The following is a 57,671-nucleotide window of genomic DNA, read 5'->3' on the forward strand; positions in this document are numbered from 1 at the left end:
CTGTCCAACCATGAGAATCCCTCCCTAGTTCATGCCTTATTGAGCAAGCTAGGCAAGAAATAATTCCATCGGAATGGCAGGTGGTAAGGCATTCTATGAATGCAGGTGGACGTCTGCGCTACCCGTATAAGGCTCCACACCCTCCTGCGCAGTTTTTGTCTGCAGACATGTGCCGCCTGTTGGAAAAGGGAGATCGATGGCTCTGCATGCCAACGCCTGCACTACATATACATACAGCTCGACGTTTAAGCTGGCCTGGTCAATGCTCCCGGCCAGCTTCATGATGACGGCCTATTAGCCGAAGGATCTCCGGGGATGGAGCTAACAATGAAGATCGTGGTTCTGCTGTTTGTTGTCGCCGCACCCACTCTAGCGGTGCTGCTTTGGCTGAATCCTGATCTGCCTAGCAGTGCTACGCAAATCGCCACCTTGCTAGGTGCCGTGGCTCTGGCCAGCACGGCGGTGAGCCCAATATTCAAGCAAGAGAGAAAGCAAAGCTTTTACACGTTGACGCTATTCCGCGACAACACGCTTGGTGCCTTCATGGTCGGCCCAATGTTCCACCCATACTGGGAAAGCATAGGTCACCTGTTTAACGGCCTTGAGTCTAAAAGCTCTGTGTTCGGCCCAGCTCTTGTCGTTGAAAAGCAGCAAATTCCTGACTTCCTGCAATACGCGATCATGATGCAACTATTTAGCACGTTGAAAGGGCAATGGGACGGCGAGACCGTGAGGCTGGCCGAGGTTTACGGGCGCAACTCTGCCGGGAGACTCATTTTAGGCACCGACAGCCCATTCGATACGCTGAATGCTTCGATGGTACGCTCGGCGCTAAACAACAACCCTTTTGGACGGCTAATCCCAGACGGAGAGATTCAGGTTCCCAAAGGCACGACCCTGACTGCGAGAAACGTGGGTGAAGACAGGGTAATCGAGTTGAACCAATGGGTTCAAGATCACAATTGGTGTGGTTGGTTGGTCTGCAGGGACATTGAACATGCCGCTCTGGGGAGTCATCGATCCACCTATTGACGAGCCACTGCGCTACGAGCTTCAGCAGTACAACATCGTTGTCATGGCCGAAACGCCTAAGCTCCGACGCTATTTGGCTGGGGTCGACTCGTACTGGAAGTGGTTTGATAACATCAAGGACGCATACGTCGACATCGACTGGAAGAGTATTGATGCAGCCATGATTGATCAAAGCCGGCGGAGAGAGTATCCGGACGTTCTCGGCGAATTCCGAAAACGCCATGCACCTCCACCGCAGGCCGATGGTGAATGAACTCAGGGCGCCCCCGGAGGCACTCAGGGCCGAGCGCCACCAGAGCGACTAGCTTACTCAGCAACCAGCATTGTTAAGACGACCGTTGCGAGTCATTGACCTGCTGGGCCTGGCCTTCGACGATGTGGCCCAATGATTGCTCTACAGTGTTCGACTGGGACGGCACCGGCTGGGTTGGTGCATGGCTCTGCTCTTCTGGCTTGTGCTCTCCATCATTCATCGCGTTACGAAACCCTTTGATCGATTCGCCAAGGTCGCCCCCAAAGTTTTTTAGCTTCTTGGTGCCAAAGACCAAGATCACCACAGCTAGCAGTACGATCCAGTGTTTCCAGTCAAAAATACCCATGATGATATCCTTCAAATCGGAACAATCGGGCCGATGGCTATCAAGCACCTGATCGCTCGGAAAAAGCTGAGAATGCGCTCCAGCCTCTCCGACACGACCTTTGGATGTTGAGCCAGCGGGGCAAGCATGCTCCAGTGTTGTGGTTACTGGAGGGCTTGAGTATCTCTTCGTCAACTACCATCCCGAAAATCTAGGATGGGCTCGTGACTCCATCCCAATGAATCAAATTTGGCCGAGCAACCTGCCCCCGTAGGCGCCTGAATACCAAAGCCAACCTTTAATGGACGCTGCTCAAGCCCTGGGATGGACAGCCACCTCAGGAAGCGCCAGTACAACCCATCCACGGAGAAATGCATGGCTAGGGAGTGTCCATCGCAATGCATCCGAAGCCAAACGCTGCTGCCCTCGATCGATGGGCCGTCAGCATCATCCGAGGTTCCTCGGGTGACCACACTCACAACGGTAGGATCACCCGCACCTGATAACTCGAAGGCAAGCTTTGCCCAATTGTCATCGTCGACCTGGACGAAAATCGCCCCAGCATCAAACGCGGAGTTGAAGCCCACCGACACCTTCGTGGACAACGTGAATACCTGATCGTGAACCTCGCGGTAAGTTGAGATAACGTTGGTTCGCTTGATCTCACCCGCTGGATGATGGAACCAATCAGTTCCAGCTGCTGCTCTGAGGGTCAACTCCTCTCCAACAAGCTGTGCCTGTCCGTTGGACTCACCACGCAGTAAAAAATCGTCGAAGCGCATATTCACTCCTAGAGCCAGTCAGAAATCAGATACTCGATTGATATCCCGCTACACCTTGAAGTGAGCTACCAACAGAAGTTGTTCCCCGGCGAGCGTGTCGAGTTGCTCTGCGGTTGCTGCAGCGTTTGTCGCCTGATCGGTGAGCGTTTCTGTAACGGATTTGATTGCTGCAACATTCCGATTCACCTCCTCTGCCACCGCACTTTGCTCTTCAGCAGCGCTGGCGATCTGAAGGTTCATTTCTGTGATCGTGGAAATGGACTGGCCAATACGGAGCAGCGCATCTTCCGCTGAGGCGAATTCACTGGCGCTCGCCTGCGCTTTGGTTCGGCTTCCGTGCATGCTCATAACCACAGCGTGTATCCCGTCCTGGATCTGTTCGACAACCAGGCGAATTTCAGCCACCGAGTTCTGCGTGCGCTGAGCCAACCCTCTTACCTCGTCAGCAACCACGGCAAAACCTCGCCCACTTTCACCGGCCCGAGCTGCCTCAATCGCCGCATTAAGGGCCAAGAGATTGGTCTGCTCCGCAATGGATTTGATCACCTCCAAAACGCTGCCGATCTGCTCACTATTGGCCGCCAGTCTTTCCACCTGGTCGACAGTGCGGCTTACCTCACCGGAAAGCTCATGCACAGTGTTCGTGCTTTTTTTGACAAGTAGTAAGCCGGCCTGGGTCGATTGGTCAGCAGTTACTGCCGCCGCCGCCGCTGCCGAGGCACTACGAGCAACCTCATGAGCTGTCATGCTCATCTCATTAGAGGCAGTAGCGACCTGATCAATCTCGCGGAACTGAACTTGTACACCCTCACTGGTCTGGCGAGCCACTGCTGCAGTCTGGTTCGCGCCCGAACGCGATTGGGTAATGCTGTCCTTGACAGAGTAAATGACCGGCTGAAGCTTATCTAGGAACTTGTTGAAGCTGGATACCAATGCCCCCAACTCGTCGACACGTTCGTATGTCAGACGACTTTGCAAATCACCGTCCCCTTCCGATATTTCGCGAAGCGTGAGAGCGACCTGGTTGATAGGGCGAATGAGGCTCTGAGCCATCAGCCAAATCAACGTCAGTCCTACCAGTGCTGCCAGTACGGCTACCCCCATAGCCAGATAGAGGGCCTGCTCTTGACGCTCACTAAGCTGTTTAGACAACGCCTTGGCATCAGCTAGCAAAACGTCGCGGGGCAAATCAATCACTACTCCCCAGGCAGCGACTCCTGGGACAGGGTCAAATGGAAAAATGGCGTGCACATCGCCCTCGTCCTCAAAGACGGACGATTTGTTGGCTCTAAGCGCCGCTATGACCTGGCTGCTTCGGTCACCTAGAACCGATGTGATGGATTGCCCAACAGCGTTCGGATTCTTTCCATTTGCCGCATAGATGCCCGAGGCCGAAATGATCGAGATTTTCGCAGCGCCACCGAAAAGCTCGGCTTGGGATTCTTCAACCTTAGATTGGAGAGTGGTGATTGGCACATCAATGCCGGACACCCCGATCACCTTTCCTTGATCGAGGATAGGAATCGAGAACGCGGTGAGAAGAACAGGTCGCCCCTGCAAATCAACGTCTTGGTACGGGTCTTTCAAACATGTTTTGGAACCATCCTTGCTGCACAGGTACCAGCTGCTGAATAGCTCGCCATTCGCTCCAATTGTGTTGCGTTGAAAATCTGCTGTAGGTATGGGGTATGCCAGCTTCGAGCTGCCCATCAAATTCCAATAAACCGCAAATCTGCCTTGATCGTTGCTCCCATGATCAGCACGATTAATAAAGCGGTGATCTTGGCCGTCCAAGGCATTCGGCTCAAAAGCCACCCAAATTTGCTGTGTATCGGTCTGCCGAGCATAAGCGGCCTGTACTGATCGACCTATGTCATCTCGAAGCTCCTCCGCAGGCCTTTGACGCTCAGTCGAAACAGCTTTGAGCGCCATCACTTGACTGGTAAGCGTTTCTACAGCGGACGCCTTATCCGCAAAGGCAGCCTGGAATGCCCGAGCTTGCTCGCCGGCACGGGCGACAAGAAGTGAAGACACTGTCCTTTGCAGTATTGCCTCGCTAGCTGATGCGACATCCTTGTTACTTTCAATCGATTGTTGAACATTCAAGACTACAACTGAAGCAATGACAGCTAACAAGCACAGACCAGCAAGCAATACAATCTTCGAACGAATTGAAATCGTCACGATATCCCCCAGGAAATCTGGCAGAGCACTTTAAGAAAAACGTGAGTACATTGAAGAGCTGGATTAAAAATCCATCCTCATCTCTCTATCAATCAGAGGCTCTAAAGAATCCACTAGCGCATGCGCAGCAGAAAAAATTGATTGAACATCGCCATGCTGGCTAATCAAGAACAACCGAATCAGCCGTTCCAAATCCGCAGGTCGAGCCGCCAGCGACAGCGCATGTTCCATTAACTGCTTCTCACCTGGGTGGTACTCTTCATTGATCGCAAAAAGTATATCTATGTAGCTAGAGAGAAAATGAGAGCAATACTTAAACACCGCCAGCGTGTCACCTTTGCGATAGGAGGCCTCAGCCTTGTTGAGCCATGAGTTTTGACCGGTACGCAAGAGAAGATAATTTTTATGAAGAACTGCATATTTCAAAGGTACTGGGTACCCATAGCCGTTCATCCGGCTATCACGCAAAGCAGAAAACCAACCTGCTCTGTCATAGATGGGTATGGATTTTACCAGTTCATGCAGAAGGCAGGTCGAATAGCCAGCTTGCACCCGATGATACTTCACCACTTTATCGATGGAGTAAGAAAACCACAGCGGACAGCGTCGCACAATATCTACATGAGCACCTAGCGAGGGTGCTAGCCATCGCTCGCTACCATCATTGTAATCTTGCTGATTATGCCCGGTTACCTGAGCGCCCGCACGGGCGCTCAGCAAGGTGCTTTCTGAATTTGACCTCGTGGGCTCAGCACAATAAACGAACACGTCCATATCTGCATAAACATCGGACAGACTAGAAGCACCGACAGTGATCGCAAAGGTATTCGGGTTGAACATATAGAGGGACGCAACCTCGGACAACACCCGCGCGCGATCACTTCCGAAAGTCTTCTTCATCAAGTCCAGGTTCATATTTTTTCCAAGACGTTATAGCCGATCCGGATCTTAATCTTTATCAGCTTAGTCGGTGGTTCACATGCAGTGGTCGCCTCCATAAAGAAGACGACCACTGAACGGCGGCAATCAATACACTATTGGCTCAAGCTTGGCGGCGTATCATGTCTGCCAGTTTTTCGCCGATCATGATGCATACTGAGTTAGGATTTCCCGAGACCAAGGTGGGCATGATTGATGCGTCAGCTACACGTAGGCGCTCAATGCCGTGGACTTTAAGGTCTGGCGCCACCACAGCATGAGCGTCAGTCCCCATGCGGCAGGTACCCGACGGGTGAAGCGCCGCATGTGCAATTTCCTCACAGAATCGGGCAATTTCTTCGCTGGTCTTCACCTGTGGTGCAGGTACATGACGCTTGGCGATATAGGGCTTGAATGCTGGCTGCTCCATGATCGCATCGGCAACTTTGAAGCCTTCAACCAGCGCATCCAGATCGTATGGATCGACAAAATAGTTCGGCACGATTTTCGGTGGCTGACTTACAGAGCTTCCGGTGAGCTCAACATAGCCTCGGGATTTAGGTCGGATCTGGCCGAAGTTGATGGTGCAGCCATTTCCACCAGGCACAGAATCAACCCCCTCTTCGATTCCTGCCCCCACGACCATGAAATATTGGATATCAGGCGTTTCTTCCTCCTCCTGCCCCCACCAGAACGCACCCGCCTCGATAAGGTTGGAAGCAGCCGGGCCATTACGGAAAAGCCCGTATTGCAATCCAGCGGCGGCTTTCCAGAAGGGCTTCTTGTACTTGTCATAGCTGTGAGGGCCAGTCAACTCGTACACCATCGAGATTTCTATGTGATCTTGAAGGTTTTGCCCTACTCCCGGCAGATCCTGGATTACCGACACTCCATGCTGCTTCAAGTGCTCTGCAGGGCCAACGCCAGAAACCATCAACAACTGCGGGGTAGCAATCGCTCCCGCGCTGAGGATGATTTCCTTATTTGCAAACAGCTCCTTACGTACACCCTTCTCGACGTAAACGACGCCTTTGGCCACTTTGCCATCGAACAGGATCCTCTCAACCCTGCATCCAGTACGCACAGCCAGGTTCTTGCGTCCTCGTGCGGGGCGGATATAGGCAGCAGCGGCACTGCTACGGATCCCATTTTTGGAAGTGATCTGGTAAAAGCCACACCCTTCAGGTCTCCCGCTATTGAAATCAGGATTGTAAGGCAAACCGTATTCTTGGCATGCCTGTAACCAAATCCTGGACAACGGATGGATATGCGGTGGGAAAGAAACGCCGAGAGGCCCGCCAACACTGTGCACCTCGTTACTGAACGTGTCGTTATCCTCTGCCTTTTTGAAATACGGCAACACATCTTTGTAAGACCACCCCGTGGCGCCCATCGACTCCCAGCCATCGTAGTCCTGTGGAACACCACGGATGTAGATCATGGCGTTCACCGAGCTGCCACCACCTAGTACCTTGGCTTGCACCATTGTAGGTGCTTCAGTTCGGGACTGGGCCTCAGTTGGCTCCCAATTGTAGCGTTTGAGCAAATCGCCCTGAGCTGTCTTGTAATAGGCACCGGGGATATGGATGTACGGGCTTAAATCTCGCGGCCCTTCTTCGAACAAAACGACCGTGTTCGAGCTATCTTCACTGAGCCGACCGGCGACTGTGCAGCCGGTAGAGCCACCGCCAATAACAATATAGTCAACCATACTTAATTCCAATACCGCTTAACCATTAACAAGATTGTTGAGGAGCTTGAAGTGGTCTTGAGCGACCTTGAAACTGTCTCCCTGGTGCTGCTTCAGGCAGAACAACTCGCAACTCCACCAGCCTTGATATCCAGTCGACTTCACCGCATCCGCCCACTCTCTAAGATTGAGCACGCCTTCCCCAGTTGGGACATCGCGAAGAATGTCCTCATTTGGAATACCTCCCTCAAACTGCAAAGAGTCGCAAACGTGCACTCCATACAGATAGTCTTTGCTCATCTTGCTGATGTGCTCTGGCGTATCACCTGACGTATAGCAGTGCCAAAAATCAATCACCATTTTCACGTTCGAACGATCGGCCCTGTCGATTAACTCTACTTGATGCGACAGGCCTGTCATGGGCGTCCAGGCCAACGCTTCAAGATATAGTGTCAGGTTGAATTGCAAGGCCAAATCAGCTAAGCGGCGTAGATTATGGGCAGTAATCTTTTTTTGGTCTTCCAGGGTATGATCCAGTAGACCGCTATAGAAGCGTGGCTCTTTACCTTCCTTATGATCAATTACGGCTTGAACATTGATTGGCCCAGTCAGGACTTGAACCCCTTTCGCACCCGCAGCAGAAGCCAACGCAAAAAGCGCTTCAGCCTCGTTCATGAGCTCAGACTCAAAGCAGCCATTGCGCTCAATATCTCGCAGGTAGCCAATACCTGGCACAGACACCCCATTCAATAACGCTTTCAAGTCCTGTGCCTGATACCCTGCTTCAAAATATTTTTTAAGCTTGATTCCAGACATTTCAATAGCAGAAAACCCAGCGGACTTTGCAAGACTCACATCAAGTGCAACGGTGCCGTGGCGAGCGACTGTGCAATGAAAGGCCAACTCATGTATTGACATTATTATATCCCCTACCAGGCCGGCGCTCGGGCCGCCCATTCCGGCGTAATTGTTTTTATTTAAACCTGACCCACTTCTTCTCTGTACTGGACTCGTAACATAGATGCGAAAGCTCTACCCCCCTCGCCCCTTGAGCAAGGTCAGGAACTGGAACGGAGGTCGCGTTGCTCCACGATGACCCGCAGCTGATAGCATCAGCGAAATCTTGATAGAGGTTGGCAAGAGCCTCTAGGTACCCTTCACTGCACCCAGCAGGCAGACTGGAGAAGAAAAGCGCTTCAGCGTTATCCGATTGCCCACGCCGCAACAGCAGCTCCGCACCATCCACTGGCTTAAGGTGCAAAATTTCAGGCTGCTCTTGAGACCACTCAAGACTTGCCTTGCTGCCGATAACCTTGAACCGCAATCCGTTTCGGTGACCTGGGGCTGCGAAGCTGACCCACATCAAACCTTCCAACCCGGAGTCGAATTCAAACTGGGCGACACAGCTGTCATCCATCTTCCAGCCAGGCACTTTCGTTGAGAGCTTTGCGCTGAGCTCAACGCACTGCTGTCCGGTCAGAAATTCCATCATGTTGAAAGCGTGGGTGCCGATATCACCCACCACGCTGCTGATTCCCGCTTTATCTGGTTCTCCACGCCAAGCCAAGCTACCACTGAGTTTCTCAACGCCTGGCGCCAACCACTCCAAGAGGTATTCAACATAGATGAAACGGACATCACCTAAATCACCGCGATTGATTCGCTGGCGCGCCTCGCGAACCATCGGGTAACCTTGGTAGGTATAAGTCACCCCAAAGAACGTATTTTTTTCCTTTGCAAGCTGGATGAGCTCGTTTGCCTGAGAAGTTTCGTTGACAAGAGGCTTATCACAGATCACTGGGATACCAGCCGTAAGAAAGGCATGGCAGGCTTCAAAATGGAGATGGTTAGGAGTGACGATCACCACTGCATCTATTCCATCCAAATGCGCAGCCTCTTCCCTCGCCATTTCTTCCACGCAGTCATAAACCCGCGAGAGATCAACGCCGAGAGCTGAAGCAGCTGCCTGGGATTTATCTATATTGGACGAGAAGACGCCAGCTACCAATTCATAACGATTGGACAAGCGCATTGAGGCACGGTGGAGAGACGCGAAGTACGCCCCCGCTCCGCCGCCCACCATTCCAACCTTCAATTTTTTTGCGCCAGGTATGTCTCTTGTTATATTTGGCATAAAGCCTCCGCACCGACGGTATCGAGTGAGCCGGCCACGAGTTAGTGCCAAGCTCGCCCAATGAGCAGCGCGCCGACCTCGTCCAGGCTTCCTTCAAACGAGTATCACGGTGCATTTCACCCCACTCAATTTCGCAAGCCTGCATGATTTGACGCAGGATGACGCACGTGCGCACTTGAGCAGGCTTCTCATTCCACACGACGCAAGGTGCTGGTATCTCGGCTTGGAAATGCGTCAATCTGCGTCATTTTTACATGTGATGCGAAATTGTTCGCGCCAGAAACCGGGTGAATACTCGGCTCATGAAAACAATAAGCCGAGCCTATCAAGAGCTAGGCGCACGCCGTGATACTCCTGTCATCTGTACAGTTGAGACACCCGTGCAACCTGGCAACCGCATCGAGCCAAACTACCAGCGCTGGCTCTCCAGCCATGCGACTCGCCTATTGGAAAGCCCGATAGTCGTCCTGACAGACGCTATCACCCCACCTAATTCTGCCGATTTAGTTTTTACAACCTCTGTCGCCGATCGCACTGGACTTCATGCTTCTGCGCGCGAAGTAAGTACGTCCGGCGCCTGCGTGATCTCAATTAATTTGAAAACAAACGCGAGTAGGGCATCGTATGAAGCACGAATTAGATAAGACTGGGCAATCCACTTCTCCAGCGAACCTCCTGAATGATGTGACGCTCAAGCGACGCTCGTTCTTACTGGGTACGGCTGCAGCGGCAGCTGGGGTATGTCTAAGCGCCTACATCCCCAACAGTTTTGCTGCCGCTGGCCACCTAGAGATTTTGGGCTGGGAAGGTGAAACAGGTGACGTTGAGCTTGCTGACTGGCGGAAAAAACGAGATATCACGGTTCGCTCCGCCTACGCAGCCACGCAAGACGACATCACAGCGCGACTGGCAGGTAGCAATCCGGTTCAGCTTGATCTGACGATGTATGCCCTGGGATACGAAGCCATCTATCGTGACATGGGCATTCTCTCCCCGATCGATACCTCGAAGATCCCTAACTACAACCCGAACGATACGCTCCCCCTCTTCTACAAAGGCGAGCGCTGGTTCTGGGATGGACAGCAATGGGGCATCCCTCTGCTGTGGGGCATGAACACCATTGTCTACAACACCGCCAAGGTAGAGAAACCGACTCGCTACAGTGACTTGTTAAACCCCAAGCTCAAGGGGAAGTTGACCTTCGTAGACGACTCGCTGTCCACCTGGAGCCTGATTGCCATCATCGCCGGGTACGGTGATAAGTACCCTAACCTTACCCGCGCTGAGTTCAACGATGCCTTCGAAAAACTCCAACCTTACCGTGATCAATGCCGTGTGTTTGCCGCTTCCGTCGGAGACGCCGTGTCTCTGCTTGCGTCCGGTGAAGTAGATGCAGTCTTTTCCCTCTCAGCCCAAGGCGTCCTCGAAACCAAGAAACGTGGGGTTGAAGCAGCGCTCTCCGTACCAGAAGAAGGTGCTGCCATTTGGTGCGATGCTTTGTTCCTCCCTAAAACGGCTAAGGATGTGCCTCTGGCTCTGGAGTATGTGAATAAGATGCTAGAGCCTGAGGTTCAGGCTGCCATGGCATGGTCTATGTTCTCTGGCGTCACCAACACCAAAGCAATCCCTCACCTGAGGCCGGAGTTAAAACAGCTTTTTGATTATGAGAATCTGAGTGCTGTTTTCGAAAAATCCAAGCTGTATGGCGTACCCCCATTGAATTCGGAAAAATACGTCACGTATTCAGAATGGGTCGACCAATGGACTTCCTTCAAAGGTTCGTTCTGAGTCCATACAAAAGCTAGGGCGCAAAGCCCTAGCCTTTCCTGCCGAGAGCAACGGAGGAAAAAGCAGCGCAATACTTTTATGCGTGGCTGTACTTCAAGAGTCGCGAGTATTCCAACACTTGGTGCAATGGGCCGGTATCATGAACGTCATAAATAAAAGCAACGTAGCGCCAGGAAGCAAGGATGTTTCCGATTCGGCACCCAAAGGAAACACTGACAAAAAGCGTTTTACACCATTCCTTCTTGCTGGGGCGCCTTTCACATTTCTTCTGATTTTCTTTGTTATACCTGCGATCCTACTGCTAATTTCGAGCTTTTGGCTCTCAAAATCATTCACAATGATACCCGCCGCGACCATTGCCAACTATGCAAGAGCATTAGGCGCCAGTGGCTTCTACGATTCTTTGTGGATATCAATGCAGAATGGCTTCTGGACTGCCTTATTATCTACGGTTCTGAGTGCGCCGGTCGCGTACTACATCGCGTACAAGACTCGATCAAATACAATTCTCTATCTAGCACTCGTATCTTGGTTCTCCAGCTATCTTGTGAGAGTGTACGCTTGGCGAACGATCCTAGGATCTACAGGCGTCATCAACAGTACGTTAATGCAATGGGGTCTGATCGACACGCCTATTGAGTGGATTGTTTTCAACAAATTCGCGGTCGTAATCACCTTGGTTCACATCATGCTGCCCTTCACCTTGCTGTTATTGGTGTCGGGTCTTCGAGATGTCAAGAAAGACTATCTTGAGGCCTGCGCCGACCTGGGTGGAAGCGGGTATGTGGCACTTAGAAAAGTCATTATCCCAATGGCACACAAAAGCATAGTGAGCTCATTTATGTTCACATTTGTGCTAGCAGCTGCAGACTACGTCACTCCTCAACTGCTTGGTGGTAGAGATGCCATGACCACGGGCTTGCTCATCGCTAACCAATTCCGCACGGTTGGTAATTGGCCACTGGGAGCAGCAATGGCGTACATATTGTTACTGGTCTTCATGATGGTGTATGGCGCGTTGCTTTTATTTCTCCGCACCGTAAACCTGGCTCCCGGCAAGCGGTATCACGACTGACAGGCGAGTGCGTAAGCACGGAGAATAAAATGACACGTCTATTTACTTACTTTTATATGCTGTTCTTGTACGCGCCTATCGGCCTGATCGTACTATTCAGCTTCCACTCTTCGCCATCACTCTCTCTACCATTTGAGGGTGTCTCTCTTCGCTGGTATGAAGCCATATTCAATAGCTACGACTTCAGAACATCGCTTTACAACAGCTTGATCGTAGCAGGTGCTTCCGCAGTGGTAACCACCATATTGGGAACACTATCAGCGCTCGCCCTGATGCGAATGAAAGGAAGAGCGAAGTCGACATTCGCATTTCTTAACTTTGCCCCTATTGCAATGCCTGGCCTTTTCCTTGGGATTGCGTTGGTCATTCTGTTCTCGCTGATCAACCTGCCTCGATCGCTAGTGACCATCACGATTGGCCACACGCTTTTCACCCTCCCGTTCTTCGTGGAGTCCGTGCGATCGCGACTGGAGTATTTCGACCTGTCCTTTGAGGAGGCGGCACGCGACCTCGGCGCCTCGCCAATCAAGGCATTCTGGCTGGTCACGCTTCCAATTATTGGCCCTACCATTGCCGGCGCTGCCATTTTGACTGTAGCTCTATCCCTTGACGAATTCTTAATCACTGTCTTTGTAACGGGTACCGATACCACTCTTCCTCTGCTGATCCTGTCCATGATTCGACGTGCCGTTGACCCAAGCATCAATGCCGCCTCGGTAATTATGCTGGGCATGACCATCGGAATAATTGGTGTAGCTGGTTTGGTAATGACGATGCGCCGTCGCCGCATTGAACTCGAACGCAACGGAGAATAATCATGTCTGCAAACAGCATCGAATTAACCGGAATCTCCAAGGCGTACGGCAACTTGACTGCCTTAGGAAAGCTGGATCTTAACGTTAAGAAAAACGAAATTCTGACGCTTCTCGGCCCTAGCGGCTGCGGTAAAACCACGCTGATGAGAATCATCGCCGGTTTCGAAACACCCACTACTGGAAAAGTTTTGATCGACGGCAAAGACGCTACCAAGCTCCCACCCGAGCAACGTCCAGTGAACATGGTATTTCAGAAATATGCCTTGTTCCCCCATTTGGACGTCTTCGATAACGTCGCCTTTGGGCTCCGCCTAAAACGCACGCCCAAGGACGTCATCAAATCTGAGGTTTCCAGGGTATTGGATCTGGTGCAGTTGAGTACCTATAAAAACCGCTGGATTTCTGAACTGAGTGGTGGTCAGGCCCAACGTGTTGCCTTAGCCCGCGCCCTGGTGAATCGGCCTGCAGTGCTGCTGCTTGACGAACCGCTGGCCGCACTTGATCTCAAAATTCGTCACCATATGCTCAACGAAATCAAGCGCATCCACGAGGAATCTTCGACCACCTTTGTTTACGTCACTCACGACCAAGATGAGGCAATGATTCTGTCTGATCGTGTCGTACTACTGAATAAAGGTGGAATTGAACAGATTGGCGATCCCGAAGAAATGTACTGGGCGCCCAAGACCCTGTTCGCAGCCAAGTTCTTCGGGGACACTAACATCGTGGACGGCATGTATGAAGGCTCAGGTTCAGCCGGCCTGGTTAAACTGCCGTTCGGTAAATACGCCCACGCGCCTAAAGTCAGCCTTACAAACGGCCCGGTGAATGTGTCCATTCGCCCCGAGACCATTTCAATCTCTGCCGCACAAGGGGCGCCACAGGAGGGTGCCTTCGTCGGCACCGTCAACGACACTTCCTTTATCGGCAACAGAGTCATCTATCGGGTCAAGGTGAGCGACAGCACTGTAGAGCTCAAATGCCAGCAGCTTCCGACACCTGGTAGCCACACCATGCCTCCTGGAACGATGGTCATGCTGACCTGCAAGCCGGAGAGTTTTGTGGTCGTGGCGGCCTGATAGCACGCCGGGGAGATCCCCCGGCATCTACGATGCACTAGATTAAAGGGGCAACAGCGTGGCTCATTTTATCGTGGTAGGCGGCGGCTCCGCTGGCTGTGTAGTTGCAGCACGGCTGAGCGAGAATCCAAACGTCTCGGTGGTTCTTTTGGAGGAGGGCCCACGCGACATCAACCCATACATCCACTTGCCGGTTGGTTTCTACAAGACAAGCCAAGGCAATCTGGTCGAACACTATCCGTGGCAGCCTGCACCTGATTATACAGGGCCTGCAAACCCCACAATGGTGCAAGCCCGCGTCCTCGGCGGTGGTGGCTCGGTCAATGCGATGGTCTACCTTAGAGGGCAGCCTGCAGATTACGATGCATGGGCGGACTCAGGGGCTTCTGGTTGGGCGTACAAAGACGTCTTGCCATTTTTCCTCAAGCATGAGGCCAATGATCGATTCAAGAACGCCTTTCACAACGATACCGGCCCTGTTGGCGTGACTGATCAGCGTTATACACACCCATTGGCGAGGCTTTGGGTGCAGGCCTGCCAGGAAGCAGGCCTCCCCTTCAACCCCGATTTTAACTCCGGGACACAGGACGGCTGCGGCTTTTATCAGATCAATGCCCGTGACGGACGTCGCTCCAGCACCTCAGTTGCATACCTCAAAACGGCACGAAAGCGGCCCAATTTAGAAATCAAAACCGAAGCTAAAGTACTTCGCATCCTGATCGAAAAAGGTCGCGCTATCGGCGTGAAATATGTTCAAAATAGAAAAGTTGAAACAGCCTACGCGGAGAGCGAAGTAATTGTATCGGCAGGCGCTATAAATTCCCCTAAGCTGTTGATGCTATCCGGCATAGGCGCAGCGAGCCACTTGGAAACGCAAAATATCAAGCCAGTGATCGACCTACCAGGCGTAGGTCAAAACCTACAAGATCATATAGAAGTTTCAATCATCAATGAGCTGAATACCTCACTGAGCTACGACAAATATAAAAAACCTTATTGGAAGGCATTGGCCGGCCTACAGTACTTGCTGTTCAAAAACGGGCCGGCCAGCTCGAACATCGTTGAAGGCGGTGCTTTCTGGCGATCATCGCTGGCCGAAGGTCGCGCCGATGCTCAGTATTGCTTCATGGCCGGGGCTGGCGTGGAGGCCGGCGTCGACTCTGTTCCAGGTGGGAGCGGGTGCACGCTCAACGTCTGCCAAACCCGCCCTCGATCCGTAGGCACGGTGTCCTTGCTAAGCAGCGATCCTGCAGAGAAGCCGCGGATTCAGCCCAACTACCTGGCAGCCCCATACGATGTCGAGTGTATGGCAGAAGCTGTGGAGTACGGTCGCCACATCATGTCACAAGCTGCAATAGCGCGCCTGATCCGGCGGGAGTTTTTACCTTCTGTCCCCTTGCACACCAGAGAGGACTACAGAGCGTTCGTGAAAGCGAACGCTCATGGGGCACTTCATCCAGTCGGTACATGCAAGATGGGTAGCGACAAAATGGCTGTGGTCGACAGTCAACTACGCGTACATGGTCTGGAGGGCCTGAGAGTGATTGACAACTCAGTAGCACCCAACCTTTGCTCAAGCAACACGAACGCCATGGCGATCATGATTGGCGAGAAAGGTTCACATCACATCCTCAGCCCCTCATAAACCGCCGAAGTGGGAAGCAGGATCTCTGCCACAGGGAGGTATGTGGTCATTTACCTTGAAGCGGCTAAGAAATGTGAATAGACTACCTCCCTGTTCCGATATAGATTAAGACGCCATGCATAATCAAGAAAATTTTCAAGAAAACCTGAAAATGTTGTGCGAGCAAGTAGGCACCGTTTCAGAAATGTGCAGGCGCGTCGGAATAAATCGTCAACAGTTTAACAAGTATCTCGCAGGAACCCATCAACCGTCAAAGACGAACCTGAAGGCAATTGCTGGCTTTTTTGGATTGAGTATTGATGTCCTTTACTCAAACCCTAACGACTTCCGCTCCATGATCGAGGGTGGGCACTTTCATCTGTTCAGAAACCTCATCCAGTCTCCCAAGATGCTCATGTTCATCAACGAGCTTTTGCAGGAGGACGATTCTGATCTGGGGGAAATTTGTGGCGTTTATGAACGCTATCATTACTCGTCAATTTATAAGGGCAAGATAGTTCGCTCTATTTTTTGCATCTATGAGCGCAACGGCATACTCATGCATTGCTACATTGAACGTTTCCCCAATCAGGATGGCAGCGGCAAAATCGACTACCATTTCAAATACCACGGCCTGAGCTTCATCATATCCAACCGTATATTTTGTATTGATTTCGAAACCATTCAAAGAAACGAGATTACTTTTACTAACCTCGCCGCCGTCAGCAGAAACGCCAAAAAGTATATCTTTGGGGTTTCAAGCGGAATTGCGGCAACGATGGTTCGCCAACCTGTCGCGGCTAAAGTTGCCATGAATTATGTGTCCAAAGGCTTTATTAAGAAAGAACACATTCGGAGAGCCACCGTCCTCTCCCCTGACGACGCCTCAATTCCTAAAGAGGTTGTTGACTACCTAGGAGCGGGGACATCCTCGATTGATCCTGTCTAGTAGAAATTGAAGCACATACCTCTAAAAGCGACCATCAGTCGCTTTTTCTGCGTCATGGGCACAGACCATATGCGTCACAGTGCGTCATCTGTCGTCATGTTGAGAAATTGTCCACGCCCCTGCCCGCCTGTATTTTTCCCCTAGCAGCTTAATCCAGAAGCGCTTGCCATCAGGAATCGGCCACGCACCGAGACTTGCGCGAGCATTATTATGCGCTGCTCAAAAATCCAAATAATCGTTAGCGCCCGATTGAGGTGATGTCATGGCAGAGTGGATCAAAAAAGCGAAACCTACTGAACAGCAGGCTAGCCGTAACGAACAAGTTAAAACCGACGTGTCCCGTATCTTGCTCGACATCGAGAAACGTGGTGACGCCGCTGTCCGTGAGCTTTCCGTCAAGTTTGACGGCTGGGATCGTAAAGATTATCGCCTGAGCGATGTAGAAGTAAAAGAATGTGTATCCAGACTCACCGAGCGCGAGTACAACGATATCCTGTTCGCTCAAGAACAAGTTCGCCGCTTCGCGGATGCCCAGCGTAAATCTCTGCTGGACGTGGAAATCGAAAGCATTCCTGGTGTCATCCTGGGCCACAAGCATATTCCAGTGAACGCTGCTGGCTGCTACGTGCCTGGCGGCAAATACCCACTGCTCGCGTCCGCCCACATGTCGATTGTGACCGCGAAGTCCGCAGGCGTGAAAAACATCACCACCGCTGCCCCTCCATTCCAAGGCAAGCCTGCTCCATACATCGTTGCAGCCCAAGCACTCGGCGGCGCTGATGCCATTTACAGCCTGGGCGGCATCCAAGCCGTTGCAGCGATGGCCATCGGCACCGAATCGATCAGCCCGGTGGACATCATCGTCGGCCCAGGCAACGCCTATGTTGCGGAAGCAAAACGCCAGCTCTTCGGTCGCGTAGGTATCGATCTGTTTGCAGGCCCGACCGAAACCCTGCTCATCACCGATGACTCGGTGGATGGCGAGCTTTGCGCCACTGACCTCCTCGGCCAGGCTGAGCATGGCCCAGACTCGCCAGCCGTGATGCTGACGACTTCGCGTGAGCTGGCCCTGGAGACTCTGAAGGAAATCGAGCGCCTGCTCGTAAAACTGCCGACCGAGAAGATTGCCCGCGAGGCTTGGGACAACTTTGGCGAGATCATCCTCTGCGAAAACTACGAAGAGATGGTCAAGTACTCCGACGACTATGCGTCCGAACACGTCCAGATCATGACTCACGATGACGACTACTTCGTCAAGAACCTGACCAACTACGGTGCTCTGTTCGTAGGCGCACGTACCAACGTATCCTACGGCGACAAAGTAATCGGTACCAACCACACCCTCCCAACCAACAAGGCCGCTCGTTACACCGGTGGCCTGTGGGTTGGCAAGTACATCAAAACCTGTACTTACCAGCGGATTATCACCGATGAAGCTTCTTCGCTCATTGGCGAATACTGCTCCCGCCTGTGCCTGATGGAAGGCTTTGTGGGCCACGCTGAGCAAGCCAACATCCGCGTTCGTCGCTACGGCAAGAAGGAAGTTGGTTACGGCGAGCCCGCGCTCTAATCGACGTCTAGAAGAAAGCCAGCACTAAGTGCTGGCTTTTTTTTGCCGCAATACAATACCTCAACGCTTTCGGGCAATCGCACCAGCGCTGACCATAACGAAAAGCAACAAGCAGCCAGTCAGGGTCAACGCCATGCTCAGCGAAGTCAGGTGAGCTACGAAACCGATAATCGCAGGCCCCATCAAGATGCCCAGATAACCAATGGCATTTACTGTCGACAGTGCCAAAGCGATTGGCATAGCGCCTTGCTTTCCTACTGCCGAGCAATAGACTGGCACAAGGTTAGCAATCCCCGCCCCCACCAAAACGAAGCCAGCGATCGTCGCTATCTGGTTATCGACCATCACAGAAATCAGCATGCCAAGCAGCGCAAGACAGCTGCCACCAACCAATACCACCCGCTCTGTCAGCTTCGGCACCAACCAGTCTCCAGACAGCCGACCAACCGCCATCGTGACCGAGAACAGCGCGTACCCAATTCCGGCGTGGTTGATGTCCATCCCTCTGACAGTGGTCAGGAATACAGCACTCCAATCCAACATCGACCCTTCCACTAGGAAGGCGATCAGACAGAGAAGCCCTACGATGAGCACAAATGGCGTGGGCCGAACGTACATAGACGAACCACTACCTTCACCATAGGGCAGCATGCGCCTACCAGCTGTGAGCAAGAGCAGAACCAAAAGGCCTGTGAGGACTGCTACCGACGCCCAAGGAGTAAGCCCACACCACAGCAGGCCCGATATGACTAGAGCACTGAATATGTTGCCGACACTAAATAAGCCGTGAAAACCCGACATCATGCTCCGGCCCAGGCCACGCTCGACCATCGACCCTTGCAGGTTCATGGTCACATCAGCTGTTCCCATAAATGCCCCAAAAGCCAATAAGAAGCAAACCAATGCGGTAAAGTTTGACACCGTGGAGAGAGCCAGCAAACACAGCATTGCCCCTACTACAGCAGTCCTCATTGCTGCACGGCAACCCACCTTGCTCACAAGCTTGGCTACAAAGGGCATCATGAGCATCGAGCCAGTCCCTAAGCACAGCAACAATAGCCCTAGCTGCCCATCACCAACCCCTGCACGTTCGCGAGCAAAAGGTACCAATGGGGCCCAGGCTCCCATACAGATGCCAGATAAAAAGAAAGCGACCCTACCGGCGAGCAGGTTACGCTGACTAATTGAAAAAGGTCTTGCAGCAAGATCATTCATAACTTAACCAACCGTAAAAAAAACGCCCATCCGAAGATGGGCAAGTAGGTGAGCCGACACAACAAGAGATTTTCAGCCAAGCGCCTTATCACGCCGCTGCAAAATGACGCCGATCACTATCAACGCCAAGGTGAGAATAGAGGAAACGATCAATTCAATTTGATGACCAGGCACAACGGCCATGAGCACCAAGAACGAAACGATTGCAGCGATCGTTACATAAGAGAGCGTAGGGAATAAAGGGAATCTTACTATCAGTGTCTTTCCTTCTGCGATCGCCCGTTTACGCAAGATTACCTGGCTAATAGCGATGACGAGGTACATCACCAACGCAATAGTACCGATTGTAGCGATCAGCGGAACGAGTACAGTATGAGGTAGTGTGTAATTCGCAACCAACAGAATCAACGCGCCGGCGCTTGCATAGAAGATGGATACCTTCGGTACACCGTTAGCGGTGGTCTCAGCCCAGGAGCGAGGAGCATCACGCCTTACAGCCAACGAGTACCCCATGCGCGAGGCCGTGAAAATTGCAGAATTGAGAGTACTGGCGACCCCAACCAGGATCACGGCTTGGATAATGGTCGCCGCCCCAGGGATGCCCATCACCGCCAACGCTGATTGGAACGAACCAACCTGCAGCTCAGGAGAATTCCATGCGACCAGGCTTACGATTACGAAGATGGAGCCAAAGTAGAAAATCAGCATGCGCCATACCACTGATTTGATCGCTCGGCGGATGTTGCCGCGGGGGTCTTCAGATTCGGCAGCAGCAATGGTCACGATCTCCATGCCGGTAAAGCTAAACAGTGCGAGCACCAGTGCCGACGCGATCCCGGGCATGCCTGTTGGAGCAAATCCGCCATCCTGCCAAAGGTGACCTACCCCACTGGACGCGCTACCAGGAAGCATGCCAGAGAGGGCCAAGATCCCCAGTGCGATGAACGCGAGAATCGTGACAACCTTGATAAGCGAGAACCAGTACTCATGCGTACCGAAGTTCTTAACGCTCATAATATTTGTAAGCGTCAGTCCGATGATAAGAGCCACGCCAACGGCCATCGAGGGAACTCCGAGCCAGTTGCCCAGGATGTCCGAGGCTACGATGGCTTCAAGAGGTATAACCAGAACGTAGAACCACCAGTACAACCAGCCGATTGAGAAACCAGCCCAACGGCCCATGGCCTGTTGAGCATAGGTCGAGAATGAACCGGTGTCCGGATTGGCTGTGGCCAGTTCGGCCAACATCCCCATTACGAGCACGACAAGTATTGCCGCGATACCAAACGACACCAGCACTGCAGGCCCCGCCGCACTGATGGCGCTTGCCGACCCAACGAAGAACCCAGCCCCGATCACACCACCGATCGAGATCATGGTGATCTGGCGGCTACTAAGGCCCTTTGATAACGCTCCATGCGGAGCAACCGTCTTGGCAGAAGGCAAATCTAGTTGATAGTCCACGCTGATGCCCCATCAGCCCCCCCTCTTGCTTGCTGGCTTCATGCGATTTTGCACCAGTACGCGAGAGCGGCGGGTTGCACAAATTATTGTTTGAGACCGCTGTGCTGCAGCGGCAGAGTAATTTGCGCAACTTAAAGGGCTCAATTTCTCATCATGACAAAAACTGACGCAACGTGACGCACTTACACGCTAGCTTGAAGCATCTAAGCTTTCCCTGGCTTCCCGGTTGAGCTTCGAATCACCAGAGACGTTTCGAAAATTTTGACCTTCGGGTCGATCGGCTCACGCGACTCAAGCTCTTCCAGCAGCAGCCTGGCCGCCCATTCACCTTTCTCGATCAGCGGCTGGCGAATGGTCGTGAGTTCTCGAATGCCAGCTTCAGGGATGTCGTCGAACCCGATCACTGAAAGCTGCTCAGGCACTGAGATCCCCATCTCCTTCGCCTGCGACAACGACGCCAGAGCCATCACGTCAGAGCTCGCAACAATTGCGGAAACTCCCTGCTCAAGAAGAGTCGATGCGGCCTCGCGCCCCAGCGCATCGGTGAAGCCGCCGGCCTCAACAATCACTAAGTCTTCAAAGCCAATCCCATGTTTTTGGGCAGCATCAACATAGGCTCTCAAACGCTCTCTCACGATCATCTCAGTGGACGCCTTGAACCGTGAATGACTCACGACCCCTTTCTTGCCATCAGGCAAAAGCCGCTCAACCAGGACGCCGATTTTTTGGTGACCCAATCCGATGATGTGCTCCATCTGATCCATGGCCGCTTGACGGTCATCGATGCCCACGTAATGGACGCCGTCCAGCTTCGGCGAATCGATCACCACAGCAGGGATATTTCGTTTGATGATGAACTGAACAATGGAGTGATCATCTGGCAGCGTTGAGATGATCAGTCCATCAACGAGCCCTCGAACCGCGAGGTTGGAGTCGCCATCGACATCTCCCTCTAACTTCTTACTCCGCATGGGGAACAGAGTCAGCGCCACGTTAGAAAGCTCGTTGACTTTCGTAATGCCTTTGAGAAGGGACATTGCCCAGGGGTCGTCAAAGGCATAAGACAGCTGATCCATCACGACCAAGCCGATCGCACCCACCCGACCAGAGCGCAGACTTCTGCCTCGAACGTTGGGCCCCGGATATCCAAGACTCGCGGCGACCGAGAGAATGTGTTCGCGTTGACTCGCCGACACCTTGCTCGATCCGCTGTAGGCGTAAGAGACAGCGGGCTGAGACACACCCGCAGCCTTGGCCACATCTTTCATAGACACCATCAAAAATCTGCCTTTTTTCTACTTGTCTTTGGGATCACCTGCAGCCTTGCTGCCACCCCATCGTTATCGTGCCGCTAAGCATACCGGCTCACCCGTGCGGACAATAACCATTTCCAGAATCCACCTAGCTTATCGTCCAACCGCCTAGCCTATCGACCAGAAATTTTAACGCGCTTGGCGAAGATCACTACCCTGCCGGCCACCACTGCCGGACACCTCTAAAATCAGTGTGCTAGACGCACCCGAGCCTCCTATAGCCGGTTGACAACCGGTGTGGCTTTTTGTCGCTACAGGGTATTGACAAGAGACATCCGCGTGTTACCTTGTGCACATAGGTTATACGTATCACCAGTAATAACCACCCTAACAAGAAAAGAGGCCGCTTATGTCTAGCGCCCAAAGGTCGAGCGATAACGCTCACCGATGTCATCAAGCGAGATGCCTGCCGTCTATTTATCTACGACGTGCCTCTCAGCTCTCTTCAGATTCACTGCCCACAAAGTCCAAGTTACGTCCGAGCGACGGAGCACTCGTGCCAACGCTCGAACTAGATCAGCTGTATGAACGGCTAAGGAATGCCTTCGCCTGGAGTTTACTCGCGCAGTGATATCGTCATTAGTTCGGCATTCATGCTGAGCATTAACTGCCAGCTCGGCTCTAAGGCTATGGATATAGACCCGTAAACTACTCTCCGCTAACCAAGCGGCGGTGCTTTGCGGCCTTAATAAAGGTAGGAACCGACCTAGTTAACTGGCTCAGATGAGCAACCTGTCGAAGTTATTTCGACGGCTTTAATTCGTCAAAAAATAAATATTGGAGGTTTAACCGTGACCCGTGTTCTCTATCTTTATGGCGGCTGGCCTGGGCACTACCCTTATGAAATCGCGGGCTGGGCGCGCGAGCTCTTCAAGGAACTGGACTTCGACGTCGAGGAATCCACTGACATCTTCACTCTTGATCGTGACTTGAAAGGCTACGACCTGATTGTCATCGGCTGGAACAATGCTGTCACCACTGAAACCCTCACCGCGTCTCAGGAGAAACATCTCTCCGATGCGATCGAGAGCGGTGTAGGCCTTGTCGGCTGGCACGGTGCAGGCGCGGCCTTCCGAGCCAGCTTGAAATACCACTTCATCCTGGGTGGTTCGTTCCTGGAACATCCAGCTGGCGAAGGGTATCCGCACCCATACATGGTCAATTTCATCGACCGCGATCATGAAGTCACCCAAGGTGTTGAGGACTTCGAGGTTCGCTCCGAGCAGTACTACATGCAGGTCGACCCGAACATCCATGTCCTCGCTGAAACCACGTTTGATGGAAACCCTATGCCATGGCTGAAGGGTAACCGCAGCCCGGTCGCCTGGGTTCGCAACTGGGGCGAAGGCCGGGTCTTCTACCACTCGGTTGGCCACGACACGAGCAATCTCGCAGACCCAAATATTCGCCGGCTCACCAAACAAGGTTTGGTCTGGGCCGCACGTAAGTAAGTACCTGACCGGTAAACAGAAGTCTTCAGTAGTGCCCACTCGGCACCTCTGAACGTTTAGTGAACCCTCCAATGAGGAGCGATGTATCATGCCGAAGTTAACTGCGAGCCAAGTGGTCGCACAAACATTGAAAAACTATGGAGTCGAGTATGTCGCCGGTATCCCCGGTCACGGCATCTGGACTTTGATGGATGCCTTCATGGAGGAGGAATCCAAGCTCAAGTTCATCCAGGTTTTCCACGAACAAAGCGCCGTTCACTTGGCTGATGGCTACTACCGTGTCGCCGGCAAACCGATGGTTGCAGTGACTTCCATCGGTGCCGGGGCGACCAACACTGTTATCGGTATGGCCACAGCGTATACCGACTCTACCAGCTGCATGCTGATCACCGGTGGCCCACCCACTCACATGCGTGGCCACGGCCTGCTGCAAGAACTGGAGCGTTACACCGACAACGACTTCCCGAAAGTCGCTGAAGCAGTCACCAAGCGCCACTGGGTCGCAACTCGCACCGAAGAAATGCCGTTCATCATGCACCGCGCCTTCAGCTCGATGTTGACTGGACGCCCGGGCCCAGTTCACATCGAAATGCCTATGGATGTACAGGCAGAAGCGGCAGAAGTAACTCTGCACGATCTGCAGGAGCGCATCCCAGTCGGTAAGGTCTACCCTGACCCTCAGGCGATCAAGCGCGCTGCTGAAGTGCTGCGTGAAGCCAAAAGACCAATGATCGTCATCGGCGGCGGCGTTATCACTGCTGAAGCTTTCAACGAAGTCGTGGCACTCGCCGAGACCTGGAAGATTCCAGTTGTAACCACCTGGAATGGCAAAGGCGGCTTCCCAGAAGACCACGCTCTGTTCGCTGGCAGCGTGGGTCAGACTGGCACCATGTGCGGCAACACCATGGCGTCCACCGCCGACGTAATCGTTGCGGTAGGCTGCCGTTTCACTGACTGGTCGTCGTCGAGCTATGCCCAAGGCGTTACCTTCTCGATTCCACCGGGCCGCCTGATCCACATTGACATCGATCCGCACGAAATCGGTAAAAACTACCCGGTCGCTGTCGGTATCGTCTCGGACGCCAAATACGCCCTCGCTCACATCGTTGAAGAGCTCAAGAACGATACCGTTGACCGTACCGAATATCTTGAAGATCTGAAGAAGAATCAGGATCTGTGGGAAACCAAGCTGGCCACCCGCCGTGATTCGGATCGCTTCCCCTTCACTTCCCAACGCCCCCTGGGTGCACTGCGCAAGATCTTCCCGCGCGACACCATCGTGGTTGTGGGCTCCGGTAACGCTCAAGGCGCGGTCAAGCAGACCTTCCCAGTCTACACCCCCCGCACCCACATCACTTCCGGCGGTTTCTCTTCGATGGGCTGGGCAGTACCTGCAGCCATCGGTGCCAAGCTGGCTGCTCCAAATCAACCCGTGGTTTGCATCTTGGGTGATGGCGACTTCCTGATGAACCCGCAGGAAATCGCTGTATGCGTGACCAACAACATCCCAGTGGTGTTCCTGATCCAGAACAACGCCGGCTACATGTCGATCCGTGGTGGTCAGCGTAAGCAGACCAGCCGTCACCTCGGTAGCGAGTTCAACCTGCCAAATGGCGAGCCGTACTCTCCAGACTACGCAGCGCTGGGCAAATCGTTCGGCATCAAATCGTTCTGCGTCAACAGCAACGAGGAGCTGGAGCCAATCCTTCAGCAGGCCCTCGAAGCGAACGAGCCAGTGCTGATCGAAGTCCCGACCGACCGCGACGCTGCCGGCCCGTGGGTACCAGGCTGGTGGGACTTCCCCGTTCCTGAGTACATCACTGACGAACGTCAGGATGAGTACTGGGAACTGCGCAACAAAGAACAGCACCTGTAACGAAAATTGAGGCATGCAGGAAATGAGTACTGAAGTATCAAACACTCATTCAGAGCAAGCCCGCTTGGAAGGAGCGCCGATTCGTCGGCGCTCCAATCCAACCGTGAAGCCTGATGAAAATGGTGTGGTGACCTGTGATGTACTGATCATCGGATCGGGCATGGGAGGTTCCACATTTGCACATGCGCTGATCAAAAAAGGGCTTGATGTCCTGGTTGTAGAGCGCGGCGATTTTCTCCCTCGCGAAACCGAGAACTGGAGTGCTGAAGCCGTTTTCGGTGAAGGTCGCTATAGGAACGCAGAACAGTGGCTGGACAGGGACAATAAGCCATTTTCGCCAGGCGTATTCTATTACGTAGGCGGTAATACCAAATTTTATGGGGCGATGCTGCCACGCTTCCGGGAGGTCGACTTCTCGGACGTGAAGCACGCTGAAGGGATCGCGCCGGGTTGGCCTATCAGCTACGCAGAATTGGAACCATACTACTGTCAAGCTGAGCAGCTTTATAAGGTGCATGGCAATGCCGGTCAGGATCCCTCCGAGCCTTGGCGTTCACAACCCTACCCTTGGCCGGGACTTGAACACGACCCCGCACTGCTCTCACTTGAGAAGGTGATGAAAGATGACGGGCTGTCGCCTTTCGTAATGCCGGCTGCCGTCGACTACGGCGAAGACCGAGCCTGTGTGCTCTGCTCGACGTGCGATGGTTATCCATGCTTACTCGAAGCAAAAGGTGACGCCGAGGTTTCGACCTTGCGTCCTGCGCTCCAAGCCGGGGCTCGACTGATGGTGGGCACTAAAATCAACCGACTGGTAACCACTGCAGACGGAAAGCGGGTGACCGAGGCTGTCGGTGTAAAAGATGGCCGCCCAGTCAAAATTCAGGCAAACCGTGTCGTGCTTGCATGCGGCGCAGTCAACAGCGCAGCCCTGCTCTTCCGCTCCAAAAACGAGAAACATCCAACTGGACTTGGTAACAGCTCCGATCAGCTGGGTCGCAACTACATGGTGCACAACAGCACGTTCATGATTGCGGTGGATCCCCTGCGCACCAACAAAGTCAAATTCCAGAAGACACTGGCTATCAACGATTGGTATTCGGCAAGCCGGAATAACACCTTCCCTCTGGGGAATGTACAGATGCTGGGTAAAATTCGAGAACCCATGATCACGCCGATGCGACCATGGATTCCAAAAATCATCTCACGATTCATCACTGGGCACAGTGTTGACCTTTATCTGACATCCGAAGATATTCCAACGCAAGATAATCGCGTTGTTTATGACGAAGAACTTGACTCCATCAAGGTACATTGGACGCCGAACAATCTCATTGCCCACGAGCAGCTGGTTGAAAAAACCACAGCAATCATGAAAAAAGCAGGCTTCCCCGTCGTACTTACCGAACGCATGGGGATTGCAACAAATTCGCATCAATGCGGAACAGCGGTCATGGGTACAGACCCAGCTAAAAGCGTACTAGATCGCAACTGCAAGATGCATGACCTCGACAACGTATGGATAGTTGATAGTTCATCGTTCCCCTCTTCAGCAGCAGTCAATCCTGCGCTGACCATTGCGGCGAACGCACTAAGGATAGCTGATAAATTTTGACAATACGGTGTCATCTACTCAGCGCGAGCAGGTGACACATTGAATCACGCAGGACAGGAACTTGTTAAAAAATGAATAAAATAAACAGTACCCTTGTCACCCCTCGAATTCGACGAGCCCGCATCGCCACCTTTGCAGGCTTCATGATTCTTGGGGCAATGATGTACATCTGGTCGACGGGCGTTTCAGCATTTCGTCACCACATGGGACTGAATGGTGATTTAGGTGATGCCAACTTTGGAATGATCGCGTTTGGTATTGGCGTAGGCAGCGCGATTGGCTCGTTCATTGTCGGTATGTTTCTGGACAGGTTTGGCGCCAAAAAAGTCCTCCTGACAACCGCCGTTGCATACCCTCTATCGATTATCCCAATGGGCTACACCACTGACGTGTACTTCGCGTTGTCCTTCGGTGTCATCCTCGGGCTGCTACGTGGTGCTGCCGACACGGCGTACAACACTCACGGTGTCCAGGTAGAACGCTTTTACCAGCGATCAATCATGACCACTTTCCACGCAGCTTACTCTTTGGGTGGCTTCGTTCTCGGCATGGTAGGTAGTGGGTTCGCTGCACGTTACACCGAAAGCGCCGCCATCCCATTCACTGTTCTTGGTGGACTGCTGCTTGTAATCGGCATCATTTCTGGTGTTTTCATGCTCGACCGACATGAGGTGGTTCCTGAGGAGCCAGTGGTCGTTAAAAAGGCCAAGCCTGCTAGCTCTGCTTCCTTTGGTGTAATCGCGTTGATGGTAGGGTTTGGCATCCTGTTGCTCGGTAGCATGGTGGGTGAAGGCGCTGTCGCCGACTGGGGCCAAGAGTATGGACGCCGTGTTCTTGGCGTTACCGCTGCAGATGCTGGCGTTGCCGTTTCTGTCTTCATCGGTGCTCAGTTCATTGGTCGAGTAATTGGTGACCGCCTGGCAGCTCTGATCGGCGCCGTTCGACTTGTCTTCCTGAGCGCTGTAATCGCCATCACTGGCCTAATCGTGATCGTAGTCGTCAACACCGAGTACGCCGGCCTAGCTGGCTTTGCAATGTTCGGCCTTGGTCTGGCAAGCATCGCGCCGCTCATGCTGTCGAGTGCTGGTCGTAAGGATCCAGCAAACGCAGGACGCAACATCGGTATCGTGAACTGCATCGGTTACTCCGGCATGCTTCTTGGGCCAGCTGCGATCGCTTTGGTCGTAAGTACCTTTGGTATCGACAAGCTGCTCTACTTCCCAATCGTTCTGCTCGTCCCGCTAGCTGTATTCGGGCCTGCTTTGATGAAGCAAGGTCGATCCAGCAGCACTTCGTTTCATGCCCACCTCAGCGAACAAAAAGTGAGTTGATTTTTGAGGCTGCCCGCTAAGGGCAGCCTTCCTTGTGCACTTCTAACCGTCAGATATTCCGCCGGCGGGCTCAACGTCTTAAGGCTATTCGGCCCTACCGATTCAGTACTGTTGAGTTTAATTGCTTAGGTGCCCACCGGACAGCCTATCCCGTCGCTCGAACACAAATCCATCCTGCTCCCCACTGTCTCCCAACCTACCGCTGAGAGCCTGGAGCCACTGCTAAGGAACGCCTAGTAATGGAAGTAATTGCACAGCAGGTCATGAATCGCGCTCAAGAGATTGCCCGCCGCGAAGGCCACCCAATCTGCATTTCAGTAGTTGATCCATCTGGGCTTCCATATGCATTCTTGCGCATGGACAACGCCGTGCCTGGAGCAATCGATATTGCCGTCAAGAAGGCACGTACTGCTGCTCTTTTTCGAACCGACAGCATCACTATCGGCGCCGAAGCGAGGCCCTCTGGATCGATCTACACCTTGGAAGCAACCAATGGAGGCTTAATTAGCTTTGGGGGCGGCATTGTGCTGTATGACGAAACGGGCAACGTGATAGGAGCTCTTGGCATTTCTGGCGCCCCTGTAGAGGTCGACCAGGCAATCGCCATGGAGGCTGCAGGACGGCTATGAATGCTTCGAAGTCTCTCCATGCGGGTGTGTGGGCGCTCGCAATTGCTGCATTTGCCATCGGCGTTTCTGAGTTCGTTGTGGTTGGCGTGCTCCCTTCCATTGCCCAAGATTTCAGTATCTCACTCGCCTAGGCGGGGGGGGCTCGTTAGCTATTACGCCCTAGCTCTGGCAGTGGGCACCCCCATAACCGCTCTCGTGATCGCACATTATCCGAGAAGGCCTGTGCTACTGGTTCTGATCGCGGTCTTTCTGCTGGGCAACCTGCTCTCGGCGATGTCATCCAGTTACTACACCTTGATGTTCGGTCGAATTATCACTGCGATAGCTCATGGAAGCTTCTTCGCCGTTGGGGCAACGGTAGCTGCCCGTCTAGCACCTCAAGGGCAGGCCAGCAAAGCGATCGCATTGATGTTTGGGGGATTGACCCTGGCTATGGTGCTTGGGGTAACACTTGGAAGCCTACTCGGAAACCAACTGGGTTGGAGACTACCGTTCTATGCCGTAGCCACTATGGCCTTACTCGCTCTGTTTGCCATTGCGCGCTGGGTACCGCCGCTTACCGCCGAGCGTGGTAGTAGCCCAGCTAAACAGCTACGTACCCTCCGCCACCCGGTCATTCTGGCCATGATGAGCGTGACGATCTTCGGCTTCGGCGCAAGCTTTGCGACCTTCACCTTCATCACGCCGAAACTGACAGACATCACGGGCTTTAGTGGAACCACCGCGAATCTACTATTGATGGTGTTCGGCCTCGCGACCCTCATAGGCAACCTGGCAGGTGGGCAACTCGCCTCAAAGGTGGGTTGGTATTCAATCCTGCGCTGGAAGCTGGTTGCGCTGGTATTCACGCTGATCGCGATAATGCAAGCCATTGAACTTCAGATGCCCATGATCGGCCTACTTTGTGTTTGGGGGGCCTTGGCGTTTGGTATTTCTCCTGCGCTCCAAGCCGGCATGATCGAAAGCGCTGAGCGTTGGACGCCGGACGGAGTTGACTTCGCTTCAGCACTGAACATCTCTGCCTTTAATTTTGGGATCTCATTGGGTGGGCTATCAGGGAGCGTCTTGGTAAATCTAAACCACTTGCCCGAAACTCCGAAGGCAAGCATTGCGTGGGCCCTACTTGCACAGCTTCCCTTGGCATGGCTTATGAAATATCAACGTTTTGCAACTACAAACAGCTAAACCATTATTTTGAAAGTAGAGCGGTTGATCTACCTCCTCAGCCGCTCTGCAGCACTCATTGCTTTGCGCCCTGTCGGTGCCAGGGCTATGGGCCTTTCAGCGCTTCAGTTCCACCCTTCAAGCCTCATGGTGGCCCTAACCAGCCGCTGCTCTTCCTGCTCAATTTCTCGCAGGTTGTCGCGGATACTGGTGATGTGCTCCTTCGCAGCCCTTTGAGCTTGCTCAGGCAATTGCTCCATGACCGCGTGATAAAGCCGGGAGTGCTGCCGGTCAATCTGCCGTTTCTGCGCCGGCCGACAGTACAGGTTGTTGACCGACGCGAACACAGTGCTGAGAGTCAGATCGCTCAACGTCTGGAGAGTATGTACCAGGACAGGATTATGCGATGCCTCACTGATTGCACGGTGGAATGCATGATCCAGGCGGGCCTGCTCCCTCGGATCATGCAACTGCGCATCCTCATGAGAAGCCACCATGTCGTCGAAACGGCGCTTGATCAACAGACGGTCGACATCTGTAGCTCTTAGCGCGGCCAGCCTTGCAGACTCCCCCTCCAGCAAGGCACGCACCTCCAGCAGATCAAACAGTGTACGTGGCTGAGAACTGAACAGGTGCATCAGGGGAGTAGTGTTGTCAGCACGGCTTAAGTCAGCAACGTAGGAGCCGCGACCATGCTCCGTCTCCACGATTCCTCGACCTCTCAGAATCCTCAGCCCTTCGCGCAAGGCTGACCTAGAACACCCCAGTTTTTCGACCAGTCGTCGTTCTGAAGGCAAAGCCTGTCCGACCTTTAGAACCCCATCGACAATGAGCTTCTCGATGCGCTCTGCGACGTGATCTGCGACTTGAGTCCTTCCTTGCTTGGTGTGATGGGAATTCTCCACAAGACACTCTCCTGAACTGGTACGACCAGCTGTGGGCTGCTGACAAAAATCGCCTGGATGCTATCCCACGAAGCCTAGTGATATCTACGAATCAGGACGAAATGGCAGAAAAACTGGTATGACCAGATCGATATCGCATCGACTCAAAGCGTTCGAACACAGCAAGCTCCGGGGTGTTCGGCTTAGGGAGCGCTGCTGAGTCACCAACTTGGTGATCGACCCCGGCAACGACTCAAAAAAATAAAAAACAGACGTGAGCACTATGAACATTCTCTACGACGAGCGCGTCGATGGCGTGCTGTCCAAGGTGGACAAATCCAAGTTGCTTGAACGGCTAAGCACAGCGATGCCTGATCTGGAAATCCTGCACACCGTGGAGGATCTCAAACCCTACGAATGTGATGGTCTGTCAGCCTACCGTGTCGTTCCCATGCTGGTACTACTACCGGAGCATATGGAGCAGGTGCAGACGATCCTGAAAATCTGCCATGTCCTGCAAGTGCCCGTTGTTGCACGTGGCGCAGGCACAGGGCTTTCCGGAGGTGCGTTGCCGCTGGAGCAAGGTGTCCTGCTGGTGATGGCTCGCTTCAATCGCATCATCGAGGTTAACCCTGAAGCCCGATTGGCACGCGTTCAACCTGGTGTTCGTAATCTGGCAATTTCTCAGGCAGCTGCGCCTTACCAGCTGTATTACGCCCCGGATCCCTCCTCCCAGATTGCTTGCTCGATCGGTGGCAACGTCGCGGAGAACGCTGGCGGTGTTCATTGTCTGAAATACGGACTTACCGTTCACAATTTGCTCAAGGTCGACATCCTGGCCGCCGATGGCGAACACCTGACTTTAGGCAGTGACGCCTTGGATTCCCCTGGTTTCGATCTGCTTGCATTGTTCACTGGGTCTGAGGGCATGCTTGGGGTAGTAACTGAGGTGACAGTCAAACTGCTGCCCAAACCTCAAGCCGCCCGGGTGCTCTTGGCCAGCTTCGATTCGGTCGAAATGGCAGGCCGGGCGGTTGCAGACATCATCGCCGCAGGCATCATCCCTGGCGGGCTAGAGATGATGGACAACCTGTCCATTCGTGCTGCCGAAGACTTCATTCATGCCGGCTACCCGACCGATGCCGCGGCCATGTTGCTCTGCGAACTGGACGGTGTAGAGGCCGACGTTCATGACGACTGCGCACGTGTCGAGCAGGTCTTGAAACTGGCTGGCGCAACCAGTGTTCGCCTGGCGCAAGACGAGAACGAACGCGTACGTTTCTGGGCTGGCCGAAAGAATGCATTCCCGGCAGTAGGCCGCATTTCGCCAGACTACTACTGCATGGATGGCACGATCCCTCGGCGGGAGCTACCCAATGTGCTGAAGGGCATTGACGAGCTGTCCAGCGAGTTTGGTCTTCGAGTCGCGAACGTTTTCCATGCTGGCGATGGGAACATGCATCCCCTCATCCTCTTCGATGCCAATCAGCCTGGTGAACTGGAACGCGCCGAAGCATTGGGCGCCCGAATTCTGGAGCTGTGCGTGGCGGTGGGCGGCAGCATCACCGGCGAACACGGCGTGGGCCGCGAAAAAATCAATCAGATGTGCGCCCAGTTCAGCAGCGACGAAATCACCCTCTTCCACTCCGTCAAAAGAGCTTTCGATCCGGCAGGCCTACTCAACCCTGGGAAGAACATCCCAACCCTCCACCGTTGCGCTGAGTTTGGCTCAATGCATATCCACCGCGGACAGCTGCCTTTCCCAGAACTGGAGCGTTTCTGATGCGACACGATCACGACGATACCGCTTCAATGCTGGAGCAGGTAAACCATGCACTTAACGAATGTATTGCACTGAGGATTCAGGGAGGCAACACCAAGGCCGCCCTTGGTCGGCAGGTCGGCGGCGAAGTACTGGACACGCGGCAGCACTGCGGAATCATCAGCTACGACGCAACCGAACTGGTACTGACAGCTCGCGCCGGCACACCACTCATAGCGATCGAGGCCGCACTTGAGGCGGAGGGCCAGATGCTGCCATTCGAACCACCGCACCTGGGGCCAGAAGCAACCATAGGCGGAATGGTCGCCAGCGGTTTGTCAGGGCCACGCCGCCCTTGGGCCGGTTCTACCCGTGACTATGTTCTGGGAACCCGTGTAATCACAGGGCATGGCAGGCTTCTGCGCTTCGGCGGCGAAGTCATGAAGAACGTCGCTGGCTACGATGTCTCACGCCTGATGGCGGGCAGCTTTGGTTGCTTGGGCCTACTTACCGAAGTCTCATTGAAGGTGCTCCCCAAACCACGTGAATGCGTCAGTCTCAAACTCGAGATGGATACCCATCAGGCACTCACAGAGCTTGCCGAGTGGGGGCAACAACCCATTCCAATCACAGCCGCCTGTCACGACGGCCAGTTCCTCCACCTGCGCCTGGAAGGCGGTGAAGGATCGGTAAAGTCGGCCTGCCAACGCTTGGGTGGCGAGGCGCTGAAAGGCTCTTACTGGGCAGAACTACGCGAACATCAACTGCCCTTCTTCATGTCGGACAAGCCGCTGTGGCGGCTATCTGTCCCCAATAATTGCCCTGCGCTGAGTATCCCAGGGAAGCAGCTTCTTGATTGGGGCGGTGCTCAACGCTGGTTGCTGTCGGATGCCGCGGACGAAGAAGTTCGCGACGCTGTTGCGACCTTAGGTGGCCACGCAACACGGTACGGCGAGACTGAATGCCCTTTCCACCCTCTGCCTGCTGCACTGCTGCGCTACCACCAGCGCCTCAAGCAGCAGCTTGACCCACAGGGCATTTTCAACCCTGGTCGAATGTACGCGGAGGTCTGAAGAGCCATGCAAACCAATTTGAGTGAAGAGGCAAAACAGCTACCGCGCGCCGAAGAAGCGGAACGCATCCTGAGAAGCTGCGTGCACTGCGGGTTCTGCACAGCAACCTGCCCTACCTACCAGTTGATGGGAGATGAGCTGGATGGCCCGCGGGGCCGGATCTACCTTATCAAGCAGGTACTGGAAGGCCAGGAGGTCACGGCCAAAACGCAGCAACATCTCGACCGCTGCCTGACCTGTCGTAACTGCGAAACAACCTGCCCCTCTGGTGTGCGGTACCACAGCCTGTTGGACATTGGCCGCGCCGTGGTCGAAGAACGAGTACCGCGCGGGCTTGGCGAGCGCATCCTTCGGCAAGGTCTGCGCGCGGTTGTACCACACCCTGTCGTATTCAAGGCATTAACCAGCGCGGGCCGGGCACTGCGCCCTGTTTTACCTGCAGCGTTGAAGGACAAACTTCCACGTCAGTCTTACCCACCAAAAGCACGCCCTATACGCCAACACACTCGCAAAATCCTGATGCTCGAAGGCTGCGTACAACCGGCGTTGTCACCCAACACCAACGCAGCTGCATCCCGCGTATTGGACAGGCTGGGTATATGTGTATTGAGTGCGCCTGAGGCCGGGTGCTGTGGCGCCGTTGACTATCACCTCAATGCTCAGGAAAAAGGCCTTGAGCGCGCACGACGCAACATCGATGCCTGGTGGCCAGCAATCGAGGCCGGAGCCGAAGCGATTGTTCAAACCGCAAGCGGTTGCGGTGCATTCGTCCGTGACTACGGGCATTTACTCAAGGATGACCCCGCATACGCAGTGAAAGCGCAGCGAATCACGGCATTGTCCAAAGACCTGGTTGAAGTTCTGGGTGCCGAACCTCTCGAGCAACTGGGCATTCACGCAGATCGTCGCCTGGCATTTCACTGCCCCTGCACGCTGCAGCATGCCCTCAAGTTGAACGGCGCCGTAGAAGGCGTGCTTACGCGGCTCGGCTTCAGCCTGACTGCCGTGCCTGACAGCCACTTGTGCTGCGGCTCCGCAGGCACTTACTCCATCACCCAACCTGCCCTCTCGCAGCGCTTGCGCGACAACAAGCTCAATGCCCTGGAAAGCGGCAACCCTGAAGTTATCGTCACCGCCAATATTGGCTGTCAAACCCACCTCGACGGCGCGGGGCGCACCCCAGTTCGCCACTGGATCGAGCTGGTCGAAGAAGCACTTGCCTAGGAGATAGACATGCAACGTAAAGCCGTCCTGGAAAACACCGATGTGACGCGTGTTCTCGCCGCAGCGCGCGAAGAGGCTCGCCGCAATGATTGGAGAGTCACCGTTGCAATTGTCGACGACGGTGGACACCTGCTAGCCCTCGAACGACTCGACGGCTGTGCGCCGATTGCCGCTTACATCGCCACCGAGAAAGCTCGCTCCTCTGCTCTCGGCAGACGAGACACCAAAGGCTACGAGGATATGGTCAACGGTGGACGGACTGCATTTGTCAGTGCCCCGCTGCTGACCTCCCTCGAGGGGGGATTGCCGATCGTGGTGGAAGGTCAAGTCATCGGTGCTGTGGGTGTATCAGGCGTGAAAGCAGAGCAAGACGCTCAGGTTGCCGCAGCAGGCATTACCGCCCTTTGACTTAGTGAATCTGGGCCTCCATCGATGGAGCCCCACGCATTAGGAGAATTCCACTTGATCAAACGTATCCCCTGCCACCGCCTTCAGGTTGCTGAAAACCTCAAGCAGTTCATTGATACCGAGGTATTGCCCGGTACCGACATCTCTACCGAACACTTTTGGGAAGGGCTGGACAACTTGGTGCATGACCTGGCGCCTAAAAACCAGGCGCTACTCGCCGAGCGTGATCGCATTCAAACCCGGCTCGACAACTGGCATCGTAGCCATCCAGGCCCCATCCAGAACATGGGGGTCTACACAGAGTTCCTGACGACCATTGGCTATCTTGTGAAGCAGCCCGGCTCGCTACAGGTATCCACGGAAAATGTCGACCACGAAATTACATCGCAAGCAGGCCCTCAGCTGGTCGTGCCGGTGATGAATGCGCGCTACGCACTCAATGCTGCGAACGCACGCTGGGGGTCTTTGTACGACGCCCTTTATGGCACCGATGCCATCAGCGAAGACGACGGTGCACACAAGCAAGGTGGATATAACCCCACGCGTGGCATGAAAGTTGTGGCCTATGCCCGTGCCTTCCTCGATCAGAGCTTCCCGCTAAAAGGGGCTTCCCATACCGACGCTGTGGCGTACCAGATTGCCGAAGACACGCTAAAGGTCTGCCTGGCGAACGGCTCTACCACCAGTTTGCTCAATGCAGATAAGTTCGTAGGCCATCAAGGAAAGGCCGAATCGCCAACAGCCATTCTACTGAAGAATCATGGCCTGCATGTGGAGCTTCAAATCGACCCCAACAGCCCGATCGGGAAGACAGACAGAGCAGGTGTGAAAGACCTCGTTCTGGAGTCCGCCATCACCACGATCATGGACTGTGAAGACTCGGTTGCCGCTGTCGATGCCGAAGACAAGGTGGTTGTCTACCGTAACTGGTTGGGCCTGATGAAAGGCGATCTGTCGGAGACAGTGAGCAAGCAGGGCAAATCATTCACTCGCACACTGAATGCTGATCGCAGCTACCGCGGCCCGGGTGACGCCGAAATCACCCTCCCCGGTCGCTCACTGCTTTTCGTGCGCAACGTCGGCCACCTGATGACCAACCCTGCAATTCATTACGGGACTGACCAGCAGATCCCGGAAGGGATCATGGACGCAGTGGTGACCTGCCTTGCTGCGGTGCATGACCTCAAGCGCAAAGGCAACTCACGCACCGGAAGTATCTATATCGTCAAGCCGAAGATGCATGGCCCAGAGGAAGTCGCATTCGCCAACGAACTGTTCGGCCGCGTCGAAGACCTGCTCGGCCTGCCACGCTACACCGTCAAGATGGGCATCATGGATGAGGAGCGTCGCACCAGTGTCAACCTCAAGGCATGCATTGCCGAAGCAACCCACCGCGTCGTGTTCATCAACACCGGATTCCTCGATCGCACCGGTGATGAAATGCACAGTACGATGGAAGCCGGCGCCATGCTGCGCAAGGGTGACATGAAAAGTACTGCCTGGATTCAGGCCTATGAACGCAACAACGTGCTGGTAGGCCTTGCAAGCGGGCTTCGCGGGCGAGCACAGATTGGCAAAGGCATGTGGGCCATGCCCGATCTGATGGCAGCCATGCTCGAACAGAAGATCGGCCATCCCAAGGCTGGGGCGAACACTGCGTGGGTACCCTCGCCTACAGCCGCCAGCCTGCATGCCCTTCATTATCACCAAGTCGATGTTCAGCAAGTACAAACCGAATTGGAGAGCATCGACCTAGAAACCGAGCGCGCTGGCTTGTTGCACGGCCTGCTCACTGTGCCAGTGAGCCCGGATCGGCAATGGTCGTCTTCCGAGATCCAGTCCGAACTGGACAACAACTGCCAGAGCATCCTGGGTTACGTTGTGCGTTGGGTCGAACAAGGGGTAGGTTGTTCCAAAGTCCCTGACATTCACAATGTCGGCTTGATGGAGGATCGTGCGACGCTGCGCATCTCCGCTCAGCATATTGCTAACTGGCTGCACCACAATATCGTCAGCAAAGATCAGGTGCAGGAGACCCTGGAGCGAATGGCTAGTGTCGTGGATGAACAGAATCAGCACGATCCGGCTTACCGCGCGATGGCTGCATCATTTGGCACCTCCCATGCGTTCCAAGCTGCATGTGATTTGGTATTCAAAGGCCGTGAGCAGCCGAGCGGTTACACCGAGCCGCTGTTGCATGCCTGGCGCCTGCGATATAAGGCGGAGAACTGATTTACTGCGCACATGAGTAACAAGAGCCCGCTCCAGCGGGCTCTCTTTTGACGCCTACCTTGATGCAGTAGCATTTCGGATGGGCTTACACAATCCAGTAGCCGTTCAATTGGCAGAGCTGCTCACTAGCTTCAGCCCGTACAATACAAAAACGCCTCCTGTCAATCGATCAAGACACTTGATCGCCTCAGACTACCGGAGAATCCTTCTAAGCTGGACGGCGGCGGCTGCTATCGGGGGAAGCGGCACGCTCACCTGATGCGCAAAACACACAATTGGCGCGTAAGCTTTGGGACGTATCAATCGAGATGACCGGCATCGACCCTGGTCTTAGAGCGCCATGCTGAGAGCATCCGAGCCGCCTGTCGACGCCAGTGCGGTGAGGATCATCAAGGCATCATGCTGCAGTACTTCAATACCCGTCAGCTGACCATGCACTACCGCGCCTTCTACATAGGCAAACATTGCAGTTGCTTTGTCCCTACCGAAGTGGATCGCCAACGATTGAACAGCTCGAGCCCGGTACGCCGTCAAGACGGGATGCAATTCCGGTCGCCCTAAGATGAAAACGTACGCGTCAACCCTGCTGCGCTGTGGCATTTTGAGCGTTTTATCTCCACAGCCCGATACCACGGTTGCCAGGTAGTGCTTCACTTTATCTGGCTCCCAAGCACCCAAGACAGTCAGATCGAGGAACTCAAAAAGGCTGCCTGCGCCTTTCACTAATGCCTGGCTGATGACCTGCTCAAGCCCCTCAAAATAGTAAGTGATTGTACCGGGGGATACATTTGCACGCTGTGCAACCTTGCGAAAGGTCACCTGCTGCACCCCTTCGCTAAGTGCTATTTCAAGGGCCGCATCTACGATTGCCAACCATTTTTCAGAAACACCCGCCCCTTTTTTTCGCGGGCGTCCCGCCCTCTTCATACCTGTTCAACCCTCGCTGCGTCATTTAGTTAACCGGGACGTAAGCGCTTGAGGCTCAAATAAAAACAGGGCCGAAAGGCCCTGTTTACGAAAGATCTGACACTAATAGCTCAGCGATCAGAACACTGTGGTCAACACCTGTTTGCTCACCGCCTCTTCGATGCTGAGCGCAGCAAGCCAAGAGGTTTTCACGTTGTCTGGCAGAGGGTTGTTGGCCAACCAGATACCCAATTCACCAAACGCACCTTTTACTTTTACCTCATGCACGTTCTTCTGGACGGTAGGGTCGGCGACCAACTCAACTTGAGTCGCATCAAACCCAACACCAGACAGAGCTACCGCTGCAGTGACGTTCGCGTTTTTCGGGAATTTCATGGACGCTTCAGCTGCGGTACCACGGAAAATAGTGGTCGGAACAGTGATGCCGGCCAGGTCAAACTCCTGCTCCGCCGGAGTGCCCGTCCAGGCCTGCGGCGGCTTACGACCCGTGTATACAACCTCATCCAGACCTGCAGCTCGCGCGGAACGCATTGCGTCAAGCCCGCCAATGGCTCCTGATACCAGGATGAGCCGCGCCCCGCCTTCGTTAGCTGCGTCCTCCAAATCCTTTGCCAGCACCTTGTCAGCAAGCGCACCGATAGATGCGATCACCACATCAACCCCGGACTTCAGCATGGCTGGGACGACGTGCACAACAGCACCGTGTCCGGCGCACTCAATGACCAAGTCTGGCTTCCAAGCCAGCAAGTCTTGCGTATCGGTAAATAACTCAATCCCGCTTTCCTTAGCGAAGCCCACTGACGTTGGTGAAGGGTCGATCGCGGCGTATGCTGCTTCCGGGAGGTGCTGGGTTTTGAGTGCATTCAGAACGCGCTTGCCAATTGCACCAAGACCGATAATGCCAACACGGTTGATAATTTTTGTAGTCATTTTTGCGTCTCCCAGAAGTTACGCAGCAGGGATGTATATACAGAGGTACGAGTAACCGGAGCGAAGTGCCCGCCGCTTAACTCAATAAGTTTCGCACCTGGAATTAGACGAGCCAATTCTTCGGAGTGATGATAGGGAATGACAAAGTCATCCTGAGCACCAATGACACATGCGGGAAGATCAATGTGCTTCAGCTCATCTCGACGGGTATAGCTCTGCAGCATATCCATCCGAGCCTGCGTCATGTCGACATCAACTTCAGATGGCGCGCTATAGTCCAACGAATTGCCAACAGCAAAATTCTCGCCATACCAGCTGGACGGGTATGCAACTAAGCGAGTCATCGCGTTATAAGCGGTGCCACCTAAATTAGCCAAAACAAACTGACGATAAGCAAAAAAGTCTAAAAAACGCTTATCAGGCATAGTCCAACCACTGCTCAACACAATGGACTTAACTCGATGAGGATGGTCAAGTGCCATAGCCTGTGTGACGAGCGAACCTGTCGAATGCCCCACAATGTGAGCACGTTCGACACCGCAGGAGTCAAGGACAGAAAGCAACGCGTCTACGATACCGGGAATTGTCGGTTTCCCGACAATTCCACTCTGACCTACACCTGGGTGATCGAAAGTAATCACACGGTAATCGCCAACCAACTCGTTGACAACGGGCTGCCAGAAAGCACTCAAACCGCCCAAACCGGAGACCAGCACGACCGCCTCGCCTGCCCCCTGGTCTACCGAGTAGATATTCTTACCCATGGTGTACTCGCTTAGTTCTTGGTGTAAGCAAACACGCCGCTTGCTTCAATTTGTTCAATGTTCGATGGACGCTCAAATGGTTCTGGAGCTGGCTCGCCGTGAGTACGAGGACGACCGACATCACGGAAGAAATCTTCCAACCCACTTGGATTCATGAACCAAACCCAGTGCAGATCAACATCACCGGTGTTTTCGAAGGTATGCGAGTTGTGTTCACCCAAGAAGAGAGTGACACCAGGCTCGAGCTTGTATTCCTTACCATCAACGATCGCGGTACCGGTGCCGGATACGAAGTGCAGAACTTCTTCGTTGGTGGAGTGAGCGTGCTCACGAACGCGACCACCCGGCGGCATCATTTGAGTACCAACCGAGAAATTTCGGTTCATCTTGAAGTGATTTGGTGATACTGCCACCGAAACGTAGCCATTAGCAGGCTTCGGCTGCCAGTAGCTGGCTTCGGTTTCGCGAGTCACGTAGACCAGAGAGCCCTTGGCTACCTGAGTTTCAGTCTCATTTACTGCTTGATTGCTCATAATTATTCCTCTTATCAAACCAATGCCAAGACAGCCTTCACGGACTCGTAATCGATTACATTTATTGGTGTGAGACAATTCTCAGACGGCGCCACCTATCTAGGCCTCTGCCACAGTGGACGATGCTGAGTGGAGCTCCTTCGTACCCCTTTTGTAATCGTTTACTTTTCCGTATGCAAGTGATTTCGACCGGACGGCAGCCTACTCTCCAGAATCTTTTACCGCAGTGCCGCCCTAGAGCGGTTGATGCAGGTCAACGAATTTTTGCCCGCCATCGAGCAGACAGTCACTCAAGAACCACAGGGTCGTTGCCTTAGCTGTCAATGCGGCTCGCATCGAGTACGCAGGGCGGTGCGGGCACGCGAAACCATGTCCCACGCCCTGGTGAATCTCAAATGATGCGTCACCGCTGAGCTCGATAAGAGGCTGCAACGTTCGAACCTCATCCATCGTGATCAGATGGTCATCTGCCGCGAAGTGAAACAGGAATGGAAATGCCATCGACCTTATGCGATCCGCGGTACTGGCGATTCCGCTACCGTAGTAACTGACCCCGGCGCTGAGTTTCGGATTATCAGCTAGCTCGTACGCTAGTTTGCCCCCCATGCAGAAGCCAACAACGCCCATTCGACCGCTAACCGCATCATGACGCTCGAGAAAGTCGACCGCCAGATCAAGATCCCTTTTCGCCTGTGGCACATCCATTGATTGGTAGTGCAGATATGCGCGGTCAGTTCCACTCTGGTCGTAACCGAGCTCGACTCGATGTTCGCTTCTCCAGAAGACATCTGGAGCCAGCACAACAAACCCTTCAGTTGCGTACTGATCTGCAAGCTCACGTATGTGAGCATTGACGCCCCAGATTTCTTGTATCAGCAGCAGGCCCGGCCCAGTACCCCCGCGTGGCAAGGCCAAGTAGCCAGAAAAGCTGTCAGGGCCACGCCCGGAAATATCGATCCAACGCCCCACTGCAGACCCCTTGCACAAGCTGAAAGAAAATCAAAATCAACGTAGAAAAAAAGCCCGCGTAGACGCAGGCAAAACGAGTGTGAGAAAGCCTAACGAAGCAACAGCCCGTAGAATCTACTAACGGGTGACCAAACCCAGTAAACCTCCGAAGCCAAATGCTCCACCTCAGATTTGGCGCATGAAAGCCAAGCTTGAGCAGGTTAAATGTAATCGATTACACACCAGCCAGTCAACCTCAAAAAGGATACTCTTGAAGCCCGAAAGCGTGATGGCAAAGCACTATCCATTAGCGAATGTAATCGTTTACGATCCCGGCAATAACGATAACATCAGGGAACTGAAATGCGGTTTATGCATCTGGGAATCAAAGGGCGGATTGTGTTGTTCTCAAGCCTCTGCCTGCTTGCGGTCGTGGGTTGCCTCATCACCTTTTCGGTGATTCACCTGCGCTCCTCCACCGAGCTAGTCTCCGAACTCAGCTCCAAAGCCTTGAGCGACTCAGCCTTGCTCTATCTGAACTCAGAGGCAAAGCAACAAGCCCATGTCATCCAGGAACGGTTCATCGTCGGCAACACGTTCCTGAATACGATTGGAAACCAGTTGTTGCAGCTGCGCAGCCTCTCATCACTTGAATCCAAGTCTTCCCGGAGGCTGGAAGCCCTCGATCTCCTGAAAGGACAGGTCAAACTGACCCCTGCAGTGCTTGGGGTGGCTGTTGCTTTCGAGCCAGGCGCGTTCGATGGCAGAGATAGCGATTGGATTCGGGGTCTAAATCACACAGGCAATGAGACAGGCCGGTTCGCAGCATTTACCTCTATAAAAGAGAGCTTTACGATCCCAGGGGCAGACCTGGTCGACGACGGTGACCCAAGCAAAGAGTGGTACAACTGCGCGAAGAAGACGCTGAAAACGTGCGTATTGGAGCCTTATAGCTACGTACTGGACGGCCACACAACTCTCATGACAAGTATCGCGATGCCTCTAATCGATGCAGGTCATTTCATTGGCGTTGTGAGTGTTGACCTGACATTGGAAGGCTTAGGTCGAGTGGCTCGCGAGGCAAGTGCCGATCTCTACAGTGGTAAAGGCAATGTGACCTACCTAAGCCCAACAGGGATGATTGCCGGCACTAGCGGAGCGCCTGATCGCTTAGGGCAGTCCTGGGGCGTCTCTGACAATACGCACTGGAGCAGCCATATTGATCAAGCTCGAACTCTTGGACAGCCCGTTGTTGAGAAGCACAACGACGATACGCTCAGCGTAGGAGTTCCCTTCGTGCCGGCCCCCACCTCTCCCCCATGGCAGGTCATTTTGAATGTTCCCGCTGCGGTGCTCATGCACCCTGCTCGAGCGCTGGAGAAAACGCTGAAGTACTCAAACGAGTCAAGCATCCAAGCCCAACTCCTTCTGAGCCTAGGAGTAGCCGCCGCGGGATTGATCGCCATGTGGCTATTGGGTAAAAGCATAAGCCGACCAGTGAGTCGCGTCTCAGAAATGCTTGAACAAATCGCAAATGGTGACGGGGATCTCACTCAGCGCCTCACCAACAATCGCCAGGACGAAATTGGCAGCCTTGCCAAGTGGTTCAATCTGTTCCTCGACAAGATTCAGCCGGTGATCGCTGAGCTGGGACATACATCCCAACAAGTGCAGCGCTCAGCGGATACAGCCGCCGGTGCTGCTGCTCGGACGAGCAATGACATGGAGAATCAGCTTCAGGAGGTAGAGCAAGTCGCTACCGCAGCACATGAAATGAGCGCTACCTCCCAGGACGTAGCACGCAACACCGCACTGGCCGCCAGCGCTGCCAAAGAAGGTGATGAGGCTGCGCATCAATGTCGCAAACTCATGCTGGATACCCAGCATGTAATTGAGTCGCTCTCAGAGGGAATGACCGCGGCCATGGTCGACGTCCATAGCCTGGCACAGAACAGCTCGACAATCGGCGGCGTACTAGAGGTCATCAGATCGATCGCAGAGCAAACAAACCTGCTGGCCCTTAACGCAGCAATCGAGGCAGCGAGAGCGGGAGAAAGCGGACGGGGATTTGCCGTGGTGGCAGACGAAGTCCGGCACCTAGCAAAAAGGACTCAGGACTCCATCAGCGAAATACAAGTTGTGATCGAACGTCTTCAAGATGGCACCCGCACGGTCGTGGAAGCCATTGAGCATCAGCATCGAAGCGCCGGCAGCAGTGCAGCTCAAGTGGTGGAGGCAGCAGAAGCACTGTCGAAAGTGAACGAAAGCATCGACATTATCGCCCAGATGAACCTGCAAATCGCGAGCGCGGCTGAAGAGCAGAGTGCGGTATCAGAAGAGGTGAACCGCAACGTTTCAGCGATTCGAGATGTAACTGAGGTGTTAGCAAGCCAGGCTAAATCCACAGCAGAATCTAGCCAGTCACTAAGTCAGCTTGCCGACACCCAGCAGAAATTGGTCAGCCGCTTCAGAACCTAGCCGTTTGGCGGGCATCATGGATGCCCGCCCGTACAGCACTGGCTCTAATTCTTTATCTTGAGCGCCACGCCATAGATCACGGCAGATACGAAGGCCAGGATGGAGCTGATGCTGAGTGCCAGCGAGAACGAGGAGGTTTGCTCCACGAGAATACCGGTCACTATGGGGGCAGCAGAGCCTCCAAGGTACCCACCAAATGTCAGCAAGCTACCCATGCTAGCCACGAATCGTGTGTCAACCATTACGCCAACCATGGCCCAAGTGCCGACGTTGGCAAAGTAGATGAAAAACATAGACATCGATATTGCGACAAGCGCAACCGTCAACGAAGGGGCGTAGGCCGCCACCAGGGTTGCAATGCCTGCTCCAACCAGGCCGCCGCAAACGGGAATCTTCCGACTTGCCGAAATGGAAAATCCTCGGCGAGCTAACGCATCCATTAAAAAACCACAAGACAACTGCCCTACCGTCCCTAGCGCATACGGAATCGCAGCCATCCAGCCTGCCGTTGCGATGCTGACGTGTCTCTCCATCTGGAGATAAACCGGTAGCCACGACATGAACAGCCAGATCGTATAGATGACCCCTGCAGATCCGAAAATCATCGCCCAGGTGTTCAGTGATTTGAACAGGCCCAGCCACTCTCTGAAATTGATTGGCTGCGTCTTCTCCACGCTCGCAGCTGGAAGCAAATGGCTCAGCTGATCACGATTGCGATAGAACATGAGCCACGCGCAGCCTAACGCGATGCCCAATACACCCAAGGCAATGAACATGCCTCGCCAACCCATCGTCAGCATCATGAACGTCAGCAGCGGTGGTGCCAGAGCGGGTGCCACTGTACCCGCAATTAGAAACAGGCCAGTCGGCCCTCCTCGCTTTTCCTTCTCGAACCATTCACTGACAGCTTTGGCACTCGCAGGGTAGTGAGGAGACTCACCAACGCCCAGCACCGCGCGCCCGATCAGCAACTGGGTGAAGCTGTTAGCAAGTCCGCAGAATGCTTGTGCTGAAGACCAGATGATCAGCCCCCAACCGAGAACGAGCCTCGCCCCCACTCGATCAAGCAGTAAACCAACTGGTAGCTGGGAACACGCGTAAATTAGAGAAAACGCGGACAGGAGAATACCCATCTGCGCAGGGCTGAGTGACAGCTCCTGAGAAATTAAGGGGATGGCGATGGCAAGCGCACTTCTGTCCAGGTTATTGATCAATCCGGCAACAACCAGCATAGAAAGGGTCGTGACCTGCATCCGCTTTAGTGAAGCGGCGCGCCATTGAAGTGTTGAATTTGTTGTATCCATGGCAATAGTTTCCCATCCCGCCAGGGCTGGCAGAATTATCTGTGGTCAAAAAAAAGCCCAGCAGGCTAGCTGGGCTTGTCTTTCACTTGTTCTTACGCCAGGTGTCGCTCAGCGTATAACCCGTAGGGAACGGGTCGTTCGGATCGAGCACGTACTGGTGGAAGCCTGTCAGGAAAGCTTGGCCTTTAATGGTCGGGCGAATACCCGGAACACCACCAACGGTCAGGGTTTCAGCGATCTCGCCCACAAACTCGGTGCTCAGAATCGATTCATGAATGAGCTTCTCGCCCACCTTGATCTGGCCGCGGGCATGCATGACCGCCAACCGAGCACTGGTGCCGGTACCACAAGGCGAACGATCCATGCGCCCCGGGGAAACAATCACGCCGTTGCGAGCACGCTTGCCCAACGGGTCATCACGGACAGGGCCCGCGAACAACGTTTGGTTGATTGTGTGGATCTCCGGCTGCTCTGGGTGCACGGCAGGCAATTGCTCTGCAGCAGCGGCTTTGATCTGCTCGCCGACAGTGACCAGGTCAGCCGCTTCATCAGGAAGAATGCCAAACCCAAGCGCTTGAGCGTCGGCCAGCACGTACATCATGCCACCATACGCCGCATCGACTTTCAGCGTACCAAGGCCTGGTACCTCAATCATTTTATCGAGGCCAATTACGAAGCAAGGTACGTTCGAGAACTTGACGCTCAATACCTTACCGTCGCGACACTCAGCCTCTACACGAACGAGGCCACCGGGTGCCTCAAGGGCAAGGTGAGTGACCGGCTCTACCATTGGGATCATTCCCGTTTCGAGAAGCACGGTCACTGTACAGATAGTGTTGCTTCCGGACATCGGAGGATAGAACTCCGACTCCATGATCACAAAACCTGCATCTGCCTCCGGGTGGTTGGAAGGCAGCACCAGGTTTACGCACTGGGTGACAGTCCCTCGAGGCTCCTGGAGGATCAGCTTGCGCAGATCGTCGCCCTTCGTTTCGAGGTACTTCATTTTGTCGAACATCGTTTGGCCTGGAACATCTAGCACGCCACCGGTGATAACGTCGTTACGCTCGCCGGCTACGTGGGCGCCGACCACGTTTACCATTCGTTTGAATTTCATTGTCGTTCTTCGCGTAAATGATGCTGACTGTCGTAGCGAAGGGTGGGCTTGGCCCACCCTACCCGCTTGTTAGCCGACGGTATTCGGCAGAACAGGAGTACGCTCACCCATCCTGATGAAGGTGGACTTGGTTTCCATGAACTCGCGCAGACCGTCTACGCCGTTCTCACGACCATAACCGCTCTTCTTGAAACCACCGAACGGCAACTGAGGCGAAGTCTCGAGGTAGGTGTTCACGAAAACGGTACCGCTTTGGAGCTTCTGCGAGACCTTGATCGCCTTGTCGACGTCCTTAGTCCACAGGCCATTGCCCAGGCCGTACTCAGTGTCGTTGGCCAGCGTAATCGCTTCGTCGACAGTCTTGAAAGTGGTAACGGTCAGGACTGGGCCAAAGATTTCCTCACGGAAGATGCGGTGCTCGGGCTTGACGTCGGTGAAGATGGTTGGGCCTACGAAGTAGCCCTTATCCAGACCGTTAGCGGTCAGACGATCGCCACCGTAAACGAGACGTGCACCTTCCTGTTTGCCGATCTCGATGTAGTTCAGCACGCTTTCCATGTGCTGCGCGTGGATCAGCGCACCGACTTGAGTCTCGGCATCCAGCGGCAGACCTACAATTACTCGCTTGGAGCGCTCAATGAGCTTGTCGACGAACACCTCAGCGACCGATTCTTCGATAAGCAGACGAGTACCGGCAACACATTCCTCGCCCTGGTTGAGGATGACCCCGAACAGAACACCATCAAGGGCCGCGTCCAGGTCGGCATCAGCGAAGACCACGTTGGCAGCCTTACCGCCCAGCTCAAGCGCAACACGGGTCAAATCAGAGGCTGCGGTGGCTGCGATCTGCTTGCCCACACGAGTCGAACCCGTGAAGGAAATCATGGAAACGTCGGGGTGACGAGTCAGACGATCACCTACCTGAGCACCGGTACCGGTCACAACATTGATCAGACCAGCAGGGAAGCCTGCCTCAGCCGCCAGCTTGGCCACTTCGAGAGCGGTGCCAGAAGTTAGCTCGGAAGGCTTGATCACGACAGGGCAACCGGCAGCCAGCGCATACGGCAGCTTCTGGAACAAGCACACCATCGGGAAGTTCCAAGGCACGATCAGGCCGACAACACCGCGCGCCTCATGAGTCACCAGGCCAAGCTTGTTATCGCCCAGGTGGCTATAAGCCTCGCCCTGAATGTTCCAAGCCAGCGAAGCCGCATAACGGGTCAGCTCAGCCGACCACAAGACTTCCCCCTTCGCATATACGATCGGCTTACCAACCTCTTCGGCCTCGATAAGTGCCAAACGATCGGCATCACGCTCGATCAGGTCTGCGAGCTTACCCAGAAGCTTCGCGCGCTCCGAACCCGGAACAGACGACCATTCGCCGCTGTCATGCAGTGTCTTGGCCGCGGCTACGGCAGCATCGACGTCTGCTTCAGAACCTGCAGCAAACTTCGCCAACAGCTCGCCGTGGGCGGGAGAAGTGCGCTCCACATACTTGCTTTCGGCAGGTGCGAAGGTGGTGCCATTAATCCAATGATCGTACTGACGAACGCTCATAATTAAACCTCTATAACTTTGTATTCGTTTACATTTCTGACCAGCCTACTGTGCTGGATCAGGCTACAAAATCGCTCGAAGGCTGTTCTAGCCCCAAGGGCTGAAGACGACGCGTTTCAATAGCGACAGCTGCGGTCAGGGTAAGCACCGGAGCCTCGTCCGTCGAGGTCATCGCGACCACTTGGTTGGGGTCAGAGAACTCAGTACCCCATAATCCGCATAGGCGTTTTCGGGCAGCCCCCGTCACGCTTCCGATCTGCTGAATCACACTAGCCGCTTTGCCAGTGGGGCAGCGATAGCTGTGCAGATAACGCGCGGCCGCCAGACCTGTCTCATCCTCATCCAACTTGGGAACCAACACTTGGAGAAACTGCTGGCTGACATGCTGTGCTGCCTGGGGCAAAAACTTCTCGCGCCAGTCATCGACTTTGATCAGCTCAGCACGGAGGCGCGCTCGGGCGTCAAGCGACTCATACCGCCACACGTGACGGAAAGACACGGTGTCACCGATACGGTCGTACCATAGCCCTCGCAACTGACCGAAATCATCACCGCGGATGGGCATGCACATACCGGTGAACAGCTCCCAGTATTTATCCCAAGCATCCGCAGTAAAGGTGTACTGACGCAGCTCATCAATCATGGTTTGCGACCTCACCAGGCGGTATAGCCGCCATCGACAGTGAACATAGCGCCGGTGGCGAAGTTCGAGTCCTTGGACGCGAGGAACAGGATCATGTTGGCGATATCGATCGGCTCACCCATCTTGTTCAGAGGCGAACGCGCTTCCAGACCTTTCTTGAAGGCAACTGGATCTGGCACGGTTTCAAAGATCTTGTCGTAGTAGCTCGATGCGATAACGCCCGGCGCCACGCTGTTAACACGCACGCCATCCAGAGCGTGATCCAGGGCCATTGCACGCGTCAGAGCGGCTACACCACCTTTGGCGGCAACGTATGCTGCACGATCTTTGATACCGACTACCGAAATGGTCGACGCCAGGTTTACGATCGAGCCACCGCCGCGACGGATGATTTCTGGAACTGCGTATTTCGAGCAGAGGAATACGCCTTTCAGGTTTACATCAACTACCTGATCCCAAGTGTCTTCATCGAGGGTCACTACGGTACCGAGAGTGCCGAAACCAGCGTTATTGACCAGGATGTCCAGGCCGCCAAAGTGAGCCACGGTTTTCTCGACCATTGCTTTGACTTGCGCAGCATCAGCAACATCAACCTGCACGGCGATCGCAGCTTCACCCAACTCGTCTGCTACCTTGCTGGCGAGCTCAATATTGCGGTCAGCGATAACAACCTTGGCACCTTCTTGCACGAACAGCTTGGCGGTGGCTTCACCGATGCCAGCGCCGGCGCCGGTGATCAATGCTACTTGGTTTTTCAGCTTCATTTGTCTTTCCTTCAGCAGTTCACGCCCTGCCCGCTCTAGGGGCAGAGCAGGCAGTTAATTAAGCAGGTACGTAATATTGAGCTTTGGCGCGAGGCAGGGCGTTACGACCGCGGATGTCGTCTGCGATCTTCTCGGCCATCATGATGATCGGGGCATTCAGGTTGCCGCTGACGATTTCGGGCATGATCGACGCATCTACAACACGCAGGTTTTCTACGCCGTGGACTTTAGCTCTGGCGTCAACCACGCTGGTCGCGACATCAGTACCCATGCGGCAGGTGCAGGACGGGTGATAGTTGGTACCTGCCAATTGACGCAGAGCAGCCAGAATCGCCTCGTCCGATTGGACGGCAACCCCAGGAGTTACCTCTTCACCCCGGTAAGGATCCCAGGCTGCCTGCGAAACGACATTGCGGATAGCACGTACTGCAGCGATTGCGTCTTCCTGGTCTTCTTTGGTCGACAAGAAGTTGAAGCAGAATTTCGGCGCAGCCAGAGGGTCTTTCGAGCCTAACCATACGCGACCGGTGCTGGTCGGACGCATCAGGCTGAAGAAATACTGGAAGCCGTTCTCCAGCTTCACGCTACCGTGCTGGAACTCACCCAGCATGGGGATGAATTCAAACTGTACGTTCGGCACCTTGACCTCTGGACGTGTGCGGATGAACGCGCCGACTTCGAAGAAGTTAGTTGCACCGAGACCTTTCTTGAAGAAAGTCCAGAGGGCACCCAGTTTCAGCTTGCCGATCGGCGTGAGCTGCTTGGCAATCGAAACGTTTTGGGTGGCGCGGTACTGAACCGGGGCGGCGATGTGGTCTTTGAGGCCCTGACCTACCGCTGGCAAATCAGCAACACACGGGATACCGAACTCGGCCAGATGCTCTGCATCACCGATGCCGGAAAGCATCAGCAAGTGCGGCGAGTGAATAGCACCAGCGGCCAAGATGACTTCGCTACGCACATCCACCACTTCTGGGTTGCCGTTGCGAATGAAGTGAACCTTGGTTGCGCGCTTACCGACGAACTCAATCCGGGTGACCTGAGCGCGATCACAAACATGCAGGTTTTCGCGATCACGGTTCGGGTGAATGTAGGCCTGCGACGTGCTCCAGCGAATGCCCTTGTGGACGTTTCGCTGAGTGACGTGAACGCCCTCTTGGCGATACCCGTTGTGGTCTTTCACATGGGGGTAACCTGCCTGGACACCTGCTTCAAGGAACGCCTTGTACAGTGGGTTGTTGGCAGCGCAGGTTTGAATGTGCATCGGGCCGCTATCGCCACGGTAGTCATCCGCGCCCTGGTCGAAGGTTTCAGCCTTACGGAAATAGGGCAGACAATCCTTGTAGCTCCAGCCTTTCAGACCCATGGCTTCCCAGTTGTCATAGTCCCATGGGTTACCGCGTACCCAGTTCATGCCATTGATGGAGGACGAACCGCCGAGCACTCGCCCGCGTGCTTCGTAAATGGTTCGACCTTCGAGCTCTGCTTCAGGCTCGGAATGCATGTACCAGTTAAATTTGTCATCCATCAGCGGGAAACCCAACGCTGCTGGCATCTGAATGTAAATGCTCTTATCGGAAGGGCCTGCCTCGAGCATCAGTACCGATCGATTTGTTTCCTCAGAAAGCCGGCCCGCCAGCACGCTACCGGCCGAGCCGGATCCGATCACGACATAGTCGTAGGCTTTGAGGGTGTTACGGCCGTTAATATCACGCATGTGGCTCACCTGAATCGCTATGAAATGGCGCGTTTTTGTAATCGTTTACAAGCGCAGCCAGAGGATACCTAACCGCCCTTAGGTATGCTACCCCTGGGTGGCGCTTTTACTCATAAAAGCCAAAGTCATGCCAGAATCCAAATTTCGCTAGCTAGTAGCCCTAACCTGCACGTTTTAGCTGGTTACGTGCGCAGTGGTGATGCGTTGAGTCTGGCTTGCGCACCGCCATGGTGCGAAATTTGGTAACGTTTACAGGTAACGATTACAGGTGACCGCTACTGCTGACCACGCGCAGAGAAAGCGCTTCAAATGGATCAAGGTTGATGAGGAGCCGGCCATCCTCCCTGAGATCACCTTCTACAGTTTCGCTGAGCATGTCGACCACTGGGCCAGGCGAGAACCCTTCCAGAGCAATCTCTTCAGAAATTGTCTGATTACCGAAATTTAGGGCGGTGATTTGAACGCCGCGGCCTGAAGGCAGCTCATGCACCATTACCAGCAAGCCCGGGTGACTGACCTCGGGAACAAGAAGCTGACGACTCGAAGCGATGCCGTATGCTTGTCGCACTGCCAGAATTTTTTTTACTCTGCTGGCAAACGACTCAGAGTCACCCAACTGCTGAGAAAGACTGCCATATAGAGACTTCGCTCGCGGCATCCCCATTACCGAGAGGTTTTCGCTTGGCGCCATGTCAGCCAAATCATACCCTCCCCTATGGATCCAGCGCGTATCACCGTCACCCATTCGCTCAGCCACCTCCTCAGCTGGAAGCGGTAAAGCCCCAACCAAATCCCAGCCAGAGAGAGCAAAAACTCCAGGCTGCATAGCGTTGTACATCACGAGGAGCAAATGAATCTTCTCGATGAGCCGTTTCTGCTCCAACGATAGGTTAGACAGATCACGTATGCCCAAAGCCGCCGTGATGATACTCACTGTGGTGCACGAGATTCCGTTAGTGACAAAGCGCAGATTGTAAGGTGCATGCTCTCCCGATAGGAGCTCATACATTTCCTCCCGAATATGCTCGCGCAGGATGCTGCCAGGATAGGTCTGGCCCTTGTACAGATACATTTCGTTCGCATGCAATGTCCAAAAATGGACAAGCTCCGTGGTGAGCTCGTCGTGGTTTTGCAGTGCGTGTATCAACGATGCCGGGTCAATTCCAAACTTGTGCATCTCCCACAGCATCAAACGAAGGAACGCTGTATCACCCGTGAGCAACGCGTGCTGGTATGCAGGCCTGGTTATGAAGTCGTAGGAAAGGTCGGCCCCACCCTTGGACATTTGCGAGATGTCATCAAGGGTCAGGTTCAGCTCTTGAAAACTGAACCCGCCTGCCTTCCTGATCATTCCACCAAGGAGCTGGTTGCCGGTGATAGACAGCGGATGGCTTTCAGACCATGCAGTCTCGCCATGGCGCAGCTCAACCCCCAGGAAGCCGTTAGCATCCAATCGAAGCCCCCGCGCACCTAAACAATCAATCGCGTGAAGCGCATCACCAATAATCAACTGTTGAGCCGCAAAGGTCGGGTCTAGCCAGTTTAAAGAAGGCTGACCCTCCTTGAAGTAGTGAAGGTAAACCCATCGCCTAGGCTTGCCATCTACCCCAACGACCACAGGCGTTGCACTCCAGTCAGTTTCCTTGACGCCTGGCTCGAAGAAAATCACCCTCTGCAGCTGGCCCACGATGTAGTGCCGGGCTTTCAGGTCATCGCACTGGGCAGGCGTTAGGTTGACCGCATCCCGCCCAGCAGGCACATCTGGCAAGAGCCCCCAATCTCCCTCTCGGATTTCCACCATGTGGTAGATCCCCGGATATTCGCCATGGGCAAGTTCAGCCAACCGGAAGTCAGCCCCTTTGCCCGTATGAGAAGGAATCGAATCGTCGATCGTGACAGCGTTGTGAGCCGCGGCCATCCGGCTGACCTGGATCAATTGCTGCTCAGTTCCGTATAGCGGATCTATATCGAGGCTGATTCGGTCAAAATTCCCATCTATGCTCGGCGTGAAAGCTTGGCCCCGAATCCCACCCGCCCGCTTAATAGGGCCCGTGTGAATCCCCTGCACGCCAAGCTCCGACAGCCCCTTCCAGAGACCTTCCGCCGCCAAAGCTTCCAAGACTGAGCTCCCGCTCGGGGTAATAATCGAGTCTGGATACACAGTGAGCCACACTGATGCGATGTCGATAGCCCGTCTCGCTTGCGCCTGGCCATAGGGACTCATCCACAGCCGGGATTGACCAGCGTAAGTCTTCGCTCGATCTTGCGCAGCCTTGAGCATGGATTGGCTTACCAGCCAATCTACGTAGCCTGGGTCTGGTGCTGTCATCAGTACCTCCATTAGGGAGCCTGCTAGTCACTAAAAGCTCTGACGTCCCTATGGTGTAATCGTTCTCAAAGTCGCGACAGAAATCCCCTCCCAGGCAAGCAAAGGTAGATACTCGGAAAAATTCACGGTAATCGTTATCATAGGATGATCTGCAGTGGGTCTTTCGCACCACGCTGAGATCACTGAAGAGAGGTTGATGTGTCTACAACAATGAAAGCACCTGGCCGGGTCAAGGTCACTGACGTTGCTAAAGCGGCAGGGGTTTCGGTAGCGACCGTTTCCCGCAGCTTCAATCTGCCCACTCATGTACGTGACGATGTACGGGAAAAAGTTCTCTCGATCGCCGCCAAACTGGGCTACAGCCCGAACCCAGCGGCGAAGGCTCTGCGCCTTCAGAAGACAAACATGATTGGAGCGATCATCCCGACGCTCGATCACGCCATCTATGCGACGATGATCAAGAGCTTTCAGGACAAGCTCGCAGAGTATGGCTACGTAGTTTACGTGTTGAGCTGCGGGTTCGACGCCGGTTCCATTTTCGAGAAAGTTAAGCTCCTGGTCGAGCGCGGGGTTGAAGGGTTGCTCATCGTTGGCGAGGTCGCCGACCCAGCACTTAAAAAGTACCTGCAGGAGTATCGGATGCCTGTCATCTGTACCTACTCCTACCTGAAGGACAAAGAATTCCCGTTCATCGGTTTCGACAACTACCAAGCGACGCGGCAGTTGGTTGAGTATCTACTCGGCCTAGGTCACCGAAATTTTGCGATGCTTACTGGGCCAATGAAGGGCAATGATCGTCAGCAAGCCCGCTATCAGGCCTACATCGACACCTTGAGTGAATACAAGGAGAAATGTGAGCACTTCAAGTATGAGAGCGAAGGTGGCTACACGATTGAGTTTGGAGAGCGCACCCTTCGCCGCATTCGCTTGGAGCATCCCGAGGTCACCGCTGTGATTTGCAACAGTGATGTCATCGCCTTTGGCGTTCTTTCAGCGTGCAAAAAGCTTCAGCTGAACGTGCCTAAGGACATTTCGGTTGTGGGATACGACAACCTGGAGTTCGCTGAATACCTTGAGCCCCCGCTCACAACCCTGGCAATTCCTGCAGGTGAAATGGGTGTACGCAGCGCTGAAAGCCTCATATCCAACTTGAAACATGGGACGGAAATCAAACCTATCCTGCTGGGAACTCAGCTCATGGTGCGCCAGTCCAGCCACTCGATTGACTGACCCTATCTGGACACCCTACTTCGGGATGCCGCGCCATGAAATCGCCTAGCAGAGGAATGATATGGCGCCTGGCAAACGCGGAAGGAGCAATTAGCTGCAAATGCCGGAGCGGGTACTGGCTCAGAGCAGGCGTGGCAGCTTTCGCACACTGAAGAGCATCAAACACCTCGATAGGTTGCTGGAGGAAAGATCTCCCGCCGTCCGTGAGTGCGAGCGACCGTGTAGTGTGATTGAAAAGCGCGATACCGAGATCGCGCCACTAGGTCTCTTCTCGAGAAATTGCCGAGCCGGGCTGCCTCTACGAAAGCGGTCAGGGCAGCAACGTAATCCAGGACTACTCCGCCCTGAAGCAAGGATGAGAGAGCACACGTTAGTCGCTTACGACCTCTCCACAAGACAGTCTCGGCGCCGACAAAGACGCTTTAAAGCGTTGGATTCTGATCTTCTGGAAATGGCTCCCCATTAGGAGAATGAATGCAATGAAAGGGATGACCATCGAAAGCTTCAGCCCGAACGCTTCGGAAAGGAAGCCAATCACCGGTGGTGCCAAAAGGAACCCTGTGTAACCCAACGTGCCATTCATAGCCAGCCCGAGACCTGGAGCCCCAGGGTATGCCTTGCTTGCTTGGCTATAAAGCAAAGGCGTCATGTTTGAGAGCCCTATACCAACCAGAATGAACCCTGCGATGGAAGTTGCCGGCAGCGGGAAGATAACGGCCAAGGCTATGCCCGCGGCGCCAATGCCACCTGAAACAGCCAGAACGGTGTTGGCACCCAGTTTTCGGATCAAGACATCACCACCTAGCCGCCCGACAGCCATAGCGAAACTGAAGGCACCGAAAGCAAAGGCTGCAATGTTCGCAGAGGCATGGCTCACATCAGTAAGGTAGAGGGAGCTCCAGTCAATCACCGTGCGCTCGATAAATAGCGCCAAGAATGTCAAGCTGGCGATACAGATCAATGCTCGATTTGGCCAGGCAAAGCTCTTTGCCTTCATGACTGGCTGGCAATCATCTCCAACCTTGACGCAAGGTCTCAGATCACCCAGCCAAAATGCCGCAAATAATGCGACGGTAGCTGTGGCCGCAGCCGAGATGAACAGGCAATGCACCAAACCCAGTGTATTCGAGAGCAGGGTCGCAACCGCGGAAGCCCCTGCAAGCCCCCCGATACTGAAAACAGCGTGAAACGAGGACATCAACGATCGTCCTTTTCTCGCCTCAATCAAAGAGCCGTGGGTGTTCATTGCAACATCGAGGACGCTGTTTGCGACACCTAGCACGAAAATAGCCGCAGCAAGCGACCACGCGGAGCTCGCGAGCCCGCACAGAGGAAGCACCGCCGACACCAAGCCTGCGCCCAGCAAGAGAGCTTTACGGCTGCCAATACGGGTCACTAGCGCACCGGCCAGGCACATCATCAGCATCGTGCCGGCAGCGAAAGCGCTTAGAGCGATACCGAGCTCCGAGTCGCTTAGGTGCAAAGCCTGCTTCATGCCAGGGATGTTGGTCGCCCAAATGGCGAGCACGGCGCCATTTGTGAAAAATACGGCGGATGTGGCCACGCGCGCGCGACTCAGGATATTTTGTTCAGACACGTCTACCTCTCACAACTTCAAGCGTAGCCACGAGCCAGACAGAGCGTCAGGCACGGCGAAGCACGACGAACAGGCTCCTTCGAAGAGGTAACGCCTGATCATCACGGCAGAATTAGCAGGAAATGTTCCACACCGATGTCATCCTCTCGTTAAAGCGGATGGATGGTGTTATGAAAGGCAGACAAGCATTCAAGGCATTAGGCACTGTGTTTCCCCGCGTAGCGATTTGTTATTGGTTCTGGGGTTCATGCCAGCGAGGGCATGCAGGGTGCTTTACGTAAGGGTCAGGAGAGATAGTGTCCTGACATTTCGATTCACGAAGTTCGTGGCCAGTGTAATCGTTTACAGCATGGCGGCAAAATTAGCAGAAGCTTCCATCGCCGTCGACATGTTTTTGCCAACGCTGCGCGGTTGCAAGCTCGGCTTAGTGAGTCATCAGCTTCTCGAGGAGAGGCTGGCGCCCGCGAGCAGGCGCCAGTAGACAACCTAAAACGCAGATGGCTTAACGCTGCTTCTCGAACACCGGGATAAACGGATCCGACAACGGAGGGCCGAATGCAGTGGTTTTCTCGATATCAAGAACGTTTTTCGGGCGCGGGAATGGTTCTGGATCGGGTTGACCAGGATGCTTTTCAATACCGATGTCGCGGAAGAAAATCTCCAGCCCGTTAGGCTGGATGAACCACAGCCAGTGCAGTTCCTCCTCGCTATCGTTGATGAACATGTGCCTGCGGTTTTTGCCTACAAAAATCGTTACGCCAGGCTCAACAACATACTCAACCCCATCAATCCTCGCCTTCCCTTTTCCGCGGATGAAATGCAGCACTTCATCATGAACGGGATGGTAGTGCTCCCGGACATAGCTTGCAGGGGGTAGCGTTTGGGTTCCGAGACTGAAAGGACTTTGAATATCCAGATCTTCAGGGTCGATACGGACGGAAATGAAGCCATTGGCGGGGACAGGTTGCCAGTAA

General features: G+C 54.1%; 47 protein-coding genes and 2 pseudogenes (2 of these 49 only partly in view). 23 read left to right on the forward strand and 26 right to left on the reverse strand.

The genetic code is table 11. The features are described from left to right. A protein-coding gene (locus tag ACMCNM_RS28060; protein ID WP_412765829.1) for a DUF6555 family protein crosses the window boundary here: on the reverse strand, positions 1-12 show its 5' end (the start). It extends 282 nt beyond the left edge of the window; only the first 12 of its 294 coding nucleotides appear in the window; the start codon lies at positions 10-12; its stop codon lies off the left edge, out of view. A 315-nt stretch (positions 13-327) separates the two neighbouring features. On the opposite strand from ACMCNM_RS28060, the gene ACMCNM_RS28065 reads away from it, so the two are divergent. Together ACMCNM_RS28065 and ACMCNM_RS28070 are read left to right on the forward strand one after the other, a co-directional pair. After that, the gene (locus ACMCNM_RS28065; RefSeq protein ID WP_412765830.1) at positions 328-1,032 is read left to right on the forward strand and encodes a hypothetical protein; all 705 of its coding nucleotides are present in this window, start codon (positions 328-330) and stop codon (positions 1,030-1,032) included. Continuing rightward, on the forward strand, positions 998-1,285 hold the full coding sequence (locus ACMCNM_RS28070; protein ID WP_412765831.1) for a hypothetical protein: 288 nt from the start codon (positions 998-1,000) through the stop codon (positions 1,283-1,285). The genes ACMCNM_RS28065 and ACMCNM_RS28070 overlap by 35 nt, the downstream gene beginning before the upstream one ends. A gap of 73 nt (positions 1,286-1,358) precedes the next feature. Here ACMCNM_RS28070 and ACMCNM_RS28075 read toward each other — a convergent pair whose 3' ends face one another. The 7 genes from ACMCNM_RS28075 to ACMCNM_RS28105 form a co-directional block, all read right to left on the reverse strand. After that, positions 1,359-1,631 (reverse strand): twin-arginine translocase TatA/TatE family subunit, encoded by a 273-nt coding sequence (locus tag ACMCNM_RS28075; RefSeq protein ID WP_412765832.1) that lies wholly within the window; start codon positions 1,629-1,631, stop codon positions 1,359-1,361. A gap of 170 nt (positions 1,632-1,801) precedes the next feature. Further along, positions 1,802-2,392 carry a DUF1349 domain-containing protein gene (locus tag ACMCNM_RS28080; protein WP_412765833.1) on the reverse strand — a complete coding sequence of 197 codons (591 nt, stop codon included), beginning with the start codon at positions 2,390-2,392 and terminating at the stop codon, positions 1,802-1,804. Between the two features lie 48 nt (positions 2,393-2,440). Next, the gene (locus ACMCNM_RS28085; RefSeq protein WP_412765834.1) at positions 2,441-4,576 is read right to left on the reverse strand and encodes a methyl-accepting chemotaxis protein; all 2,136 of its coding nucleotides are present in this window, start codon (positions 4,574-4,576) and stop codon (positions 2,441-2,443) included. Between the two features lie 63 nt (positions 4,577-4,639). After that, entirely contained in the window at positions 4,640-5,491 is an 852-nt protein-coding gene (locus ACMCNM_RS28090) for a hypothetical protein (RefSeq protein WP_412765835.1), read from the reverse strand. 127 nt (positions 5,492-5,618) lie between these two features. Beyond that, positions 5,619-7,205 (reverse strand): GMC family oxidoreductase, encoded by a 1,587-nt coding sequence (locus ACMCNM_RS28095; RefSeq protein WP_412765836.1) that lies wholly within the window; start codon positions 7,203-7,205, stop codon positions 5,619-5,621. A gap of 18 nt (positions 7,206-7,223) precedes the next feature. Next, the gene (locus ACMCNM_RS28100; protein WP_412765837.1) at positions 7,224-8,102 is read right to left on the reverse strand and encodes a sugar phosphate isomerase/epimerase family protein; all 879 of its coding nucleotides are present in this window, start codon (positions 8,100-8,102) and stop codon (positions 7,224-7,226) included. 55 nt (positions 8,103-8,157) lie between these two features. After that, positions 8,158-9,318, reverse strand: coding sequence for a Gfo/Idh/MocA family protein (locus tag ACMCNM_RS28105; protein ID WP_412765838.1), 1,161 nt, complete (start codon positions 9,316-9,318; stop codon positions 8,158-8,160). 624 nt (positions 9,319-9,942) lie between these two features. On the opposite strand from ACMCNM_RS28105, the gene ACMCNM_RS28110 reads away from it, so the two are divergent. The 7 genes from ACMCNM_RS28110 (at position 9,943) to hisD (ending at position 18,218) form a co-directional block, all read left to right on the forward strand. After that, positions 9,943-11,106 carry an ABC transporter substrate-binding protein gene (locus ACMCNM_RS28110; RefSeq protein WP_412765839.1) on the forward strand — a complete coding sequence of 388 codons (1,164 nt, stop codon included), beginning with the start codon at positions 9,943-9,945 and terminating at the stop codon, positions 11,104-11,106. 139 nt (positions 11,107-11,245) lie between these two features. Continuing rightward, positions 11,246-12,181, forward strand: a complete 936-nt coding sequence (locus ACMCNM_RS28115) for an ABC transporter permease (RefSeq protein WP_412765840.1) — start codon at positions 11,246-11,248, stop codon at positions 12,179-12,181. Positions 12,182-12,210: 29 nt separating this feature from the next. Beyond that, a complete protein-coding gene (locus tag ACMCNM_RS28120) occupies positions 12,211-12,996 on the forward strand; it encodes an ABC transporter permease (RefSeq protein WP_412765841.1) in 786 nt (261 codons plus the stop codon). 2 nt (positions 12,997-12,998) lie between these two features. Then, positions 12,999-14,075, forward strand: a complete 1,077-nt coding sequence (locus ACMCNM_RS28125; RefSeq protein WP_412765842.1) for an ABC transporter ATP-binding protein — start codon at positions 12,999-13,001, stop codon at positions 14,073-14,075. Positions 14,076-14,133: 58 nt separating this feature from the next. Further along, positions 14,134-15,720 carry a GMC family oxidoreductase gene (locus tag ACMCNM_RS28130; RefSeq protein ID WP_412765843.1) on the forward strand — a complete coding sequence of 529 codons (1,587 nt, stop codon included), beginning with the start codon at positions 14,134-14,136 and terminating at the stop codon, positions 15,718-15,720. Positions 15,721-15,835: 115 nt separating this feature from the next. Further along, a complete protein-coding gene (locus ACMCNM_RS28135; protein ID WP_412765844.1) occupies positions 15,836-16,648 on the forward strand; it encodes a helix-turn-helix transcriptional regulator in 813 nt (270 codons plus the stop codon). Positions 16,649-16,910: 262 nt separating this feature from the next. Next, on the forward strand, positions 16,911-18,218 hold the full coding sequence (hisD, locus tag ACMCNM_RS28140; RefSeq protein WP_412765845.1) for a histidinol dehydrogenase: 1,308 nt from the start codon (positions 16,911-16,913) through the stop codon (positions 18,216-18,218). 60 nt (positions 18,219-18,278) lie between these two features. Here the strand turns inward: hisD and ACMCNM_RS28145 are convergent, their stop codons facing one another. The 3 genes from ACMCNM_RS28145 to ACMCNM_RS28155 all read right to left on the reverse strand — a co-directional run bounded on the left by ACMCNM_RS28145 (position 18,279) and on the right by ACMCNM_RS28155 (position 22,165). Beyond that, complete coding sequence (locus ACMCNM_RS28145; protein WP_412765846.1) at positions 18,279-19,433, reverse strand: MFS transporter; 1,155 nt, start codon at positions 19,431-19,433, stop codon at positions 18,279-18,281. Between the two features lie 72 nt (positions 19,434-19,505). After that, entirely contained in the window at positions 19,506-20,897 is a 1,392-nt protein-coding gene (locus tag ACMCNM_RS28150; protein ID WP_412765847.1) for an amino acid permease, read from the reverse strand. A 203-nt stretch (positions 20,898-21,100) separates the two neighbouring features. Then, positions 21,101-22,165 (reverse strand): LacI family DNA-binding transcriptional regulator, encoded by a 1,065-nt coding sequence (locus ACMCNM_RS28155; RefSeq protein ID WP_412765848.1) that lies wholly within the window; start codon positions 22,163-22,165, stop codon positions 21,101-21,103. An 836-nt stretch (positions 22,166-23,001) separates the two neighbouring features. Here ACMCNM_RS28155 and ACMCNM_RS28160 point away from each other — a divergent pair. From ACMCNM_RS28160 to ACMCNM_RS28185, 6 genes are all read left to right on the forward strand, one after another. Then, positions 23,002-23,661 carry a ThuA domain-containing protein gene (locus tag ACMCNM_RS28160; protein ID WP_412765849.1) on the forward strand — a complete coding sequence of 220 codons (660 nt, stop codon included), beginning with the start codon at positions 23,002-23,004 and terminating at the stop codon, positions 23,659-23,661. 88 nt (positions 23,662-23,749) lie between these two features. Further along, positions 23,750-25,537 carry a thiamine pyrophosphate-binding protein gene (locus tag ACMCNM_RS28165; protein ID WP_412765850.1) on the forward strand — a complete coding sequence of 596 codons (1,788 nt, stop codon included), beginning with the start codon at positions 23,750-23,752 and terminating at the stop codon, positions 25,535-25,537. A gap of 22 nt (positions 25,538-25,559) precedes the next feature. Then, on the forward strand, positions 25,560-27,152 hold the full coding sequence (locus tag ACMCNM_RS28170) for an FAD-dependent oxidoreductase (protein ID WP_412765851.1): 1,593 nt from the start codon (positions 25,560-25,562) through the stop codon (positions 27,150-27,152). A 71-nt stretch (positions 27,153-27,223) separates the two neighbouring features. Then, on the forward strand, positions 27,224-28,483 hold the full coding sequence (locus tag ACMCNM_RS28175; RefSeq protein ID WP_412765852.1) for an MFS transporter: 1,260 nt from the start codon (positions 27,224-27,226) through the stop codon (positions 28,481-28,483). A 239-nt stretch (positions 28,484-28,722) separates the two neighbouring features. Beyond that, positions 28,723-29,112 (forward strand): GlcG/HbpS family heme-binding protein, encoded by a 390-nt coding sequence (locus ACMCNM_RS28180; RefSeq protein WP_412765853.1) that lies wholly within the window; start codon positions 28,723-28,725, stop codon positions 29,110-29,112. 18 nt (positions 29,113-29,130) lie between these two features. Further along, entirely contained in the window at positions 29,131-30,297 is a 1,167-nt protein-coding gene (locus tag ACMCNM_RS28185; protein ID WP_412765973.1) for an MFS transporter, read from the forward strand. A 104-nt stretch (positions 30,298-30,401) separates the two neighbouring features. On the opposite strand, the gene glcC is transcribed toward ACMCNM_RS28185, so the two are convergent. Then, positions 30,402-31,181 (reverse strand): transcriptional regulator GlcC, encoded by a 780-nt coding sequence (gene glcC / locus ACMCNM_RS28190; protein WP_412765854.1) that lies wholly within the window; start codon positions 31,179-31,181, stop codon positions 30,402-30,404. A gap of 262 nt (positions 31,182-31,443) precedes the next feature. Here glcC and glcD point away from each other — a divergent pair, with 262 nt between their 5' ends. The 5 genes from glcD to ACMCNM_RS28215 are packed head-to-tail and all read left to right on the forward strand — an operon-like array spanning position 31,444 to position 37,859. After that, positions 31,444-32,943 (forward strand): glycolate oxidase subunit GlcD, encoded by a 1,500-nt coding sequence (gene glcD / locus ACMCNM_RS28195; RefSeq protein ID WP_412765855.1) that lies wholly within the window; start codon positions 31,444-31,446, stop codon positions 32,941-32,943. Beyond that, positions 32,943-33,995: a glycolate oxidase subunit GlcE gene (glcE, locus tag ACMCNM_RS28200; RefSeq protein ID WP_412765856.1), complete on the forward strand. Its 1,053-nt coding sequence runs from the start codon at positions 32,943-32,945 to the stop codon at positions 33,993-33,995. Before glcD ends, glcE begins: the two co-directional genes overlap by 1 nt. A gap of 6 nt (positions 33,996-34,001) precedes the next feature. Beyond that, positions 34,002-35,219 carry a glycolate oxidase subunit GlcF gene (glcF, locus tag ACMCNM_RS28205; RefSeq protein WP_412765857.1) on the forward strand — a complete coding sequence of 406 codons (1,218 nt, stop codon included), beginning with the start codon at positions 34,002-34,004 and terminating at the stop codon, positions 35,217-35,219. Between the two features lie 9 nt (positions 35,220-35,228). Continuing rightward, positions 35,229-35,627 (forward strand): heme-binding protein, encoded by a 399-nt coding sequence (locus ACMCNM_RS28210; protein ID WP_412765858.1) that lies wholly within the window; start codon positions 35,229-35,231, stop codon positions 35,625-35,627. A gap of 54 nt (positions 35,628-35,681) precedes the next feature. Then, on the forward strand, positions 35,682-37,859 hold the full coding sequence (locus ACMCNM_RS28215; RefSeq protein WP_412765859.1) for a malate synthase G: 2,178 nt from the start codon (positions 35,682-35,684) through the stop codon (positions 37,857-37,859). Positions 37,860-38,189: 330 nt separating this feature from the next. Here the strand turns inward: ACMCNM_RS28215 and ACMCNM_RS28220 are convergent, their stop codons facing one another. The 5 genes from ACMCNM_RS28220 to ACMCNM_RS28240 all read right to left on the reverse strand — a co-directional run bounded on the left by ACMCNM_RS28220 (position 38,190) and on the right by ACMCNM_RS28240 (position 41,982). After that, positions 38,190-38,786 carry a TetR/AcrR family transcriptional regulator gene (locus tag ACMCNM_RS28220; protein ID WP_412765860.1) on the reverse strand — a complete coding sequence of 199 codons (597 nt, stop codon included), beginning with the start codon at positions 38,784-38,786 and terminating at the stop codon, positions 38,190-38,192. A 117-nt stretch (positions 38,787-38,903) separates the two neighbouring features. After that, a complete protein-coding gene (locus ACMCNM_RS28225) occupies positions 38,904-39,716 on the reverse strand; it encodes an aspartate dehydrogenase (RefSeq protein ID WP_412765861.1) in 813 nt (270 codons plus the stop codon). Next, positions 39,713-40,480, reverse strand: coding sequence for an alpha/beta fold hydrolase (locus ACMCNM_RS28230; RefSeq protein ID WP_412765862.1), 768 nt, complete (start codon positions 40,478-40,480; stop codon positions 39,713-39,715). The genes ACMCNM_RS28225 and ACMCNM_RS28230 overlap by 4 nt, the downstream gene beginning before the upstream one ends. Before the next feature lie 11 nt (positions 40,481-40,491). Then, positions 40,492-41,013, reverse strand: a complete 522-nt coding sequence (locus ACMCNM_RS28235; protein WP_412765863.1) for a cupin domain-containing protein — start codon at positions 41,011-41,013, stop codon at positions 40,492-40,494. A 234-nt stretch (positions 41,014-41,247) separates the two neighbouring features. Further along, positions 41,248-41,982, reverse strand: a complete 735-nt coding sequence (locus ACMCNM_RS28240) for a dienelactone hydrolase family protein (RefSeq protein WP_412765864.1) — start codon at positions 41,980-41,982, stop codon at positions 41,248-41,250. 351 nt (positions 41,983-42,333) lie between these two features. Between ACMCNM_RS28240 and ACMCNM_RS28245 the strand changes: the two are divergent. After that, positions 42,334-43,581, forward strand: a pseudogene (locus ACMCNM_RS28245) (HAMP domain-containing protein); the annotation flags it as partial. 321 nt (positions 43,582-43,902) lie between these two features. Beyond that, a pseudogene (locus tag ACMCNM_RS28250) lies at positions 43,903-44,439 on the forward strand (methyl-accepting chemotaxis protein); the annotation flags it as partial. A gap of 44 nt (positions 44,440-44,483) precedes the next feature. Here ACMCNM_RS28250 and ACMCNM_RS28255 read toward each other — a convergent pair. The 7 genes from ACMCNM_RS28255 to treS all read right to left on the reverse strand — a co-directional run bounded on the left by ACMCNM_RS28255 (position 44,484) and on the right by treS (position 53,870). Further along, positions 44,484-45,743, reverse strand: coding sequence for an MFS transporter (locus tag ACMCNM_RS28255; protein ID WP_412765865.1), 1,260 nt, complete (start codon positions 45,741-45,743; stop codon positions 44,484-44,486). An 82-nt stretch (positions 45,744-45,825) separates the two neighbouring features. Continuing rightward, positions 45,826-46,860: a proline racemase family protein gene (locus tag ACMCNM_RS28260; RefSeq protein WP_412765866.1), complete on the reverse strand. Its 1,035-nt coding sequence runs from the start codon at positions 46,858-46,860 to the stop codon at positions 45,826-45,828. A 69-nt stretch (positions 46,861-46,929) separates the two neighbouring features. Beyond that, entirely contained in the window at positions 46,930-48,417 is a 1,488-nt protein-coding gene (locus ACMCNM_RS28265) for an aldehyde dehydrogenase family protein (RefSeq protein WP_412765867.1), read from the reverse strand. 58 nt (positions 48,418-48,475) lie between these two features. Next, positions 48,476-49,060 (reverse strand): NIPSNAP family protein, encoded by a 585-nt coding sequence (locus tag ACMCNM_RS28270; protein WP_412765868.1) that lies wholly within the window; start codon positions 49,058-49,060, stop codon positions 48,476-48,478. A gap of 11 nt (positions 49,061-49,071) precedes the next feature. Next, positions 49,072-49,878 carry an SDR family oxidoreductase gene (locus ACMCNM_RS28275; RefSeq protein WP_412765974.1) on the reverse strand — a complete coding sequence of 269 codons (807 nt, stop codon included), beginning with the start codon at positions 49,876-49,878 and terminating at the stop codon, positions 49,072-49,074. Positions 49,879-49,882: 4 nt separating this feature from the next. Continuing rightward, entirely contained in the window at positions 49,883-51,541 is a 1,659-nt protein-coding gene (locus ACMCNM_RS28280; protein WP_412765869.1) for a choline dehydrogenase, read from the reverse strand. Positions 51,542-51,803: 262 nt separating this feature from the next. After that, on the reverse strand, positions 51,804-53,870 hold the full coding sequence (gene treS, locus ACMCNM_RS28285; protein WP_412765870.1) for a maltose alpha-D-glucosyltransferase: 2,067 nt from the start codon (positions 53,868-53,870) through the stop codon (positions 51,804-51,806). A 210-nt stretch (positions 53,871-54,080) separates the two neighbouring features. On the opposite strand from treS, the gene ACMCNM_RS28290 reads away from it, so the two are divergent. Continuing rightward, on the forward strand, positions 54,081-55,100 hold the full coding sequence (locus ACMCNM_RS28290) for a LacI family DNA-binding transcriptional regulator (RefSeq protein ID WP_412765871.1): 1,020 nt from the start codon (positions 54,081-54,083) through the stop codon (positions 55,098-55,100). Between the two features lie 370 nt (positions 55,101-55,470). On the opposite strand, the gene ACMCNM_RS28295 is transcribed toward ACMCNM_RS28290, so the two are convergent. Both ACMCNM_RS28295 and ACMCNM_RS28300 read right to left on the reverse strand, forming a co-directional pair. Then, positions 55,471-56,697 (reverse strand): MFS transporter, encoded by a 1,227-nt coding sequence (locus ACMCNM_RS28295; RefSeq protein ID WP_412765872.1) that lies wholly within the window; start codon positions 56,695-56,697, stop codon positions 55,471-55,473. Positions 56,698-57,199: 502 nt separating this feature from the next. Beyond that, on the reverse strand, positions 57,200-57,671 hold the 3' portion of the coding sequence (locus tag ACMCNM_RS28300) for a cupin domain-containing protein (RefSeq protein WP_412765873.1). Its footprint extends 71 nt past the window's final position; only the last 472 of its 543 coding nucleotides appear in the window; its start codon lies off the right edge, out of view; the stop codon is at positions 57,200-57,202.

Source organism: Pseudomonas sp. NGC7 (genome assembly GCF_047159675.1).
Taxonomy (GTDB): Bacteria; Pseudomonadota; Gammaproteobacteria; order Pseudomonadales; family Pseudomonadaceae; genus Aquipseudomonas; species Aquipseudomonas kermanshahensis.

Bases quoted from the DNA above. Each gene is read 5' to 3' on its own strand.
- ACMCNM_RS28065 (WP_412765830.1), top strand. From the start codon at position 328: ATGAAGATCGTGGTTCTGCTGTTTGTTGTCGCCGCACCCACTCTAGCG.
- ACMCNM_RS28070 (WP_412765831.1), top strand. From the start codon at position 998: ATGCCGCTCTGGGGAGTCATCGATCCACCTATTGACGAGCCACTGCGC.
- ACMCNM_RS28075 (WP_412765832.1), bottom strand. From the start codon at position 1,631: ATGGGTATTTTTGACTGGAAACACTGGATCGTACTGCTAGCTGTGGTG.
- ACMCNM_RS28080 (WP_412765833.1), bottom strand. From the start codon at position 2,392: ATGCGCTTCGACGATTTTTTACTGCGTGGTGAGTCCAACGGACAGGCA.
- ACMCNM_RS28090 (WP_412765835.1), bottom strand. From the start codon at position 5,491: ATGAACCTGGACTTGATGAAGAAGACTTTCGGAAGTGATCGCGCGCGG.
- ACMCNM_RS28095 (WP_412765836.1), bottom strand. From the start codon at position 7,205: ATGGTTGACTATATTGTTATTGGCGGTGGCTCTACCGGCTGCACAGTC.
- ACMCNM_RS28100 (WP_412765837.1), bottom strand. From the start codon at position 8,102: ATGTCAATACATGAGTTGGCCTTTCATTGCACAGTCGCTCGCCACGGC.
- ACMCNM_RS28105 (WP_412765838.1), bottom strand. From the start codon at position 9,318: ATGCCAAATATAACAAGAGACATACCTGGCGCAAAAAAATTGAAGGTT.
- ACMCNM_RS28110 (WP_412765839.1), top strand. From the start codon at position 9,943: ATGAAGCACGAATTAGATAAGACTGGGCAATCCACTTCTCCAGCGAAC.
- ACMCNM_RS28115 (WP_412765840.1), top strand. From the start codon at position 11,246: ATGAACGTCATAAATAAAAGCAACGTAGCGCCAGGAAGCAAGGATGTT.
- ACMCNM_RS28120 (WP_412765841.1), top strand. From the start codon at position 12,211: ATGACACGTCTATTTACTTACTTTTATATGCTGTTCTTGTACGCGCCT.
- ACMCNM_RS28125 (WP_412765842.1), top strand. From the start codon at position 12,999: ATGTCTGCAAACAGCATCGAATTAACCGGAATCTCCAAGGCGTACGGC.
- ACMCNM_RS28135 (WP_412765844.1), top strand. From the start codon at position 15,836: ATGCATAATCAAGAAAATTTTCAAGAAAACCTGAAAATGTTGTGCGAG.
- hisD (WP_412765845.1), top strand. From the start codon at position 16,911: ATGGCAGAGTGGATCAAAAAAGCGAAACCTACTGAACAGCAGGCTAGC.
- ACMCNM_RS28145 (WP_412765846.1), bottom strand. From the start codon at position 19,433: ATGAATGATCTTGCTGCAAGACCTTTTTCAATTAGTCAGCGTAACCTG.
- ACMCNM_RS28155 (WP_412765848.1), bottom strand. From the start codon at position 22,165: ATGAAAGATGTGGCCAAGGCTGCGGGTGTGTCTCAGCCCGCTGTCTCT.
- ACMCNM_RS28165 (WP_412765850.1), top strand. From the start codon at position 23,750: ATGCCGAAGTTAACTGCGAGCCAAGTGGTCGCACAAACATTGAAAAAC.
- ACMCNM_RS28170 (WP_412765851.1), top strand. From the start codon at position 25,560: ATGAGTACTGAAGTATCAAACACTCATTCAGAGCAAGCCCGCTTGGAA.
- ACMCNM_RS28175 (WP_412765852.1), top strand. From the start codon at position 27,224: ATGAATAAAATAAACAGTACCCTTGTCACCCCTCGAATTCGACGAGCC.
- ACMCNM_RS28180 (WP_412765853.1), top strand. From the start codon at position 28,723: ATGGAAGTAATTGCACAGCAGGTCATGAATCGCGCTCAAGAGATTGCC.
- ACMCNM_RS28185 (WP_412765973.1), top strand. From the start codon at position 29,131: ATGCGGGTGTGTGGGCGCTCGCAATTGCTGCATTTGCCATCGGCGTTT.
- glcD (WP_412765855.1), top strand. From the start codon at position 31,444: ATGAACATTCTCTACGACGAGCGCGTCGATGGCGTGCTGTCCAAGGTG.
- glcE (WP_412765856.1), top strand. From the start codon at position 32,943: ATGCGACACGATCACGACGATACCGCTTCAATGCTGGAGCAGGTAAAC.
- glcF (WP_412765857.1), top strand. From the start codon at position 34,002: ATGCAAACCAATTTGAGTGAAGAGGCAAAACAGCTACCGCGCGCCGAA.
- ACMCNM_RS28210 (WP_412765858.1), top strand. From the start codon at position 35,229: ATGCAACGTAAAGCCGTCCTGGAAAACACCGATGTGACGCGTGTTCTC.
- ACMCNM_RS28220 (WP_412765860.1), bottom strand. From the start codon at position 38,786: ATGAAGAGGGCGGGACGCCCGCGAAAAAAAGGGGCGGGTGTTTCTGAA.
- ACMCNM_RS28225 (WP_412765861.1), bottom strand. From the start codon at position 39,716: ATGACTACAAAAATTATCAACCGTGTTGGCATTATCGGTCTTGGTGCA.
- ACMCNM_RS28230 (WP_412765862.1), bottom strand. From the start codon at position 40,480: ATGGGTAAGAATATCTACTCGGTAGACCAGGGGGCAGGCGAGGCGGTC.
- ACMCNM_RS28235 (WP_412765863.1), bottom strand. From the start codon at position 41,013: ATGAGCAATCAAGCAGTAAATGAGACTGAAACTCAGGTAGCCAAGGGC.
- ACMCNM_RS28255 (WP_412765865.1), bottom strand. From the start codon at position 45,743: ATGGATACAACAAATTCAACACTTCAATGGCGCGCCGCTTCACTAAAG.
- ACMCNM_RS28260 (WP_412765866.1), bottom strand. From the start codon at position 46,860: ATGAAATTCAAACGAATGGTAAACGTGGTCGGCGCCCACGTAGCCGGC.
- ACMCNM_RS28265 (WP_412765867.1), bottom strand. From the start codon at position 48,417: ATGAGCGTTCGTCAGTACGATCATTGGATTAATGGCACCACCTTCGCA.
- ACMCNM_RS28270 (WP_412765868.1), bottom strand. From the start codon at position 49,060: ATGATTGATGAGCTGCGTCAGTACACCTTTACTGCGGATGCTTGGGAT.
- ACMCNM_RS28280 (WP_412765869.1), bottom strand. From the start codon at position 51,541: ATGCGTGATATTAACGGCCGTAACACCCTCAAAGCCTACGACTATGTC.
- treS (WP_412765870.1), bottom strand. From the start codon at position 53,870: ATGACAGCACCAGACCCAGGCTACGTAGATTGGCTGGTAAGCCAATCC.
- ACMCNM_RS28290 (WP_412765871.1), top strand. From the start codon at position 54,081: ATGAAAGCACCTGGCCGGGTCAAGGTCACTGACGTTGCTAAAGCGGCA.